The organism is Rahnella bruchi (assembly GCF_003614975.1).
Lineage (GTDB): Bacteria > Pseudomonadota > Gammaproteobacteria > Enterobacterales > Enterobacteriaceae > Rahnella > Rahnella bruchi.
Genome location: NZ_QZWI01000003.1, coordinates 403,701 through 461,371, shown reverse-complemented (window position 1 = coordinate 461,371; position 57,671 = coordinate 403,701). Strand labels below are relative to the sequence as shown.

The following is a 57,671-nucleotide window of genomic DNA, read 5'->3' as shown; positions in this document are numbered from 1 at the left end:
CCACTGGCTCGTTTCTTAAAAGATGATGGCGATATGCGCAAGCTGCATCAGTTGTCGCAACGTCTGGCAGATTTATTCGACCAGTATCAGGTTTACCGCGCTGACTGGCTGGAAGACTGGGGTAACGGGCTGGATGTTCTGCGTACCAGCCGTAAAGGCAACGAGCCGTTACCGGAAAATCTGCTGTGGCAGCCGCAGTTGTGGCGTGCGCTGCTGGCAGATGTGCCTGAAAATGAACGCGGCACCAGCCGTGCCGCGCTGCATCAGCGGTTCCTGCAACACGCGCAAACCCTTCCTGAAGACCAGCGTCCTGCCGGATTACCCGCACGGCTGGTGGTATTTGGCATCTCTTCGTTACCGCAACAATCTCTGGAACTGCTGGCAGTGCTGGGCCGCTGGACACATATCTTTATGTGTGTGCATAACCCGTGCGAGCACGACTGGAGCGATATTATCGCCGATAAAGATCTGCTGCGCGCACAACGGAAACGCCAGTTACGTAAGCCGGGAATGCCGCAAGTGATTGGCGAAGATGAACTCCATCAGCATGCTCATCCGCTACTGGCGGCGTGGGGCAAGCAAGGGCGCGATTATATCGGTCTGCTCAATGAATATGACAATCACGAATCCTATGCTGCGCAGCTTGCGCCGGTGATCCCGCGTATCGATCTCTTTACGTCGAACGGCACCGATACCCTGTTGCATCAGTTGCAGGAAGATATTTTGCAGCTGCGTCCGCTGGCCGAAACAATCGATGAATGGCCCGCTGTAGATATTCAGCACGACGATTCCCTGCGTTTCTATATTACCCACAGCGCCCAGCGCGAAGTGGAAGTGCTGCACGACCGCCTGCTGGCGGCGCTGGCGGCAGATCTGACGCTGAGAGCGCGCGATATCATCGTGATGGTGCCGGACATCAACGGCTATGCGCCGCACATTCAGGCAGTATTTGGCCTGATGGAGCGTAGTGATCCGCGTTATATCCCGTTCACCGTCGCCGATCAGGGGCCGCGCCAGAACAACTCATTACTTGGCGCGCTGGAAAGCCTGCTGGAACTGCCGCAGTCGCGTTTTGCGGTCAGCGATTTGCTGGATTTGCTTGATGTGCCCTCGGTGCGTCAGCGTTTTGCCATCGAAGAAGAACAACTGCCGCTGCTGCACCGGTGGATCCGCGCCGCTAACGTGCGCTGGGGATTGCATGCGGAACAGCGTCAGAGCCTCGAACTGCCGTTGTCGCCGGAGCAAAACAGCTGGTTCTTCGGCCTGCAACGGATGTTGCTCGGTTATGCCGTGGGCAGCGGTGAAGCATGGGAAAACATTGAGCCGCTGGATGAAATAGGCGGGCTGGATGCGGCGCTGATTGGTCCGCTGTCGCATCTGCTGAACTGCCTTGATGATACCTGGCGTCAGCTGCGCGAACCTGCGCCGCCGCAGGTGTGGGGCGAACGTCTGCGTAATATTCTTTCTCAATACTTTGCAGAAGATGACGGGGAAGACGGCTTTATTTTAGTGCGACTGCATGGCGAGCTGGAAACCTGGCTCGAAGCCTGCGAAAGCGTGGATTTACAGGCCGAACTGCCGCTGTCGGTGGTGCGTGATCACTGGCTGGCGCAGTTTGATCAGACCGGCCTGACGCAACCGTTTTTCGGCGGCGCAGTGACGTTTGCCACGCTGATGCCGATGCGCGCCATTCCGTTCCGCCACGTTTACCTGCTGGGCATGAACGACGGCGATTATCCGCGTAACCGTGTGCCGATGGATTTCGACCTGATGGGGCGTGATTACCGGCCAGGCGACCGTTCGCGCCGCGAAGATGACCGTTATCTGTTCCTCGAAGCGCTGCTTTCCGCGCGCGAACGCTTACACATTAGCTGGGTCGGCCGCAGCATTCATGACAACACCGAGCGGCCGCCGTCCGTACTGGTGGCGCAGTTGCGTGACCATCTTGCGGCTGGCTGGAAAGCGGAAGATGGCGAAGATTTACTGCATGCGCTGACCGTAGAACATCGTCTGCAACCGTTTAACCGCGACTATTTCAGTCAGGAAAGTACGCTGTTCAGCTATGCCCACGAATGGCGCGCCGGACTGGAAGCGGAGACTGTCGCAATGGTCGCGCAACCCCTGCAACCGGTGGAGCAGGAGGGCGCGCTGACGCTGCGTCAGCTGTCGGATTTTCTGTCGGATCCGGTGCGCAGTTTCTTCCGCCAGCGGCTGAATATCTATTTTGAGCTGGAAGATCCCGGCAGTGAAGATCAGGAACCGTTCGACATTAATGCGCTGGAAAACTGGCGTTTGCAGGATGAGCTGATCCGCGCACAGAAATGGGCGCTCGAAACGGGCGTTTCGCGTCAGGACGTTTTACGTCAGCAGCTCGAACGCATTGAGCGGCGCGGCGAGCTGGCACCCGGTGAATTTGCTGCGGTATTGAGTGAGGATCTGGCCGAGCCGATGGATACGCTGTTTGCCAGCTATCAGCAGGTGCTGGATAACTGGCCGCAACCGCTGGCTAATGAGGCGCTGGAGTCTGAAACCGGCGGAGTGATGTTCTCCGACTGGCTGAGCGAACTGCGGGCAAATCCGGCAGGCGACCGCGCGCGTGTTGTGCTGGAAAGTATCGGCATCATGACCAAAGAACGCAGTTATCGCTTCGACCGTCTGCTGCCTTATTGGGTCGCGCATATCGCAGGGCATCTCGACGGAAAGCCTTTACACACGGTGATTGTCAGTAAAAACGGCACCGCTGAATTGCCGTCGCTGGATATTGAACTGGCGCGTAATTTGTGGGAAACGCTGATCGAAACGTGGAAAGCGGGGCAGGTGCGCCCGCTGCCGCTGGCAGTCAAAACCGCATTTGTCTGGCTGAAAAAAGACGGCACGGAGCGCAGCGCGCCAGACAGTGATGCCTGGTTCGCCGCCCGCGACAGTTATGAAAATCATGATCCGGCGAACATGAAATTTGGTGAACGGGACAGCAACGCTTATCTGGCCCGTGCGTGGCCGGATTTCGCGGCGCTCTGGTCAGACGGCGAGTTCGCCCGGCTGGCGGATACCCTGCTGGTACCGCTGAAAAATCACCTATCCCGCAGCAAAAAAGGAGCGAAGGAATGACAGAGCAGACGGTGCCATCCACCCTGAATGTACTGGACTTCCCGCTGACCGGCAGTCGCCTGATTGAAGCCAGCGCGGGTACCGGCAAAACCTTCACCATTGCCGCGCTGTATGTGCGGCTGGTGCTCGGGCACGGAGGCGATAACGCCTTCAGCCGTCCGCTGACACCGCCGGAAATTCTGGTGGTGACCTTTACCGATGCCGCTACCAAAGAGCTGCGCGATCGTATCCGTGAACGGCTGTCCAAAGCGGCGGTGTGCTTTCTGGAAGACCCGCATGAGCCGTCATCTGGCGACGAATTTCTGCTAGACCTGCGCGCGGAATATACGCCGGAGCAATGGCCGGGCTGTGCCCGCAAGCTGCAACTGGCGGCGGAATGGATGGATGAATCCGCCGTTTCCACCATTCACGGCTGGTGTAACCGCATGCTCGGTGAGCACGCGTTTGACAGCGACAGTCTGTTTACTCAGACACTGGAAACCGATCAGACCGAACTGCTGATGAACGTGGTGCGCGATTACTGGCGCAGTTTCTATTTTCCGCTCGGCGAAGAAGAAATCCGTACCCTGCGAACCTGGTGGCGTGCGCCGGAGGATTTACACCGCAGCGTGATGCCGTTGCTGGAATATGCTGAAGAGCTGGGCTCAGAGCAGACGCCAGCGGAAGTGTGCGAAACGGTCAGTCAGCAGAAAGCGGCGGAACTGGCTGAACTTAAAAAAGGCTGGCCGGAGTGGACGCAGGAGCTGCGCACGATCCTTGAGGGAGCGGTGGCGGCGAAAGTGGTTGATGGCCGGAAAATTCAGGCGCGTTATTTCAATCCGTGGCTGGAAAAACTACAGACCTGGGCGACCAGCGATGAAGTCATGCCAGATTTGAAAACCGGCTGGGAGCGACTGACGCCGGAAGGTTTAGCAGAATGCTGGAAGCAGGGGCAACCGCCTGCGCATCCGGCGCTGACGGCGATGGAAACGTTGAAAGCGCATCTGGAAAGTTTGCCGGATGCCCGCAGCGGATTACTGCAACACGCCTGCCGCTGGATCCAGAACCGTTTTGACGCCGAGCAGCAAAAGCGCGCGCAGATGGGCTTCAACGATTTGCTGACCCGTCTGGATGTCGCCCTGCGCAGTGACAACGGTGCGCGGCTGGCGGAGATCATCCGCACGCAATTTCCGGTGGCGATGATCGACGAATTTCAGGACACCGATCCTCTGCAATACCGCATTTTCGACACCATCTACCGTGTGGCAGATAACTCGCCGGAGCAGGGACTTATCCTCATCGGCGATCCGAAACAGGCGATTTATGCGTTTCGTGGCGCCGACATTTATACCTATCTGCGTGCCCGTCGTGATACCGGCGGCCGCCACTACACGCTGGCGACTAACTTTCGTTCCACCCGCGCGATAGTGGCAGCGGTTAACGAAGTCTTTGAATTAGCGGAAAACCGCCGCTCCGGCGAGGGCGCTTTCCTGTTCCGTCACGGTGGGGAAAATCAGGTGCCGTTCGTGGCAGTGGAAGCCAAAGGACGCGCCGACACGCTGGTGATCGACGATGCCGAAGCCACCGCGCTGACGCTATGGTATCCGGAAAATCAGACGGAAACGTTGCCAAAATCGCAATACGTTCAGCTGATGGCGGAAGGTTGTGCGGCAAAAATCGTCCAGCTGTTGCGCCTCGGGCAGCAGGGTAGCGCAGGTTTTGGTCAGCCCGGTGAAATACTAAAACCGGTGATGCCGGGGCATATCGCGGTGCTGGTGAATACAGGCCGCGAAGCCTCGGCGATACGCCTGGCGCTGTCAAAAAGTGGCGTACGCAGTGTGTATCTTTCTGATAAAGAATCGATTTTTGAAAGTGCGCAGGCGGGCGAATTGCAGTACTGGCTGGCGGCCTGTGCCGCGCCCGAGAACGACCGTCTGCTGCGCGCGGCTCTCGGGACGCCTTCTCTGAATCTGAGCTGGGAAGCGCTCGACAGGCTGAATCAGGACGAGAACGAGTGGGAGCGTTACGTTCAGCAGTTTCAGGCACTGCGTACCTGCTGGCGCAAGCAGGGTATTCTGCCGATGCTGCGTCGCCTGATGTGGGAATTCGACGTGCCGCGCCGTTTGCTTGGCCGCGGTGACGAACGCGCGCTGACCGATTTGCTGCACCTTTCCGAACTGCTGCAACAGGCCAGCGTGCAGCTCGACGGCGAACATGCGCTGATCCGTTATCTGGCGGAACAGTGTCAGGATGAACATCAGGGCGGCGATGCCCGCAAACTGCGTCTGGAAAGTGATGCGGATCTGGTGAAAGTCGTCACCGTGCATAAATCCAAAGGGCTGGAATATCCGCTGGTGTTCCTGCCATTTGCCTGTGCATTCCGCGCAGTGAAAAAACAGGATTCACCGCTGAAATGGCATACGCCGGCAGGTGAGCTGGAGGTGGCGCTGAGTGCGTCCGACGAGCAGCTGGCGCTGGCTGACCGCGAGCGTCTGGGTGAAGATCTGCGTAAGTTTTACGTGGCGCTGACCCGTTCGCGCTATGCGTTGTGGCTGGGTATGGCTCCGCTGAAAGAGTTTGAAAAAGGCGCGCCCGGTTATCTGTTTAACGGCGGCGAGGCGGTCGATGCTGACGCGCTGCCCGCCAGTTTACAGGCGCTGGAAACTGAGCATATCCGCGCGTGGCCACTGCCGGTTTCTGACGGGGCGGTGTATCGCAGCGAGCAGACGTTGCCACAACTCGGGCCGCGTCCGCCGCTGCGCACGCACAAAGGGCCGCGCTGGTGGGTATCGAGTTTCTCCGGACTGCAAATCGCACCGGCTGGCACGTACATCATTCCGGAAAACCTGAGCCGCGAGCCGCTCAGAGAAATCGAAAGTGCCGCGCAGGACAGTTATCTGGAAGATCAAAAAACGCAGATCAGTGCTAAGGAGCCGGCGAAAGATCCGCTACAGGAGCTGTCGCTGCCTATGACCGGCGAGAACTTACATGCGTTTCCGCGCGGGCCTGCGCCGGGTAATTTCCTGCACGGTTTGCTCGAATGGGCCGGTGACGAAGGGTTTGCGGCGCTGGCGGCGGATCCGGAACGGATCGCTGATCAGGTCGCGCGACGCTGTAATACGCGCGGCTGGGAAAAATGGATCGTGCCGCTGACCGGCTGGCTGACGGCGTTGCTGACACAGCCTTTGCCATTGCCGGGAGGGAATACTTTTACACTGGCCGAACTGTCGCCTTATCAGGTCGAAATGGAGTTCTGGTTCTCGCTGACCCGCGTACCGACCCGACGCCTTGATAAGCTGGTTCACCAATACACACTGGAAGGCGCGGAGCGTGCGCCGTTGCTGGCGGAAGATCTCAACGGCATGCTGAAAGGTTTTATCGATCTGGTGTTTGAGCATGACGGACGTTACTACGTGCTGGATTACAAATCCAACTGGCTCGGCGAAGATGCCAGCGGCTATGGTCAGGAAAATATGACGCAATCAATGCGCGATCATCGCTACGATTTGCAGTTCTCGCTGTATCTGTTTGCACTGCATCGGCTGTTGAAATCCCGCATACCGGATTACGATTACGACCGGCATATCGGTGGCGCAGTGTATTTATTCCTGCGTGGCAGCCATGCGCCGGGTAACGGCGTCTGCGTTCAGCGACCGGATAAAGCGTTAATGGAACAGCTCGACGCTCTGTTCAGCGGCACGGAGGAACATGTATGAAAATCAACAGCCGTGAGGAGCTTGCTCAACTGCTGGCGAGCTGGGTGGAATGTGGCTGGTTACGAGAACTGGATCGCGCACTGGTGACATTTCTGGCAAAAGAAGCGCCAGACGCACATCCGTTGTTATTGCTGGCGACGGCGCTGACCAGCTATCAGCTGGGGCGCGGGCATGTGTGTCTGGATTTGCAGGCCACGCTCGACGACAGCGCGTTTTCACTCTCTCTGCCACCGGAAGGTGATCATGCTGACAATACAGTGATCCGCCCGGCAACGGTGCTGGACGATCTGAGTTTACAGGAATGGATGGCGGCGCTGGCGCACCCGACGCTGGTCGGGCACGGCGAGGGGAATTCACCTCTGGTACTGAGCGGGCAGCGCCTGTATCTGCGGCGTTACTGGCAGTACGAAAAGAATGTGCGAGCGGCGATTGAACAGCGTCTGGCACGTAGCGCACTGCACACATTACCGGCGCAAATGTTGCAGGCGCCGCTGACGGCGTTATTCCCGTCGGCGAATTCCGCCTCTGCCAACTGGCAGAAACTGGCCTGCGCGCTGGCGGCGGGCAGCGCGTTCAGCATCATTACCGGCGGGCCGGGTACCGGAAAAACGACGACAGTGGTGCGTCTGCTGGCGTTGTTGCAAACGCTGGCGCTGGAAGAAAACGGTCAGCCGCTGCGTATCCGCCTGGCTGCGCCGACCGGTAAGGCGGCGGCGCGTCTGAATGAGTCGATTGCCGGTGCGGTATCTAAACTGGATCTCAGCGGTCTCGCTAATGGCGATTCCGTGCGCGGAAGCATTAATACGGAAGTGGTGACGCTGCACCGTTTGCTGGGCAGCCGCCCGGACACGCGACATTTCCGCCATCATCAGGGCAATCCGCTGATGCTGGATGTGCTGGTGGTGGACGAAGCATCGATGGTCGATCTGGAAATGATGGCGGCGCTGCTGGCGGCGTTACCTGATCACGCACGCCTGATCCTGCTTGGTGATAAAGATCAGCTGGCATCGGTGGAAGCGGGCGCGTTGCTCAGCGAATTATGTCAACGTGCGGCGGGTGGGCATTATCTGCCGCAAACCCGAGACTGGCTGCAAAGTGCCACCGGTGAGCAGATCCCGGATGCGCTGGTGGATCCGCAAGGGTCTGCGATGGATCAGGCTGTCGTCATGCTGCGCCACAGTTACCGTTTTGACGCGCTAAGCGGTATCGGCCAGCTGGCGGAAGCGGTAAACGAAGGCGATGTGAAAACGCTGAAACAGGTCCTGAAACACGGATATGCCGACCTTGCACAGCTTTCCTTAAGCGCTGACGATGACAGCGAACTGCGCAACTGGGTGGTGGAAGGCAGCGCGGCACAGTTCCCTGCGGCGGCAAAACGCGAAGGTACCGAGCCACCGGTCGGCTATCAACATTATCTCAACGTGATGATCAAAGAGCGGCCAGCGGACGACGAACCGCCGGAAGCCTTTAACCGCTGGGCGACAAAAGTGCTGCTGGCGTACAGTCAGTTCCAGTTGTTGTGCGCCTTACGTGGCGGGCGCTGGGGCGTGGAAGGACTCAATCAGCGCATTGCTGAAATTTTATTTAAAGAAGGATTGCTCAAGGCGTCAGTTGGCTGGTATCCGGGACGTCCGGTGCTGGTGACGCGAAATGATTACAGTCAGCGTCTGATGAACGGCGACATCGGCATGACGCTGGAAATTCCCCACCGGCTGGCAGACGGTTCCATGGTGCAGGTGCTGAGGGTGGCGTTTCTGGCCGGAGACGGCACGCAGGACATCCGCTGGGTGATGCCGGGGCGTTTGCAATCGGTGGAAACGGTGTTCGCGATGACGGTGCATAAATCGCAGGGGTCAGAATTTACGCATACCGCGTTGTTACTGCCGGAAAATCTCAGCCCGATTTTAACCCGCGAGCTGATTTATACCGGCATCACGCGTGCGCGTCACTGGTTCAGTCTGGGATGTGTCGGGGGAGTGAATGCTGTTTTACCGGAGGCCGTGAAACGACGGGTATTACGTGCCAGCGGATTGATCGAAAGCGCGTAAGGCGTTGAAGAAATCAGTATTCGTACTCGTGAATTCTGACCGGTTTGCGCAGAGAGCGGGCCTTGTTGCCCGCCACTTTGGTGGCTTTATCCGGATCGCCTGCGACAAACTCCAGCGTAGGTGAGTAATAAAAAGGCAGCCAGCCACCGTAGCCATTCTCCCATTCCCAGCGAACAGGGCAGGGCCACAGAATGTCTTCGTACATGATGTAATAGGTCCATCGCCCATGTGGACGACGTGGTTTGCGGTTATTCATAAGCTGACGGGCAGACTCTTAAAAAACACTGGGGATATTCTGGCTCGCGTGGCGGAAGGTTTCAAGCCCCTGACCGGACTGATGCTTATTTAATCAGTTTTATAAGGGGGAATTTGCAAAACTTTACCCCCAGATCATCGCCGCCCAGCGTAACAGCATCAATGCGCCGCAGATGCAGAGCAGCACCACAACCATTTTCCAGTGTTTGGTCATCATCCTTTTCGTTACCATCACTCCTCCTGCCATCAGGGCATTTTAGTGCGCCATGTGTTCATCCACATAGTGAATAACTTGCTCTTTCAGTTCAGGCACCGCCTGATCAGCCAGCCATTCGAACGCCATCAGCAGCAAGGCTGCGGCGAGAATCACTGACAAAAGTATAACGGCTTTATTACGTGCTTCCATGGTTCTCATTGTTTCATTCTTGCCTGTTTTTTAGTCTGCCAGAAAAAGTGGCGACTGGCAGACTTTCAGACAACTGGTTCCGGAAAGGTTTAAGAAATTATACCTTTTCAGCCGTTTTGAAACTTTGATCCTGTGCCTGCTCTTTAGGAATTTGTGCTGTTATTGTATGGCGGGCACCGGGACGGAAACCGTGATTTTTAGCGCGCCAGGCAATAATCAGGCCTGCTGCCAGCAGAAGCAGCATCGTTTGCGGAAAGGCCTTAACACCAGCAGTTTCCAGCAAAATACCACCGGTTAAGCCTCCGCCCGCAATGGCCAGATTCCACGCCACGACCACCATCGACTGCGCCATATCGGCGTGTTCTCCGGTGGCATCTGCGATAGCCGTTTGCAACAGGGTCGCCGCGCCGCCGAAAGTCAGCCCCCACAGCGCCACACACAAAACGATCATCACGGGTGACTGACTGAAGAAAACGAGTGCCAGGGAAACCAGGGCAAACAGCAGAAGGCTGAGCAGCAGAGTCTGACGCAAGCGCCGGTCAACCCGCAGGCCGGTGATACCAATGCCTGCCAGCGCACCCATCCCAAAGAGCAGTAATATCTGATCAGCCCGTTCGCTCAGACCCGATACTTGCAGGAACGGCACAATGTAGGTGTAAAGCAGGTTATGCGTCAGCATCCACAGCAGGATGACCAGCAAAATGCTGCGTACGCCGGGCATCGTCACCACATGACGCAACGACTGACGCTGACCGGTGGCCTGTCCGGGATAGTCTGGCACTTTTCTGATAACCCAGACCACCAGAAACAGTGTGAGCGCGGACATCACCCCGAACGCCATCCGCCAGCCGAGCAGAGACCCCATCCAGGTGCCGAGCGGAACGCCCACCGACAGCGCCAGCGGCGTACCGACCATCGCCACCGACAACGCGCGTCCTTGTTGCTCAACCGGTACCATCCGCCGCGCATAGCCAGCCAGTAAGCCCCACGCCAGACCCGCCGCTGCACCCGCCATCCAGCGGGCAAACAGCGTCAGAATATAATGCGTGGAGAACGTGGTGAGGGTATTGAAAACCAGAAACCCGACGATGGCGGTCAGCAACGCAGTGCGGCGGTTCCAGCCCCGTGTCAGTGCCGCAAGGGGGATCACCGCCATCAGCGAACCGGCGGCATATAGCGTGATCAGCTGGCCGGCCAGAGCCTGCGAAATATTCAGACCTGTGGCAATTTGCGGCAGTAATCCGGCGGGCAGCGTTTCGGTCATGATGGCGATAAAACCGGTCAGCGCCATCGCCAGTAAGGCCGAAAGCGGAAGGGGCGATTTTTGTGCAGTAGAATTCATGTGTTATCTCAGTTTCAGAAAGAATTAAATCACGATAGAGAACTCCCTGTTGCGGAAAAAGTAGGGTAGATTTCCAGAGTATGCGGACGCTGATGTCCTTAATCGGAGGTGAGGGTGGAAAGTCTTAGCAGCCTGAATACGTTTGTGCATGTGGCGGAAACCCGCAGCTTTGTCGCCGCCGGGCGGATCTTAGGGATTTCCGCGTCGGCGGTGGGTAAAAGCATTTCGCGGATGGAAACCAAACTGAATGTGCGGCTGTTTCACCGCAGTACCCGCAGTGTCACGCTGACGGCGGAAGGTTCGCTGTTTCTCGAGCGTTGCCGGCGCATTGTGGCGGAACTCGAAGCGGCAGAAAGTGAGCTGTCGCAACTGGCGGAATGTCCACGCGGCAGGCTGCGGCTGAGTCTGCCGCAGGTCAGCACGCTGTTGTTGCCGGTGCTGGGCGAGTTTATGCGCCGTTATCCCGACATTGAACTGGATCTTGATTTCACCGATCGCATTGTTGACGTGGTGGAAGAAGGTTTCGATGCCGTGGTGCGAACGGGTCAGATGGCTGATTCACGGTTATCGATGCGCAAGCTCGGCACTTTCCATCATTTGCTGGTCGGCGCACCGGCTTACTTTGAGCAGTACGGCAGGCCTGCGAAACCGCATGATCTGGCCGATCACCGTTGTTTGCATTTCCGCTTTCCGAATAGCGGAAAACTCGAACCCTGGCCTTTGCCGGAATATCAGGATTTAGCGCTGCCGGTTTCGATGGTTTGCAATAATATAGAAACGCGTCATTGCTTTGCCCTGCAGGGCTTGGGCATCGCCTGTTTGCCGGATTTCAGTATCCGCAAAGAACTGGCCCGCGGGCAGCTGGTGACAGTGCTGGATGAGTACGTGAAGCGCAGTGCCGACTTTTTTATTTTGTGGCCGTCGGGCGGTTATATGACACCGAAACTTCGGGTATTGATCGACTTTTTCAGCGAGCGGGTGTTTCCCGAAAATCCGGAGCTGGCGCTGTTATGTCCAAATTAAATCTGTCTTTGGCAAAGGGAGTTTTTTTGATGAGTCATAGCGTCGTAGTTGAACTATTTTCGTCTGCTGATCAGCGGGGCGTCGTTGATGTGATTTTACCTGTGCAGAATCAGGAATTCGGGATTGCGATAACTGAAGAGGGGGCCGGCATTTCTCAGGCTTTAATACCTGAATAAACCGCCCTGACTGCGGCATATCAAAATCACTGCCCCACATACTGCTATTCTCTGTATTAATTATGGTCATCAGCTCAACGGACAGAGAATGGATCAGCAGCGGCGGTTTGCATTTAATCTTAAGAGGCTGATATTGCTTCTGGCGCTGGTGAGCACGGTTATTACCTTGCTCAGCAGCTATCTGGCAATATTTCAGGTAGAAAAAAAACTTCTCATCGAATCGTCCTTACGGGCGAGTCAGTCGTATGCGACCAGACTGTCGCTGACGGCCGATCTGTTTTTCAATGCAGCACAAAAACAGGTGGCTTACAGCGCAGACTTGTTGGGTGATGAATTTGACAATATTGATGCCCTCACCGAAGAAGCCGACCGTTTACATGTTCAGAGCAAGCGGTTCAGCTCGGTTCTGGTGGTGGATAAAACCGGTGTGGTGCGTGCCGCTTCGCGAAACTCAGCGGATATGGTTGGCATCAAACTGGTGTCCGACGCCAATACGGCGGCACTGTCCACACATAACCCGGTACTCAGCTCTCCGTTTCGTACTGAGCAAGGCAATCACATCATTGTCCTGTCAGCCCCTGTGCGCAATGCCCGTGGCGGCTATATGGGCTATCTGGCGACAGAAATCGATCTCAGTAAAAGCAGTATCGTCGATTCATTGATCAATGCGCGTAACTACCGCAAAGACGCCTATATCTATGTCATCGACCATGAAGGGGATGTGCTTTACCGCGCGGCGTCTGGCTGGATTGAAAGTGCGCCGGAAGGACGCCTGAATAAAGCCCAGCTGGGTGACAAAACTCAGGGGTTTGTGCGCATGAAAAACTTGCAGGGAGAAGAATCTCTGGTCGGTTTTTCAACGATGGACGTAGCGGGCTGGACCGTTCTGGTGCTTCATCCGGCGCAGGCCGATGTTATTTTGCTATATCACGTGATGATACAGGTTCTGCTCTATACGCTGCCGATCGTGATACTGGTCTTTATCGGCATCTGGTTACTGACACGTTATATTTCGCGGCCACTTCGACAGCTGGCATCCAGGGCGGACACTATGGACTCCAAGGACGTCTCCAAAGAAATTGAGCAGGTCAACGCCTGGTATTATGAATCGTCCAAGCTGAAAACTGTGATGTTGCAGGGGATCCGCCTTTTGCATCAGCGCATCGAAAAGCTCAGTACCGAAGCGCATACCGACCCGATGACCGGCCTGCTGAACCGGCGTGGTTTTTATGAGCTGGTGGATAAACAGCTGACAGAATCCGCGCGGATAGCGGTTATTACGCTCGATATCGATCACTTCAAAAAGATAAACGACACTTTCGGTCATGATGTTGGTGACGTGGTGATCACGCAGCTGGCGCGGCTGATTCTGGACAGCTCAAGGGAAGGGGATTTGCTGTGCCGTATGGGCGGCGAAGAATTCCTGTTATTGCTGCCCGGCGCATCAGTGACGCAGGCTATTCAGCTGGCAGAGCGTTTGCGACGACAGGTTGAGTCTCAGCATTTTGACGGTGCGGGGAACGTCACGATTTCGCTGGGTGTCACGCATTTCTATCCTGAGAGGGACAATATTGACGGCGCACTGAAAACGGCGGACAAAGCGTTATATCAGGCGAAAAATGAAGGTCGTAACCGGGTTAAAAATTTGTAATTACGAAATGTGATTGAAAAGGCTCAGGCAGATTGCCCGAGCTTTTTTTGAGTTTTAGCGGGTGCCCGGCAACAAGGATTCTGTGCACTTAAAGACATCTTCGCGGAATTTGCGGGAAGCGTCATCCAGATCTGCCTGATTCGCGACGTCAGCACGGTTGGCTTCCAGTGCCTGATTGACCGCGATGGTAAACGCGTTTTCCTGGCTGGCATTGAGCACATTGCCGACGCTGCCAAACAGCAGGCGCATGGCAGAAATCTGCACCAGAAGTTCACGGTTTACGCGCTCGAGCTGGTCCACGCGCTTATTCAGGGTATCGTCATTCATAGGTGTCTCCTTATTTAATTGCCGCACACCATAACAAAAGCATCGCCATGAAAAAACCGCCTTGCGGCGGTCTGTTTGCTGGCTGCGGGTTTAACGTACCATTTGCTGCATCTGACGACTCAGCTGCATCAGCTGTGCATTGAGCGGCACCAGCTTTTGCTGAATAGCGTTGTATTTATCCAGTTGTTTCTGATTGGCAAATTGCAGACGGTTGCCGGTGATGGTGACATTTTTACCCTGACTTTTGATGAAATCGGCTTTCTCGACAATCAGGTTCAGTACCTGCGGCAGTAAGTCGAATACCTGTTCAGTGACCACGGAAGGCTGAACGATGGTTTTATCGTAAGCCTGATCATAGATTTTTTTCAGGTCATCAGGCTGTTTCAGCGCCGCATGTTGCGTGTCGGCCTGCGTTTTCAGCATCGTGATTTTTTCTTTCCATCTTTCGCTGCTGTCCGCCATTTTCTTCAAGTCGTCACGCTGTTCAAGCAGGTTATTGACGCTGTTCACGCCGTTCATTCCTGCAAAAACCGGCACCAGCGAGGAATCCAGTTCAATGTTCATCTGATGATGAAATCCGGTAATGATGGCGTAATCTTTACTGTAATCACCAAACTCTTTTTGCTGCGCTTCACTCAGCTGCGGCACGGCCAGAACCGGTTTATCCAGAATGCGGGTCTGAAGAAAATCGATGAATGCTTTTCGCTGTGCAGGTTCTTTATCGCCACAACCGCTGATGGCAAACACCATCATTAACAGCATAAAAGGCAGCAAAAATGCGCGGTGTAAAGTTGTTGTCCGGGTCGCAGAATGCATAATTTCCTTGTTCCTTTATCTCCATCATCAGAGTTCTCACCTTACCGCATAAAGATAATTTTTTGCTAGATCAGCATGGCTATCTTCGTTAACGTCACCTTCAGGGTAATTATTTCAGGGAAAGGATGATTTTGATCCGTAAGCTATTTTCAATACGACGTTTTGCTCCGGTTCTGGCGATGGTTGTGCTCGCCGGGTGTACATCCACGAAAAAAAGTGAGGCTCCGGCGCAAAATCCGCATGATGTGAAAGCGGATATCGTCAGGTTGCTGCCTGCCACTGCGCCGGACAAAAAAGGCTGGGCGACGGACATTACTGCCGCATTAACCACGCAGAATATTCCGGCGACAACAGAGAACATCTGTTCGGTACTGGCGGTTGCACAGCAGGAATCCAATTTTAATCCGGATGCGCCTGTACCCGGCCTGGGCAAGATTGCGTGGAAAGAAATCGACCGGCGCGCCGATGCGGTTCATGTGCCGAATTTCCTGGTACACACAGCGCTGCTGTTAAAATCGCCGAACGGTAAATCTTACAGCGAGCGGCTGGATAATGTAAAAACCGAGAAACAGCTCAGCGCCATTTTCGATGACTTTATTGATATGGTGCCGATGGGGCAGAAACTGTTTGGCAACCTGAATCCGGTGCATACCGGCGGTCCGATGCAGGTCAGCATCGCCTTCGCCGAGCAGAATGCTAAGGGATACCCGTACCAAATTGACGGCTCTGTTCGTAACGAAGTCTTCAGCCGCCGCGGTGGGGTGTGGTTCGGCGTGAAACATCTGCTGGGCTATCCGACCCATTACTCGCAGTCACTCTACCGCTTTGCCGATTTCAATGCCGGCTGGTACGCCAGCCGTAACGCCGCATTCCAGAGTGCGGTCAGTAAAGTGTCGGGCATTCCGCTGGCGCTGGACGGCGATCTTATAAATTACGGCACTGAAAAACCGGGCAGCACTGAGCTTGCAGTACGCACGTTGAGCAAGCGTCTGGATGTCAGCAACAGCGCAATCCGTAAAGCCCTGGAGAAGGGCGAGCAACTGGAGTTCGAGGACACGACGCTCTATAAGCAGGTTTACGCCCTGGCGGATAAAACCACAGGTAAACGTCAGCCACGTGAAATGCTGCCGGGCATTACGCTGGAAAGTCCGAAGATTACCCGCAAGCTGACCACCGCATGGTTCGCCAAACGAGTCGACGGGCGCCGTACGGAATGTGTAAAGCGCGCTAACGCCAGCTGACGTAAAGTAAAGATTCTTAAAGCCTGCCAGATATTGGCAGGCTTAATATTTTTCTCATCAGGCTACAGCCACCGTCAGCGGCGGCTTGAGGGTTATTTTGTACAGAAATAAAAATAGTGCAGATATAATCCCGATGAAATTAACGCTTGCTTAATAAATCCTGCTGTGTGTAAATAGCGTCAACGGTTTGTGGTTAAGACCTATTTATGTAAGACATTTTAGTAAAGCAGTTCCTGGTTCAAGTGATATAGCAAATCCTTTCTCCGACGAATTTCCTTCTCTGATGCATCCATAAGTATTTCAAATAAAAACAGACCTGTCTTGCCCTATGGCATCATAAAATAAAAACGAAGAAGGTATTTCCTATGTCTAATAAAATGACTGGTTTAGTAAAATGGTTTGACGCTGGTAAAGGTTTCGGTTTCATCAGCCCTGCAGACGGCAGCAAAGACGTGTTCGTTCACTTCTCTGCAATCCAGAGCAATGATTTCAAAACCCTGGACGAAGGTCAGAACGTTGAGTTCACCATCGAACAAGGTCAGAAAGGCCCTTCAGCGGGTAACGTTGTCGTTCTGTAATGTCGCCAGATATTGAAGTTAACACTCTGCAATAGCGAAGATGGGTTAAACCCGGAGCAGACAGAATAATTATTTCAGTATCGACATTCTAAATGATAAAAATAAGCCCTGGCCAATGCCGGGGTTTATTATTTAAAAGCTTCTGAATTTATTTCCAGGAGCCACAACAGAAAAGCCGGTTGAATTATTTCGCCACCAGCCGTTTTTTCTGTTGTGAAAAGGCCGTGCTCAGGCCGTGCAATGTCGGAGTGTACGATGGACGCTTGCACCATAATATGACGGCCGGGAAAGCACCGGCACTCCTTTACTTCATCCTTTGGGCTGACTCAGCGTTGGCTTCCTTCGCTCACCCCAGTCACATCCTCATGTGTGCTCCCAGGGTCTCGCTCAGTTGCCGCCTTGATTCAACCCAAATGCTTCGTAAATAAGCAGTGTATTCAATCCCAATCCAAATGACGCCTTTGCCGGAAAACAGGCAAAAAAAAGCCCGCACGCGGCGGGCAAAATAACAGGGTTCTACAGGGGTATTACACAGGGACATCACACAACATTTGATGGATTTAAGATATCAAACCCTGTGTATGGTTTTGTCATCGCCCGGTAAGGTTAATCCAGCAGATGTAAGGCTTATTTGTCGGCGTAATGCGAGATGACTTGATCGATTTTGGCGTCCGCCAGCGCAATTCCTTTCTGAATCAAAGATTCAGAACCGATGCTTGCCAGCACGATGACGACGGCAACAATCATTAATCCTTTGTATGTCATGTTTCAATCCTTCCGCTTTGACTGCTCAGTTGCAGCATTATGCGGCGATACCGGCTGTATCGCCACGTGGCAAAACGGAAAAAGGAAGAAAAAACGTTATGCGGCCAGGTGACTGACGGAGAAATGCGTGACCAGACCGATGATGATCAGCAGAGCTATCGCCGCGGCGGTGTAGAGAATAATGCGTTTCGGGCTGTAGAATTTCATATAATATCCTTATTTTTCCATCACATACAACGTTGCCGGATTAGAGAAACTCCATCATCAATGCCATCATGTAACCGATCCCGACAGAGCCCCCGACCATAATTAACCAAAATGCAGTTGCCTTCATTTCACACTCCTTGTGCTGGGTTGATCATTCAGATAATCAATTTACCGTAGAAATTATATCAAACATAAAAATTATGGGGATAAATATCTGCTCTAAATTTGATCACTTCGTCCGAAAATTCTCATCAAGTGCGGGGCAATTCTGGATAAGGGCTGGCAGGCTGACCGCAAAATACCGGGCAAACGCAAGCTTTGCTGCGGAGGATTTATTTCAGGTAATCGCTGCTGGCGGTCAGTTTGTTGTGCGCACTGGCATCAATGGTCGTGGAAGGGCGGGTACCGCTTTCGCTGGCTTTGCGGTTCAGTTCAGAAGCCACTTCCTGCGAGCTGGAAGGATGGAGTGCGGCGAAGCTGTTAAAGGTGGTCATTGCGATCATCAGGCTGAAAAGAGCGAGGGCAGTGCGTTTCATTTTACGGGTGTCCGGTCGGTTCACATTTTGTCATAGGGATTGTGTGATTCAGCGGCCGATTTTATATGCTTTATTCATAAGAAACGGGAGCAAATTGTGCTCCCGTTCATCATTTATGATGCGCTCAGCTGCTGCTTTACACGTGCTGGAGCGTATTATGACCTGCTTCTGATTTATTCGGTAAGCGAATCGTGGCAGAAAGAACCAATGACACAATCAATAATACAGTGATGATGCTGAAGGTCACAGCGAAGCCACCGAACAGGGATGCCACCAGAGAAGCGAAGATGCTGCCGATACCGAAGCCCAGATACAGCAGGCCGTAGTTTTTGGTCATGTTGTTCAGGCCAAAGAAGTCGCTGACCAGCGACGGGTAAACGGTGATGGTACCGCCGAAGCTGAAGGCCACGCAGGCGACAGAGAGGAAGAACATCGTCTCGTTCATCTGAGTGAACAACATCAGACTCATCCCCGCCAGTGAAACAATCTGCGCGATAGAGATAACGCGGATACGCTGTATTTTGTCAGACAACACACCCAGCACCAGACGCCCGCTCAGGTTGGCAATCGCAATCACGGTGACGGCGTTGGCGGCGGTCAGTGCATCCAGTTTAACCAGGCTCTGGCCGATATCTTTGGCCACACCAATCACATACAAACCACTCATGCAGGCAGTCAGGAACATCAGCGCCAGCATCCAGTATTGTGGGGCGCGGATGGCTTCTGCCAGTGTGAAATCGCGGGTGTCATTGGCGCTGTCATTGAGACTGTTTTCTTCACGGGTGACGTTTGCGGTTTCCTGTTTCGGCGCATCTTTCATCATCATCGCGCCGGCAATAACCATCACCATCGCAATCCCCCCCCAGATCATGAAGGTATTTTGCAGACCTTCGGTGGCCAGCAGATGGCCGCAAACGAATTTAAATAACAGACTGCCCAGACCGTAAGCGCCGATAGAACAGGCTGAAATCAGGCCTTTGCGCTCAGGGAACCATTTCACGCAGTTGGTGAGGGTCAGCAGGTAACCGGCACCGTCCGCCAGACCGACCAGCACACCGGCGCTGATGTAAAGCATCAGAACGTTGTCAGAATGCGCAGTCAGTGCAAAACCGGCGGCCATCAGTAAGCCTGCGGCGATGGTCACGGTACGCACGCCAAAACGTTCCTGAAGTTTACCGGCAACGGAAGAGGCCAGTGCCAGGCACAGGCTCAGGATCCCAAAGGTCAGTGCCACGCGACTCACCGGCTCACCCAGTTTCTCAGACAGCTGACCGTTAAACAGGCTCCAGGTATAAACGGAACCCAGCGCAAGCTGAGTCATGATGGTGCCGATTAAAGTCAGCACGCGTGTGCGGTTGTAATTCTGCATGCCAGATTTGTCACTCATAGTGGGTTCTCCCGAGCGAAGTAGATTCAATTAACTGTGGCTATGATAAGTCTGGCGAAGTGGGGTGGCGCATTTGGGGAGTGAGTTGCATGAGTTGCGGAATGAAATGCATCCATGACGGTATGAGTCGCCATTTTCGGCTTAAAAACACCCCGAAATTGGACTTAAAACACCGCTGCAGCCCTTGCGGGGCGCGGGTTTTAGTTGATCTGGATCACTAAACCTTCATTTAGTTTTTTCAGACCCGGTTACAAATTTTGTTATAACCTTTCCGTTGTATCGTTGGGGGGCATAACGTTGTGCTTTCGGAGGTTTGGTCGTACCTTTCCCGCACTCTACATTTTTACTTTCAATGCTAACTAAAAGACATTTTCTTAGGGTTCCGCGTGTGTCCCTGTTACCCGACGCGTCGGTTTGCTGACGCCATGCCGGTGTTTTATTTTCAGTCTGCTGCTGCGCCCAAACAAATCCGCGAGTTTGCGCACTTACTCGGGCATCAGGCAGACATCACAAATTCATCGTTTTGATCTATAACGCTTCTGCATTCAGCGCCACATTAATTGCGGCTGCGACGCCGGTCGGGTTTTCCCACATCATTGAATGACCGGCCTGAGGTACTATGGCGGTATGAATCCCGTGTTGCGGCAGAATGGCGACATCCGGTTCCGGCAGTGAAAATTCGCCAAACAAAACGGTTGCAGGTATTTCCAGCTGATAAAGTTGTTCGCGCCATGAAACCGCTTCACCGTTCACCAGTCCGATGGCCTGGCGGTGAATAGCAAGTGGCGAAGCGATGCTCATACATCCCGCCCAGATATGATCATTCCCGCGAACCGCGACTTTAATCAGATGTGCATGGCCTTCGCGCAGATAATCTTCTTCAGAATATTGAGCGACAGCGCGGCTGAATATCCCGCCTCCTGCATCCAGATTTGGCTCAGCGACAATCAGACGCTGGATCAAATCGGGGCGTTGCGCCGCAACCATAATGGCGATACTGCCGCCCATGCTATGGCCAATCAGATTGACCTGCGGCACCCCAAGGCTTTCGAGCCACGTGATAACGCAATCAACGTGCGCCTGCAGGCTGTAGCTGAAGTCGTCGGGCTTATCGCTGTAGCCCGAACCGGCTAAATCGAGCAATAATGAGCGGCGCGGGCGCAATGAAGCATCGGTCGCCACGCGCGGAAAATCACAAGAAGACGCACATCCCAGGCCGTGGATAAAGACCAGCGGAACACCCAGCCCGGACAATTCATGGAAGCGTAAATGCATTTCCGTACCGGGTACTTTGAACGATTTCATCTCAATCCTTTACTAACGGCTTAAGTACAATCTGCGGATTATAGGCAGAATATTCCGCACCGGCAGTAGAAAAAATGAGTAAACAAACTGAGAGCATAAGCCTGTGCGAAGTTTATTCTTTTTGCCTGAATAATCGGCAGCTCAACGTGGCATATCCAATAATTTGGCTTAAAACATTTAGCCCGCGAATATTTCTTTTGCAGCCCCTTTCTATCAGCCGGACAAGTGATAGCATGAACCTCTTGCTCACTTTATGGATTTATCTGATGGTCAGGTTAGGCGGTTGTGTGGCGGTGATTTTGGCGCTGGCGTCGTTTTCAGCATCGGCTGTCACGCAGTATCAGTGCGTGTTAACTCATCATACGCAGTCTGATGACGGGAATGATGTTTCTGAAGTCGTGAACAAAAATGCGCAGGTTTATGATGCGGGGAATACTTTCAGTTTCTCACCTGATGGCAGCAAAATGGTCACCAGTCCTGAACTGACAGATATCATCGGAAAAGACAATCAGCCGATGAAAGCCGGTGCTCAAGATAACCTGATGTATATTCATACGAAGGACAGTTTTGTTGTGGCGACCCAATCAGAAGGCTATGTCTACGGCGATTGCAAAGTGAATACTGCGAAGTAAAAATCTGGTGTTCTGCATTTTCTGATTCAGGGGGCGTTGAGCCTGTGCCAGCCCCCTGTAATATCGCCCTGCAATAATTAGAAACACTCAAGCCACTTCATTAGCACACTTCTTATAGTCGTCCGTTGCATGACGGGCTATCCTTTCGCACTTTTCCAGTCCCCGTCTATTCATTTTCGCCCGCTTCAAGAAGCAGACAAAAAAGGTATTTGCCCGCTTATGGCCTTACTTAACGACGAAATTCGCGACCATACTGCCGAGTCCGTCCTTTTCGTTCGTCGTGCCGTGATTGCATTTTTAGTCGTGATCTTGCTGTCTTCTGCGCTGGTGTTCAATCTGTACCACCTTCAGGTGGGCATGCACGATTTTTACCAGACCCGTTCGAATCAGAATGACATCAAAATGCTGCCGATCGCCCCCAGCCGCGGGCTGATTATGGACAGAAACGGCGTGGTGCTGGCGCAAAATATTACCCTCTACCAGATTGAAGTGATCCCCGGCAAGGTGCCGGATCTCAAAGCTACGCTGAACGCACTGACGCCGATTGTCGATCTGACGCAAGACGATTTGGACAGTTTTCACGACTCCATGATCCACGGTCGCCGCTTTGCGCAGATCCCGTTAAAACTGGCGCTGACCGATGTGGAGGTCGCCCGTTTTTCCGTCAATCAGTTTGATTTCCCCGGCGTTTCCATCAGTACGTATCAGCAGCGCCGTTATCCGTACGGCGCAGAACTGGCGCACGTTGTCGGCTACGTTTCTAAAATTAATGATAAAGATGTCAAACGTCTGGATGCTGAAGGGATCTCGGAGAATTACGCTGCTGACCACGATATCGGCAAACAGGGCGTTGAAAAGTATTATGAAAGTATCTTGCATGGCCGCACCGGTTATCAGGAAGTAGAGGTAGATAACCACGGCCACGTGGTGCGTCTGCTTAAAGAAGTTCCGCCGCAGGCCGGGCAAAACATCTACCTGACGCTGGATCTGGATCTACAGCAGTACATCGAAAAAGTTCTGAAAGGTCAGCGTGCGGCAGTAGTGGTAATGGATCCGCGTGATGGCGGCATCAGAGCGATGGTCTCCAGCCCGAGTTATGATCCGAATCCGTTTGTGAACGGGATTTCCAGTAAGCAATACAGCGCATTATTGAAAAACCCCGACCTGCCGCTGATCAACCGTGTTACGCAAGGCCTTTATCCGCCAGCTTCCACAGTCAAACCGTTTATGGCCACTTCAGCGTTGTTTGAAGGGGTGATCACACCACAAACCACCTTCTTTGGTGCGCCGACATGGACGTTGCCCGGCACCGAACGTCATTACCGTGACTGGCTGAAAACCGGCCATGGTTTGCTGAATGTGACCAAAGCTATTGAAGAATCTGCAGATACGTTCTTCTATCAGGTGGCCTATGAAATGGGCATTGACCGCATTCATACCTGGCTGAGCAAATTTGGCTACGGGAAGCCGAGCGGGATTGATCTCGACGAGCAATACAGTGGCGTGTTGCCGAGTCGGGAATGGAAAATGAAAGTCCATAAAAAAGTTTGGTATCAGGGAGATACGGTTTCAGTCGGTATTGGTCAGGGTTATTGGGTAGCGACACCTATTCAGATGGTGCGTGCACTCGCTGCGCTGGTTAATAATGGAAAACTGGAAACACCGCATCTGCTTTATTCATCAAAAAGCGGCAAAGTTATTACCCCTTATAAAATGCCTCCGACGGAGCAAATAGCGGATCCGAAATCGCCGATCTGGGGTATCGTGAAAAACGGTATGTATGGAATGGCGAATTTCCCGAATGGTACCGGTTATAAATTATTCCACACCGCGCCTTATCAGATTGCAGCGAAATCAGGAACTTCGCAGGTATTCAGCCTGCGTGAGAATCAGGTTTATAACGCCAAAATGACCCCGGTGCGTTTGCGTGACCATATTTTCTACACGGCGTTTGCGCCTTATAAACATCCGTCTGTGGTGATGGCGCTGATATTAGAGAATGGCGGTGGTGAGGGCGTGGTAGCCGGACCGACAGCGCGTGCGATCCTCGACCATATCTTCCTGCCGCCACAGGCGACGACGTGCGACCCGGCTAAAGTCGATAATCCGGCGGATTGCGAACAACCGGTTCCGACACCCAATTCCCTGGGCTTTAGCGAACATTAATTTGGCTTAAATATGACGATTGCGACTTTACAGATTTCTCCTAGCGGGGAGGTCTGAAAAAGTCGCAGACGCTGTATTTACAGCTTCTCGCTGTCTTTGAATTAAATTAGAGACTAAGATTTCTAATGTATACCTGTACAAATCCTGTGACAGGTTTCCATCTTGTATAAGTTTTTTGCTATTGTTTTTTCTCACGAGAATATAAAGAGCCAATATCTCTAACTCTTTCTTAATTATTTCTTTGAACCGGGAAATCTGTTTCACCTGATGGCTGATTTATTGCCATCTGATCGACAGGTGAAGCATGAAATATGAGGCCTGTGAATGAAAACGCCAGAAATGCCCGCTGACGAGGCGAAGCGTCTCCATGCTTTGCGCGCCTACAACCTGCTTGATACGCCCCCTGAAGAACGCTTTGATCGCCTGACCCGCCTGGCCAGAAGACTGTTTGATGTCCCCATTGCTCTGGTATCTTTGGTGGATGTGAACCGGCAATGGTTTAAATCCTGTCAGGGACTGGCGGTCACCGAGACTTCGCGTGACGTTTCATTCTGCGCGCATGCGATTCTGGATAATGAAATCATGCTGGTGCCCAATACCCTCAGTGATGAACGTTTTTACGATAATCCGCTGGTGACCGGCGATCCGGGGATCCGTTTTTACGCGGGTTGTCCGCTGATCGTGCCCAATGGCAGTTCTCTCGGCACTCTGTGTCTTATCGACGTGAAGCCCCGTGATATGGGGGATGATGAGCGCCAGCTGCTGCGCGATCTGGCTAAAATGGCAGAACAGGAAATCGGAGCACTGCAAATGGCGACCATGGATGAGCTGACGTTGGTCGCCAACCGGCGCGGCTTTGAAGCGCAGGCCCAGCAGGCACTGACCGCGTGTCAGCGTCTGGGAATGCCGGCGACTATGTTGTTCTTCGATCTGAATGATTTTAAAGAGATCAATGACCGCTTTGGTCACGCTGAAGGGGATCGGGCACTGATCGTTTTTGCCGGGATCCTCAGCGGTTTGTTGCGTGAAACGGACGTCGTCGGGCGTCTTGGCGGTGATGAATTTGTGGCGCTGCTCACTAATGCCAGTCATCTGGAAGCTGCTGAAATTATGCAGCGTTTGTATGAGGCCGTCGTGGGGTGGAATCTTCATGAACAGCGTGGTTATGATATTAAATTCAGCGTCGGACAAATTGAGTATGCCGGTGACAGACATCCGTCGGTGCAGGCCTTACTGGCGGACTCTGACCAGGCCATGTACAGCCATAAACAGCTGAGCAAAAAGGTCGTTATTAACCACTGACCGCCGGTTGTCATAAAATGGCGACAATGCGTTATTTGTGTGTCTCTGTTTGGCGACACTTAACGTGATGATATTTAGATACTTTTTTATTATTGCAATATTATGTTGGTTTCTGGCGACACTAAGGTTGTTTATTCATCAGCTTAACTGTGCTTTTACAGAGGCCTGAAAAATAATTAATTTTAAATATCCTTTAAATACAATTGGATGAGAAATAGTTTTAGACATTGGCACGTAACGTGCTAGATTAGCGCAGTTGCTCATTCACCTGGTTATGATTGGTTCACGCGAAAGCGTTGATATACTCATAATGTCCGAATGACGCCAAAGAAACGGTGCCTATCGTTCACCCGACCGATAATCGTTGCGCAAGCACGTTATCAAGCATCGAACGACACGTTGAGTGAGGCACCACCTCTTCCGGTATGCAGAACATCCATCAGGGTGTTCTGCAATACCAACCCTTCCTGGTTTCTCTGGTTTGTCTCCAAATTTCCTGAACATCCTCTGTGACACTGGCTGTTTAAACCGTTGTCCGCTAGCATGACTTTATCTGTAATAAATGAGATAAATGCGTTGAAAAGAGGACGTTTATTCCCCGGTTCATTACGTCAGCTGGTACTGATGGCTTTCCTGCTGGTGCTGTTGCCGTTGCTGGTGCTGGCCTATCAGGCGTATGACAGTCTGGATCAGCTGAGCCGTCAGGCGGCGCGCATCAACCGCACCACACTCAGTGACGCCCGCCGTAGCGAATCGATGTCCAGCATTGCGCTGGAAATGGAGCGCAGCTACCGTCAGTATTGCGTTCTCGACGATCCGACGCTTTTCCGCCTTTATCAGAATCAGCATAAACAATACGACCAGTTGCTGGAGGCGCATGCCTCAGTGCTGCCGGATTTACGTTACTACCAGACGCTGCGTACCCTTCTGACGCAACTGACACAACCCACCTGCCAGAATAACTCCCCGGACAAAGACTCCTCAGCGCGGCTTGAGAATTTCTCGCGCACCAATGCCGAAATGGTGCAGGCAACGCGCGAAGTGGTGTTTTCCCGCGGACAACAACTTCAGCGGGCGATTGCTGAACGCGGCCAGTTCTTTGGCTGGCAGGCGCTGGTGCTTTTCCTGCTCAGTGGTGCGCTGGTGCTGCTGTTCACCCGTATGATTATCGGGCCGGTGAAAGGCGTCGAGAGGATGATTAACCGGCTGGGAGAAGGGCGCAATCTGGGGGATGTCACGCGCTTCAAAGGCCCGCGTGAAATCCGTTCTTTGGTGCAGCGTATCGTCTGGCTGAGCGAGCGTCTGGCCTGGCTGGAATCACAGCGTCACGAATTCCTGCGCCATATTTCCCATGAACTGAAAACACCGCTCGCCAGCATGCGCGAAGGGACTGAATTGCTGGCCGATGAGGTCGCCGGTCCGCTGACGTCAGATCAAAAAGAAGTGGTGGCTATTCTTAACAACAGCAGCCGCCATTTGCAGACGCTGATCGAACAACTTCTCGATTACAACCGCAAACTGGCCGATGCGCCGACGCTCAGTGTAGCGGTTGATCTTAAATCGCTGGTGAATGATGTGGTGACGGCTAACAGCCTGCCAGCGCGCGCCAAGAAGATCCGCAGTGAGGTCACGATTGATGCGCCGGCCTGTCTGGCTGAGCCAACATTATTGCGGCGGGTGGTGGATAATCTCTATTCCAATGCGGTGCACTACGGAGCTGAATCCGGTATTATTTGGGTCCGCAGCCGGGAATTACACGGACGGGTGATTATTGAGGTGGCAAACACCGGAACCCCGATCCCGCAGGCCGAGCGCGCAATGATATTTGAACCTTTTTACCAGGGTAGCCAGCAACGAAAAGGGGCTGTGAAAGGCAGCGGTCTGGGGTTAAGTATCGCCCAGGACTGTATTCGCCGCATGCATGGAGAGCTGCAACTGGTTGCCGTTGAAGATGCGGACGTTTGTTTCCGCATTGAATTACCCCTGACGGCTGAGAAGAAATAATAATGATGCTATTTGCTGGCTGGTGCGTCTGATGAGCGCATTGTCTTTTATCACCCATATCACATCTCGTCTGGTGCGCGCAGTGCTGCGCAGCCGGGCGCTTTTACTCAGTGCGCCACTGGCGCTGGCGGGCTGTGTACCGCATTCCACCGACAACCGCTATTACCAGCAGGTGTCTGATCAGGTCGTTCCTGACAGTAAGGTGATCGACTTTCGTATCGCACCCTGCGAAACCCTCTGGACGCTGGATGACAATGAAGCTGTAACCAACTCGCTGTACTGGCTGCGGGCGATGGATTGCGCCGATCGCATGAACGATGCTCAGGCGCGTTTCCAGGCGCAGCAGATACCTGCGACCACCTGGGCTCAGGTGTTTAAGCAAAGTATTTTATTGTCCGGCGCAGAGCCGGATCAGCAGCAGCGCCGTGCGTTGCTGGCGAAAGTCAGCGCGTATCGCGGTCAGATGCCGGGACAAATCCGCCCGCTGGTGCAGTTATGGCGCGAACGACAGAATTTACAGGTCGTGCTGGGCGATGAAAAAGCCCGTAACGCCCGCCAGCTGGCGGTGAGTGAAGAAAAACTTCAGGCGATGACTCAACAGCAGCAGGTTCTGGAAAGTAATCTCGCCGATACCCGCCGTAAGCTGGAGAACCTCACAGACATTGAGCGTCAGCTTTCTTCGCGTAAACAAATCCAGGGCGATTTACCGGACAATGACGCCACGGTGCCAGCCAGAGCTGTTTCCGGCAATCCGGTAAAACCGGCCGAGACTTACACGCCACCGGCTAAGGATCCTAACGCAAAATGACGTTACGTAAAGCAGCCAGTTTATTGCTGGTCGATGACGATCCGAGCTTATTGAAGTTATTAGGAATGCGTCTGACCAGCGAAGGTTTTCGTGTCACCACCGCTGAAAGCGGCGCGGAAGCGCTGCGCGTGCTGCACCGTGAACGTATCGATCTGGTGCTGAGCGACCTGCGCATGGATGAAATGGACGGCATGGCGCTGTTTGCTGAAATCCAGAAATTCCAGCCCGGGATGCCGGTGATAATCCTCACGGCACACGGCTCCATTCCCGATGCGGTGGCCGCAACCCAGCAGGGGGTGTTTGGTTTTCTCACCAAGCCGGTCGACCGCGATGCACTGTATAAAGCCATCGATGAAGCGCTGGTGCAGTCCAGCCCGTCTGCCGATGAAAGCTGGCGAGAATCGATTGTTACGCGCAGTCCGCTGATGCTGCGTTTGCTTGAGCAAGCCAATATGGTGGCGCAGTCTGACGTCAGCGTATTGATTAACGGTCAGAGCGGTACCGGTAAAGAAGTGTTGGCGCAGGCAATTCATGGTGCCAGCCCGCGCGGTAAGAAAGCGTTTATTGCCATTAACTGCGGCGCGCTGCCGGAACAGTTGCTGGAATCCGAATTATTTGGTCACGCCAAGGGCGCATTTACCGGCGCAGTGAGCAGCCGCGAAGGGCTGTTTCAGGCAGCGACCGGCGGAACATTATTTCTCGATGAAATCGGCGACATGCCGCTGTCGTTGCAGGTGAAATTGCTGCGTGTATTGCAGGAGCGCAAGGTGCGCCCGCTGGGCAGTAATCAGGATGTGGATGTCGATGTCCGCATTATCTCTGCGACGCACCGTGATTTGCCGAAAGCGATGGAAAAGGGCGAATTCCGCGAAGACCTGTTTTACCGTCTTAACGTCGTCGGGCTGAAACTGCCGACGCTGAGTGAAAGGGCGGAAGATATCCCGCTGCTGGCCAATCATCTGCTGCGCGTCGCGGCGCAGCGGCATAAACCTTTTGTGCGCAGCTTTTCGACTGATGCGCTCAAACGCCTGATGGCCGCCAGCTGGCCGGGCAATGTGCGCCAGTTAGTGAACGTGATTGAGCAATGCGTGGCGCTGACTTCTGCGCCGGTGATCAGCGAAGCACTGGTTCAGCAGGCGCTGGAAGGCGAAAACACAGCACTGCCGACCTTTGCCGATGCGCGTAATCAGTTCGAACTGAATTATCTGCGGAAATTGCTGCAAATTACTAAAGGCAACGTGACGCAGGCTGCCCGTATTGCCGGGCGTAACCGCACCGAGTTTTACAAATTACTGTCGCGTCATGAACTCGAAGCGACCGATTTTAAAGAGTAACGGGAATGACTTTCAGAGGCTTGATATACATTCCTGCCGCTGAACTATGATACCTTTAGCGCCTTCGGATACCTTTGGCATCCGAAACCAGATTGTGAACCATGCTGCCGCTCAGGAAGGCGGAGAGCAAACGAATGATTATAAGGGTCCGCCATGAAAAAGATCGATGCGATTATTAAGCCATTCAAACTCGACGACGTCCGTGAAGCACTGGCTGAAGTTGGGATTACCGGGATGACCGTGACCGAAGTAAAAGGCTTTGGCCGTCAGAAAGGTCACACTGAATTGTACCGTGGTGCGGAATACATGGTCGATTTCCTGCCAAAAGTGAAAATCGAAATCGTGGTGGCGGATGACATCGTGGACACCTGCGTGGAAACCATTATGACCACTGCGCAAACCGGTAAAATCGGCGATGGCAAAATCTTCGTGTTCGATGTGGCACGCGTAGTGCGTATCCGTACCGGCGAGCAGGACGAAGAAGCGATTTAATCTTTCATCAGGGCGGGTAGTGCAATATTACCGGCCCTGAGTTTCTCCTCCGATATCTTCGTTTTACCCCCATCTTGTTATACCAATCATTTTTTAATCAATTTTATTTCTAACCTTCTGTTTATCCGGCATAAAAATCTGCATTACGTTCCGGTTCTTCAAAAACTCCTGTCCGTAAATAACCACAAAAAATGCTATTTGTTAGTTTTATGTGAAGTTAAAGAGGTTTTTATTGTGACTTCATTGAAAAAGTGAGAGTAAAATCACAATTGTTGTTATACCAGTTCGATAAACCTGTCAGATACGTTGTAATCACCGACTAAAACAATTCAGGGTGAAAGTATCCGGCGGCAGGAACTGGTGTGGATTGATCTCCATTGATCGTGGTTTTCACACCTATTCAAAAGGCTTTGCAATGTCACAACCAGAAAAACCCATACGCATTTCCCGTCGCGTATTTTTAGGGGGCGCACTGGCGGCGCTTTCCGTTCCGTTGATGAACAAGCTTCTTCTCAACCCGGTTTACGCCGCGCCGGTTGCGGGCTTGTCTCAGGCAAAACAGGATTTCACACAACTCTCGCTGTATCTGACCGGTCATGACCAGTTGGATCCGGCCCTTTCTGAACGTTATTACCAGACGATGCTGGCGCTGTACCCGGACTTTACCTCGCAGGTTCAGGCATTACAGTCGTTTATCACGGCGAATCATATTGATGCTGCTGACCTGCAAAAAACGCTGGACGCACAGCAGCCCGCGCTGGCGAAACTGCCGCGCAGCATCCTTCAGGCGTGGTATCTCGGCGTGGTCGGTGATGGCAAACAGGCGGTTTGTCTGGCGTATGAAAATGCGCTGATGAATGTCGCGGTTCGCGATCACCTTAATCCGCCGAGCTATGCCTATGGCGCTTACGGTACGTGGGCAAAACAGCCTGTCTGAAAATAACGTTCAAAAAGGGTTAAGCAATGAGTGAACAACTTTCCGCTGACGTCGTGGTCATCGGCTCAGGGATCTGCGGCTCGCTGGTCGCACAGCGTCTGGCAAAACAGGGCATCTCGGTCATTATTCTCGAATCCGGCCCGCGCATTGATCGCGGTACGCTGACTGAAAACTTCCGCAATTCGCCGCGCAAAAAAGACTTTATGTCGCCGTATCCATACTCGGACTGGTCGCCGCATCCGGTGTATAAGCCTGAAGACAATGATTATTTGCAGCAGCAGGGACCCTATCCTTTCCCGGCGGAATATATCCGCATTATGGGCGGCACCACATGGCACTGGGCGGCGCAGGCATGGCGTGTTCTGCCCAATGACATGAAGATCAACACGCTGTACGGCGTCGGTCGCGACTGGCCTTTGTCGTATGAAGAGCTGGAACCGTTTTATTACGAAGCCGAAGTGAAAATGGGCGTTTCCGGCGCACCAAATAATGGTTCACCGCGCAACCAGCCGTTCCCGATGGAACCGGTCGCTGAATCCTGGCTGCAACAGCGTTTTCGTGAGCGTCTGGCTCCGGGCGGTTATGACGTGATCGTCAACACCACCGCGCGTAACAGCCGCAACTATGACGGACGTCCGGCCTGTTGTGGTAACAACAACTGTATGCCGATTTGCCCGATTGACGCGCAATATCACGGTGGCATTGCCGCGCAGGCGGCTGAAGCGGCGGGTGCAAAACTCATCACCAGCGCCGTCGTTTATCGTCTCGAGCATGACGAGAAAGGCCGCATTGTCGCCGCGCATTATTACGATCCGGATAAAGGTGAGCATAAAGTCACAGCGAAAAACTTTGTTCTGGCGGCCAACGGCATCGAAAGCCCGAAACTGCTGCTGATTTCCGCCAGTGATAAATATCCGGACGGACTGGCAAACAGCTCCGGCACCGTCGGGCGTCACCTGATGGATCACCCGAGTAACTCCCTGACGTTTGAAACCGAAGAACCTTTGTGGGCAGGGCGCGGGCCAATGAGTCCGGCGTCAATCAACAGCCTGCGCGACGGCGATTTCCGCAAAGATTACGCCTCGTTCCGTATCGATATCGCCAACTCCTCACAGGTGCAGTCAGTCACGCAGGATCTGCTGGCAGAAGGTGTTTACGGCATCAGCCTGGATAACGAAATCCGTCGTCGCGCGTCGCATCAGACCAGCCTGAAAAACGTGATGGAACAGCTGCCAAATTACGACAACCGCATCATTCTCAGCGACAAGAAAGACAAACTGGGCATTCCGAAACCGGCGGCGATTTATCACATGGACGATTACGTGCATCGCGGTATGGCGCGCGCAGTGAAGGAGTACACCGAGATTGCCAGACTGATGGGCGGCACCAATTTGCGTTTCAGTAAGCCAGGCGTTTACGGCAATAACCAGCACATTACCGGCACGATGAGCATGGGGCATGACCCGAAAGATTCCGTGGTAGACGCGTTCGGACGCACCCATGACCATGAAAATCTGTTCATCACCAGCACCGGCGTGATGCCGACGTCGGCGACGGTTAACTCTACGCTGACGGCGGTCGCGCTGGCGTTACGTACTGCTGACCATCTTGCCAAAACTGCACTATAGGCTGACTGAAATGACTCTGAATCGTTTATCTCAAAAACGTCTGACGGGCGCATTGCTGGCCGTTGGCCTGAGCCTGAGTGCGGGCGCCGCTGACGCCGCGTTATCGCCGGAACAGGATGCGCTGATCAAGAAAGGTGAATATGTCGCGGTGGCCGGTGACTGCGTGGCCTGCCATTCCACCGAAGGCGGCAAGCCGTTCGCCGGTGGTCTCGGACTGGCAACGCCGCTCGGCACCATTTACTCGAGTAATATCACGCCGTCGAAAAAAGACGGCATCGGTAATTACACGCTGGAGCAGTTTGAACACGCGGTACGTGACGGTGTGCGCGGCGACGGCGCTAATCTGTATCCGGCCATGCCTTATACGTCCTACGCCAAAATCAGCGATGACGACATGAAAGCGTTGTATGCCTACTTCATGCAGGGCGTGCAACCGGTCGATACGCCGTCAACGCCGACGGCGCTGCCGTTCCCATTCAACGTTCGCTTATCGATGGCGGGCTGGAATCTGCTGTTCCTCGAGAAAGGCGCGTTTAAAGCCGATCCTTCAAAAAGCGATCAGGTGAATCGCGGTGCATATCTTGGTGAGGCGCTGGCGCACTGCAGTACCTGTCATACGCCACGTAATGCGCTGATGGCTGAGCAGGGCGATAAAGCCCTGGGCGGCAGCAGTCTGGGCACCTGGTTTGCACCGAACATTACGTCGGATGCAGTCAGCGGGATTGGTAACTGGAGCACAGACGAAATCGCCGGTTATCTGAAAACCGGTCATGCGCCGGGCAAAGCACAGGCGGCGGGACCGATGGCGGAAGCGATTGATCACAGCCTCAGCCATCTGAGCGACAGTGATTTGCAGGCGATTGCCGTGTGGCTGAAGCAAACCACGCCGGTCAGTCAGGAAGGGCAGGCGAAAGCAGCCGATCAGTTCGGATCCCCGGCGAATTACGTCGATACTCTGCGCGGCGTTCCGCGTCCAGCCGATGCCGACACGATGACCGGCTGGCAGGTGTATGACGGATACTGCGCCAGCTGCCATCAGCCCGACGGGCGCGGCAGTAAAGACGGCGGCTTGCCATCGCTTATCAATAACACCGCGCTGGGGCATCTGAACAGTGACAATCTGGTGATGGCGATTTTGCATGGCGTGCAGCGCGGTGCGGAAAGCAAAGATGTAGCGATGCCGGCGTTTGACCATTTGCTGTCGGATACGCAGGTGGCCACGCTGAGTAATCAGCTGCTGAAGCAGTTCGGTAACGATCAGGCGAGTGTGACACCGCAGCGGGTGAAAGAACTGCGCGCAGGCGGTAAACCCTCGCCGTTGCTGGAGTTGGCGCACTGGGGAATGGGCATTGCAGGGTTGATTGTTATCCTGCTGTTTGCGCTGTTCTTTGTGCGTCGCCGCCGTCATTAATTCCTACTGACGCAGCAATAAACAAGGCTGACATTCTGTGTCAGCCTTTTTCTTTTCTTCTTTTCGGGCGGGGATTAAATCACTTTATGCGGGCCGAAGCATTCGTAGTGAATGTTCGCTTCGCTGACGTCCATCGCCAGCAGCTGTTTTGCGGCAAACTGCATAAAACCGACCGGGCCACACAGATAGAACTGCATTTCGGTATTGTTCAGCTGTTCGCGAACGTTGCTCAGATCCATCAGCCCCTGATACTGGAAGTCCTCTCCCGGTAAGTCATTCGCCTGTGGCTGGTTATACCAGACATGGCTTTCCAGCTGCGGCAGACGAACCTGCGCGCTTTTCACTTCACCGGCAAACGCGTGCACCGCACCGTTTTCAGCCGCGTGCAGCCATTGTACCGGCGCATGATGTCCGCGCTCTGCCAGCGTGTTGAGCATACCTAACATTGGCGTCTGACCGACACCGGCGGAGATCAGCGCCACCGGTATGGTATTGCTGATATCCATAAAGAAATCACCGTGCGGCGCTGCAAGATGAACGATGTCGCCCGGCTGGGCAAAGTTATGCAGGAAATTGGACACCGCGCCCTGGCCTTCGCGTTTTACCGCGATGCGGTAAGTTTTTCCGTTCGGCGCCTGTGTCAGGGAATACTGACGAATTTCCTGATTTTCCAGCGATGCATCGCGGATATACACCGCCAGATATTGCCCCGGCTGGAAATCTGCCACCGGCAATCCGTCCACAGGTTCCAGCAGGAAAGAAGTGATCAGCTCACTTTGCGGTTGTTTTTCGGCGATACGGAATTCACGTGTGCCGCGCCAGCCCCCGGTTTTTTCTGCGCTGTCTTGATAAATCTCGGCTTCACGGTTGATAAATACCCCCGCCAGCACGCCGTAAGCTTTGCCCCACGCATCCAGTACTTCCTGACCCGGACTGAACATTTCATCCAGCGTCGCCAGCAGATGACCGCCGACAATATCGTATTGCTCAGGTCTGATGGTAAAGCTGGTGTGCTTTTGCGCGATGCGTTCCACCGCAGGCAGCAGCGCCGCGAGATTTTCAATATTCGCCGCATAAGCGCAGATGGCATCGAACAGCGCCTGACGCTGATCGCCGTTGCGCTGGTTGCTCATATTGAAGATGTCTTTCAGCTCAGGATTGTGTTCGAACATGCGATCATAGAAGTGCGCGGTCAGTTTCGGACCGGTCGCTGCGAGCAAAGGAATGGTGGATTTAACGGTAGCGATAGTGGCTGAATCAAGCATAGTGAACTCCGTGTCTTTATAGATTTCATTAAACATGTATTTTAAATGCATCTTATATAAATCCACAATTTCTGTAAACACCCACTAAAGGGGTAAGGGCTTTTTCTGTGAGGAATGCGGGGAGCAGCAAGATGGTGGCTGGGTCACAAAGCTGAAATTTGTACAGGTTAAGTTGAATATTTATCTCTTGATTAAGGGCAGAGGTTCGCAGATCAAAGCCTTGCTGTATCTGGAGCCAATCGTTTGCCTAAAAACCTCAAACTGACCCTATCCGAAGGGCGCTTAAACATTTACACTGTTGCGCAGAACCCGTAAGGGGCGTTTATTTTTAGTTTGTTGAGTCAGGAGATGCGGATGTTAAAGCGTGAAATGAACATTGCCGATTATGATGCTGAGCTGTGGGCAGCAATGGAAAAAGAAGTTGTTCGTCAGGAAGAACATATCGAGCTGATTGCGTCAGAAAACTATACCAGCCCGCGTGTTATGCAGGCTCAGGGTTCGCAGCTGACCAACAAATATGCCGAAGGCTATCCTGGCAAACGTTATTACGGTGGTTGTGAGTACGTCGACATCGTTGAACAGCTGGCCATCGACCGTGCAAAAGAATTGTTCGGTGCAGATTTTGCTAACGTTCAGCCACACTCCGGCTCACAGGCTAACTTCGCGGTATATACCGCATTGCTGCAACCGGGCGACACCATTCTGGGGATGAACCTCGGCCATGGCGGTCACCTGACTCACGGTTCACCGGTTAACCTGTCCGGTAAGCTGTACAACGTGGTGCCTTACGGCATCAACGAAAGCGGCGACATTGATTACGAAGACGTGAAACGTCAGGCCGAAGCGCATAAACCTAAAATGATCATCGGCGGCTTCTCCGCATTCTCCGGTATCGTTGATTGGGCTAAAATGCGTGAAATCGCCGACAGCGTTGGCGCTTACTTCTTCGTCGACATGGCACACGTTGCCGGTCTGATTGCTGCCGGCGTTTATCCGAACCCGGTTCCGCACGCGCACATTGTAACCACTACCACGCACAAAACTCTGGCTGGCCCACGCGGCGGTTTGATTCTGGCGAAAGGCGGTGACGAAGAGTTCTACAAAAAACTGAACTCCGCTGTTTTCCCTGGTGGTCAGGGCGGCCCGCTGATGCACGTGATTGCCGGTAAAGCGGTAGCACTGAAAGAAGCGATGGAACCTGAGTTCAAAACCTACCAGCAGCAAGTGGCTAAAAATGCCCAGGCGATGGTGGCGGTGGTTCTGGAACGAGGCTACAAAGTGGTTTCCGGCGGCACGCACAACCACCTGTTCCTGATGGATCTGGTCGATAACAACCTGACTGGTAAAGAAGCCGATGCTGCACTGGGTCGCGCTAACATCACCGTGAACAAAAACAGCGTCCCTAACGATCCGAAGAGCCCGTTCGTCACTTCCGGCGTGCGCATCGGTACTCCGGCTATCACCCGTCGTGGCTTTAAAGAAGCTGAAGCGCGTGAACTGGCTGGCTGGATCTGCGACGTACTGGACAACGTGAACGACGAAGCCACTATCGAACGCGTTAAACAGAAAGTTCTCGACATCTGTGCACGCTTCCCGGTTTACGCGTAATATCTGCGAAGCCGTAAAGCTGCTAAAACCCGCTCCGGCGGGTTTTTTTATGGGCATGTATCAGAATTTGTGAGCTGGCAGACATTACTGGAGTATGAAAGCGTCTGCGGATTGCTAGCGATTGTGAGCTTTGTCAAAGTATTGGCCTCACACCGGAGGATTTATGGAATTGCGTTCCACGCGCTGGCTTGCACTCAGTTATTTCACTTATTTTTTCAGTTACGGTATTTTCCTTCCCTTCTGGGGCTTGTGGCTTAAAGGCGAGGGCATTTCCTCCGAAAGCATCGGCCTGTTGCTCGGCGCCGGTTTAGTCGCCCGCTTTCTCGGCACGTTAATCATTTCTCCCTCCATTAAAGACCCTTCGCATCTCATCACCGGATTGCGCATCCTCGCATTGCTCACGCTGGCGTTTGCCGTCGGATTCTGGTTCGGTAATGGCTGGGCGTGGCTGATGATCAACATTGCCGGATTCAGTTTGTTCTTTGGTCCTCTGGTGCCGCTGACCGATGCGCTGGCGGGCACGCTGCAACGCCAGATCAATATGGATTACGGCAAAGTACGCGTCTGGGGTTCGATTGCCTTTGTGATTGGCTCTGCGGTCACCGGCAAACTGGTCGAAGTTTACGGGCATAACGCGATCCTCTACTCCCTGACCGCAGGCGTGGCGGCAATGCTGCTGGGGATGTTGTTGCGTCCGAGCGTGAAACCGGCAGGAGAGCCGCGCGAAAACGGTGCACCGGGCATTTCGTGGAAAGCACTGCTCGGTGAAAAACCGGTTTGGCGTTTTCTGTTATGCGTGACGCTCCTACAGGGCGCGCATGCGGCTTACTACGGTTTCAGCGCGATTTACTGGCAAGATGTCGGGTATTCTTCGACGACTATAGGCTATTTATGGTCGCTGGGCGTGGTGGCGGAAGTGCTGGTCTTTACCTTTAGCAAACCGCTTTTCAGCCGCTGGTCGGCGCGGGATTTGCTGCTGCTTTCAGCATTCTGTGGCGTAGTGCGCTGGGGAATGATGGGGGCGTTTACCGCGCTGCCGTGGCTGATTGTGATTCAGATTCTGCACTGCGGCACGTTCACGGTTTGCCATCTGGCGGGGATGCGGTTTATCGCTGCGCGTCCGCGTGATCAGGTCATTCGTCTGCAATCGGTGTATTCCGCGCTGGCGATGGGCGGTGGCGTGGCAGTGATGACGATGGTGTCCGGCTTCCTGTTCGAACATCTGCATGCGGGATTGTTCTGGGTGATGGCGCTGCTGGCGGTACCGGCGATTTTCCTGCGTCCGCAGGTCACGCCGTCAGCGCCGGAGGTGACAGCCAGCTAGGGTGCTTCGAGCAGCGAACGGATCCGTTTGCGCTGCTCTTTCGCCAGTGGCAGTTGCGTGTGGATCACCAGCGGATCAGCATCGGTGCTACGGGTGGCGTAGGGGGTAACAATCATCGCTACGCCACTCGGCGCACCGAACTTATAAAAATCCGCCAGTGTCTGGTACTTGATGTTCAGCGGCAGCAGCGTCGCCTCGCGGATTTGCTGCTCGACCGCTTCTTCCAGCCCAGGATTGTCATGCGTCAGCAACAAAATCTGTTTTTCCTGCAAGGCATTACCCTGCATCAGCCAGGCACCGAAAGTAATCGCCACCAGCCCGATTTCATCTTCCGACAGAGTAATCAGATATTCGTGCTCAAACCCCGCTAATGCCTCGCGGGTGGTACGCACCAGCCGCGGATACATGCGGTTGACTTCTTCCTGCATCAGATTGTCGATGCCAATCCCGAAATGACAGCGTTCAATGGCCGGGCCAAGATGGGCGAAAAGCTGGCCGACCAGACCTTCGTAGCTGCTGAATTTCATCCCGGCGATGTCCTGAAAACGCGCCACCATATTTTCGATTTCTAACAACAGGCGCTGATCTTCTGTCGAGCCGGAACTCTGATAACTGTGGATTTTCAGCATCCGCAACATCAGGGTGAAAAACTCACATTCGCATTCATCCAGCAGGCCATTGCTGAGTTCCTGCAACTGCACAAACAATTCGCGGGCGGCTGAGTGTTCAGGTTTTTCGCGCAACCAGCGCCGCTGTTGTTCGGTGAAGCGCAATCCGGTCGTGCCGTTGTTTTGCCATAAGCAGTATTGCAGGCAAATCAGCATCAGCTGGCGGTCATGCCCGCTGAGCGGTTTGGGTAACAGGGTGCCGCAATCTTCCAGGATCATGCCCAGAATATCGGTGCGCAGCGCGGCTTTCGGGCAGGTCTGGCCTTCAAATGCGATGTGCAGCCACGGAATAAAATGGCGGGAAACGAAGTCCGGAGAAATACGTAATGTGCGGCGCAAACCCTGAAATAAACACAGGCGTTGGGCGAGGCTGTCGCCCTGAATGCGACACTCTTTTTCGCTGTACTGCATCACATCGAGCTGGTGGATGCGCTGAATTTCGCAGGTCACTTCCGCCAGATCTTCCCACGTCGTCGTTAATCCGACGCCGTTGATTTCACTGATGATCTCCAGCTGAACCGCCGTCAGCGGCGCGTACAGCATCAGCAACACGTGGCAGCGGCGTTGCGTAGCGGAAAGCGCAGGGGAGGGCTGTTTTTCTGGATTCATATCACCTACCGAAAAGATATCGCCTGAAATTATTAGTCAAGCATAGCAAAGCGGATGCCCGCATTAAGGCCGCGGGATTGGGTTTTACTCCGGCTTACAACTCAGATCACAGATATTTTTGACGACTGCTTAATTGCACAGCAAAATACTGTTACTAAGTAACAATATCATGGCACTTTATAGGGATGTGACTTTGAACCCGACCAGGAACCGGCCCCTTTTTCGTTATACAAATCTTCATGCCAAACGGCTGGGATTAGCGCTTTTTTGCCTGCCTGCTACGGTTTCGGCGCATCCGCACAGTTTCATCGATATGCAGACCACGCTGGTGGCGAATGAAACCTCGCTGACCGGGCTGAAAATGGTGTGGACGATGGATGAGATCACTTCCGCCGATTTGCTCTACGACGCGCAGAATGCCAAACCCGGTTCAGATATCTGGAAAAAACTGGCGGCCGAAGTGATGGCTCGGGTACTCAGCCAGCATTACTTCACTGACTTTTATCGTGAAGGAAAACCGGTGAAATACCTCGATTTACCCAGCGAATATCAGCTTTCCCGTAAAGGCGATCAGGCCGTGCTGGAATTCGTGTTGCCGCTGGCGAAGCCGCAGACGCTGACCGGCAAACCGATGGCGTTCTCCACTTTCGATCCTTCGTATTTTGTCGACATGACGTATAAGGATAAAACCGCGCTGCATCTGCCGCCGGAGCTGGAAAAACGCTGCACGCTGGCGTTGTTTACGCCGAAACCCGATGCCTCGCTGCAAAACTATGCGCTGTCTCTCGATAAGGCCGATGCCCCGCCGGAAGACATGGATCTTGGTCAGCAATTTGCACAGAAGGTCACGCTGGAATGTCATTAATCTCCACACCGTCGAAAACGCTGTCCTGGCGCGATCTCTGGCCGCTGGCGGTATTTTTGTTGCTGCTGGCGGGCGGCATTTCTCTTCTTATCCACTACTGGCCACGGATTTTGCTCAGCAGCATTATCTGGCAGCGTGAATTGCATCAGGAACTGGCCGGGCTGTTGCGTCAGGTGAAAGAAAATCCGATGCAGGCCGGGATGACGCTGGCCGGTTTCAGCCTGATATACGGCGTGATCCACGCTATCGGACCGGGGCACGGTAAAATCGTCATTACTACCTATCTGGCCACGCATCCTTCGCGACTGAAAAGCAGCCTGAAACTGACGTTTGCGTCGGCAATTGTTCAGGGGCTGGTGGCGATATTGCTGGTCAGTGTGGTGCTTGGCGTACTGCAACTCTCTTCGCGTCAGCTGCATGAGAGCAGTTTCTGGATGGAGCGCGGCAGCTTCATTCTGGTGATGTTGCTTGGGGTGCTGCTGTGCTGGCGCGCGCTAAAAAGGGTGTGGCAGACCATCAAAAGTTTGCGTCCGGTACCGGCAATGAAGATCCACAGTCTGTCGCCCCTGGGCAGTGAAGCACATGTCCACGATGAACATTGCGGTTGCGGGCATCAGCATGTGCCAAGCGATCAGCAGCTTCAGACGGGTGGGGATCTGCGCACGCAGATAGCGATAGTGCTGGCGATGGGATTGCGTCCGTGCTCCGGCGCGATCATGGTGTTGCTGTTTTCCAAAGTGATCGGCGTGTACAGCTGGGGCGTGATTTCCGCTATCACGATGGCTATCGGTACATCACTGACCGTTTCGCTAATTGGTGTGCTGGTGTTTTACAGCCGCGCGCTGGCGGTGAAGCTGAGTGCAACGCGCACCCCTGCGGCCTGGCAGCGGATCACCTGGTCATTACTGGCGCTGACCGGTGGAATTGTGCTGCTGGTGGCGGGAATATTGCTTTACAGCACCGGCGGCGGAGATGTTTCTCCAATCACCGGCGGGCCTTTCAGGGGATAACCTTAAAGAGCATAAACAGCAGGCATAAAAAACGGACGCCCGAAAGGACGTCCGTTTTTCTTTGTATCAGAAACCGGCGGAATTAACGCTTCAGCGCTTCGCTCAGTTCATCACGCATGGCCATCAGAATGCCTTTAACGACGCGTGGGTTGCCTGCAACGATGTTGCCAGACGAGAAGTGGTTGTGGCCGCCAACAAAGTCAGTCACAACGCCGCCTGATTCACGAACCAGCAGTTCGCCACCGGCGAAATCCCATGGTTTGAGGGCGATTTCGAAGAAACCGTCAACGCGGCCAGCGGCCACGTAAGCCAGATCCAGCGCAGCAGAACCGGTGCGACGGAAATCTGCACACTCGGTGAACAGTTTACCAACGACTTTCATGTAGCTGGTTGCGTGTTGTTTTGCTTTGAACGGGAAACCGGTCGCCAGAATGGTGCCGTCGAGATCTTTCGCGTTAGTACCGCGCAGACGGTAACCGTTCAGCTGTGCGCCCTGACCGCGGGTCGCTGTGAACAGTTCGTTACGCATTGGGTCATAAACTACCGCAACTTCAGTGCGGCCTTTGATGCGCACGGCGATAGAAACAGCGAAATGTGGGAAGCGTTTAACGAAGTTGGTGGTGCCATCCAGCGGGTCGATAATCCATTGTACGTCTTTGTCTTCGCCTTCCAGTTCGCCACACTCTTCACTGATGATGGTGTGTTTTGGATAGGATTTGCGAATGACATCGATAATCATGTGTTCTGCATCGCGGTCTACGTTGGTAACAAAATCGTTGGTACCTTTTTGTGTAGATTCAACAGAGTCTGGCGTTTCGTAATGTTTGGCAATCAGGTTACCGGCCTTGCGCGCAGCGCGCACGGCGATGGTGAGCATCGGATGCATGGATATCTTCCAACTAGGATGTTAAAGAACGGGAATACGGGAAACGGCGCGCAGTATAGCAGGGGTTCTGAAAATTAACTACCGTTGTGTTAGGCTGTTGTGATTTTCCGTCTGGCTAAGAGTCCCTATGCTGCCCAATATCCGCATTGTATTAGTAGAAACGTCCCACACTGGCAATATGGGCTCAACCGCCCGTGCCATGAAAACCATGGGTTTATCCAGTCTTTATCTGGTGAATCCGTTGGTAAAACCTGACTCTCAGGCTATCTCTTTGTCTGCCGGGGCCAGTGATGTCATCGGTAATGCGAAGATTGTTGATACCCTCGACGAAGCGCTGGCTGGCTGTAGTCTGGTGATCGGCACCAGTGCGCGTTCCCGCACACTGCCATGGCCGATGCTTGAACCGCGTGAATGCGGTGAGCACAGTGCGAAAGCGGCACAAACCGCGCCGGTAGCACTGGTGTTTGGTCGCGAACGTGTCGGGCTGACCAACGAAGAACTGCAAAAATGTAATTACCACGTGTGTATTCCGGCGAACCCTGAATACAGCTCGCTGAATCTGGCGATGGCCGTACAGATTATTGCCTATGAAGTGCGCGTCGCACATCTGGCATTGCTGGAAGCCGAAAAACCGCAGATTGAATACGAAGAAACGCCGTACCCGCTGGTCGACGATCTTGAGCGTTTTTACCAGCACCTGGAAAAAACCTTGCTGGAAACCGGCTTTATTCGTCAGGCACATCCGGGTCAGGTCATGAGTAAATTACGTCGTCTGTTTACCCGTGCAAGGCCTGAATCGCAGGAATTAAACATCCTGCGTGGCATCCTGACGTCGATTGAAAAGACTCATAGCAACAAAGAATAAGCGTCAGTTCTTGATTATAATGGACTTCTTTCATTCTTTTAATCAAATGGTTACGCATTTTCATTGAATGACGAAAAGAGTGCGGAATAGCCGGGTATGTAATACTTGAGTAAAACGCTAGGTTAAATAGTTGACTGTTTTACTCGGGAATGGCAGACTCGTTTGCATGTTCCGCACTATTGAATTTTTAAGTCATTTTAAACAGGTAACCATGCTATGAGACTGACATCCAAAGGCCGTTATGCCGTGACCGCTATGCTCGACGTTGCACTGCATTCCCAGGAAGGACCAGTACCACTGGCTGACATTTCTGAGCGTCAGGGTATTTCCCTTTCTTACCTGGAGCAGCTTTTCTCGCGCTTACGTAAAAATGGTCTGGTTGCCAGTGTTCGTGGTCCGGGCGGTGGTTATTTGTTAGGTAAAGATGCTGGCGATATCGCGGTAGGTGCTGTGATCACCGCTGTTGACGAATCTGTCGATGCCACCCGTTGCCAGGGTAAAGAAGGCTGCCAGAATGGCGAACGCTGCCTGACTCACACCTTATGGCGTGATCTGAGCGAGCGCATCAGCGGCTTCCTGAACAACATTACACTGGCGGAGCTGGTTAACAATCAGGAAATCCTGGAAGTAGCCGACCGTCAGAACGGTGAAGTCCGTCGTCAGCCTAACGGACGCCAGATTGAAACCATCAATGTTAATTTAAGAGCGTAATCGCTAAATCTGCATTGATAACCGATTTAAAAAGCCCGCGGAAATGCAGATTTCCGCGGGCTTTTGCTTTTCAGACGTCAATTCTTACCGATTAGTGCCCGCAAAGTGTCATTTCCCTTTTAAGAATCTGCGAACCCGTTTTAAACTGGATGTCGTTTTTTTCATTCTTTCGTTCGAAGCCGAACGCGCAGTCCGGAGCTTACCTGCCATGAAATTGCCTATTTATCTCGATTATTCTGCCACCACGCCGGTTGACCCGCGTGTGGCGAAGATGATGATGCAGTGTTTAACACTCGACGGTACTTTCGGTAACCCGGCTTCCCGCTCTCACCGCTTTGGCTGGCAGGCCGAAGAAGCGGTGGATGTCGCCCGCAACCAGATTGCTGAGCTGATTAATGCTGACCCGCGTGAAATTGTTTTCACATCGGGCGCGACAGAATCTGACAACCTGGCGATTAAGGGCGCGGCCCACGCCCAGCGTGATAAAGGCAACCATCTCATCACCAGTCAGACCGAACACAAAGCGGTGTTAGACACCTGTGCTCAGCTGGAATCCGAAGGCTTCGACGTCACTTATTTAGCTCCGCAGGCTGACGGTATTATTCCTCCTGCTATGATTGAAGCGGCGCTGCGCCCGGACACCATTCTGGTGTCGATCATGCAGGTGAATAATGAAACCGGCGTGGTGCAGGATATTGCGACAATCGGCGAACTGTGCCGCCGTCGCGGTATTTTGTTCCATGTGGATGCGACACAAAGTGTGGGCAAAATTGCGATTGATGTCAGTGAACTGAAAGTGGATCTGATGTCATTTTCTGCGCATAAGATTTATGGGCCGAAAGGCATTGGCGCGCTGTATGTCAGCCGCAAACCGAAAGTGCGGATTGACGCGCAAATTCACGGCGGTGGCCATGAGCGCGGTATGCGTTCCGGAACGCTGCCGGTGCATCAGATTGTCGGAATGGGCGAAGCCTACCGCATTGCCAATGAAGAAATGACGGCCGAAGTGGCGCGTCTGACCGTACTGCGCGATCGTTTGTGGAAAGGTATTCAGCAGCTTGATCAGGTGTTTCTCAACGGTACGGCGAAACATGCCGCGCCAAATATTCTTAACGTCAGTTTTGCCGATGTTGAAGGGGAATCCCTGATTATGGCGCTCAAGGATCTGGCTGTATCGTCCGGTTCAGCCTGTACTTCTGCCAGTCTTGAACCCTCTTACGTGCTGCGCGCGCTGGGATTAAGCGAGGAGCTGGCACACGGCTCAATCCGTTTTTCTCTCGGACGCTGGACCACGGAAGAAGAAATTGATTACGCGATTGCGCTGGTGGTGAAATCAGTCCGACGCTTGCGTGAATTGCCGCCTGTTTATACGAAATGAAGTGCCACCCGCTGACCGGGTGATTTGCCTGTCATTGATAATAAATATTCATTGAAGATAAAAACAATCAGGAGTCCTGTTATGAGTTCCGAAGTAACAACCAATGAAGCGATGTCCGTTTTCCTTTCGTCTGAGCCAGCTGATGCACGCTGGGGCGAAAAGGCAACACTGAGCACGGATGCCGCCGGTATGACCATTCATCTGAAAGACGGCGATGCGCTGACGGCTATTTCTCGCGCGGCACGCCGCATCGACGGTCAGGGCGTTAAAAACGTCAAACTGGCGGGTGAAGGCTGGGATCTCGAAAACAGCTGGGCATTCTGGCAGGGCTTCCGTGGTCCGAAAGGCACGCGCAATGTTGAATGGGCTGAACTGTCTGAAGATGACGCGAACACGCTGAAACAACGCCTGAAAATTATCGACTGGGTGCGTAACACCATCAATACCCCGGCGGAAGATTTGTCCCCGGAGCAGCTGGCCACACGCGCTGTTGATCTGATGTGCGAATTTGGTAACGAAAAAGTCAGCTACCGCATCACCAAAGGCGACGACCTGCGTCAGCAAAGTTACATGGGGATCCACACCGTAGGCCGTGGTTCTGACCGTCCGCCGGTATTACTGGCACTGGATTACAACCCGAGCGGCGACGCGGATGCACCGGTTTACGCCTGCCTGGTCGGCAAAGGTATTACCTTCGATACCGGCGGCTACAGCCTCAAACCCAGCGCTTCTATGGATTCCATGAAAGCCGATATGGGTGGCGCCGCGACGCTGACCGGCGCACTGGCGCTGGCGGCGGCTAACGGCCTGAACAAACGCGTGAAGCTTTATCTGTGCTGTGCGGATAATATGGTCAGCGGCAACGCACTGAAACTCGGCGACATCATCCGCTACCGCAATGGCAAAACCGTCGAAGTGATGAACACCGACGCCGAAGGCCGTCTGGTGCTGGCTGATGGCCTGATCGATGCTTCTGCGCAAAACCCGGAACTTATCATCGATGCGGCAACGCTGACCGGTGCGGCAAAAACTGCCCTGGGCAACGATTACCACGCGTTGTTCAGCTTTGATGATGCACTGGCCGGCGAACTGCTGGAAAGCGCGAAGGCTGAAAATGAACCTTTCTGGCGCCTGCCGCTGGAAGAGTTCCACCGTTCGCATCTGCCTTCTAACTTCGCTGAACTGAACAACATTGCAGGTCCTGCGCATACTGCGGGCGCGAGCACGGCAGCGGCGTTCCTGTCTCATTTCGTGACGGAATATAAGAAAGGCTGGCTGCACATCGACTGTTCCGCCACTTACCGTAAAAGCGCAGCGGATCAGTGGTCTGCCGGTGCGACCGGTTTAGGTGTGCGTACCGTCGCCAACTTATTGTTAGCTAAAGCGAAGTAAGTTTCAGAAAGCAATGCATGAAACACAACGGGGCGCTTAACAGCGCCCCGTTTTATACCATTACCGGAGTCAAGAATCATGAGTGTCCCACACGATCATCTTCCTGCTGGCGCGGCGGCGACCGACGGTGAAAACGAGCTGGAGCGCCTGCTTCGCCTGTCTGTCACCGCGCCTGCGTGGCGTCCTGCGTTTTATCAAACCTTGCTGGAATCCACCGTTTTTGTGCTGGGTGATGCGGGGCAGGATGACGCTGAAAAGCAGGGCAGTGTGGCGATCACCGCAGGCAGTGAACTGAATATTTTGCACTGGGAAAAGCAGGATGGCAGTTCAATCATTCCCTTCTTTTCTTCGGTAGATGTCCTGGAAAAAGCCAGTGCCGGTGAAAGTCCGGATGAGCAGGCGTTTGTCGCGCTGCCCGCCCGCGTGTTGTTTGAAATGACACAAGGGGAAGAATTGTTTCTGAATCCAAAGTCGGAATACGGCAAGGAATTCACCCCGAACGAAGTCACGTTGTTACTGAGTAATGGCGGGCTGCATGCGCCGTCGGAGCTGGTGCTGGATAAAGAAAGCCAGCTGCTGATCGGCCAGCCGGAGGAATATCCGTCTGCGATGATCGACGCACTGACCACGCTGTTCACGCAGAAGAAGCCGGTGCGCCGTGCCTTTATGGCGCTGATCCACGATAAAGCCGTAGACGACCAGCCGAACCTGCTGATTGGTGTGGAAGCGGATGGTGATGATCAGGAAATCGACGCGCTGATCCGCGAGGCGGGTAATGTGGCGAGCGAAACGTCACCTGATAACCGCCCGGTGGATTTCTGTATCGTTTCTGAAAAGGAACGCGGTATCAGCCATTATCTGATAAGCCATACGCAGCCTTTCTATCAGCGCAAGTGGGGAAGCTGGCTGCGGAATATTATCCCGTCTTCAGGTCAGGCATAAAATCAGGGCAGAACGCCGTTTTGCCCCTGTTTTGTTTAAGGAAAATGTGCGGTTTAGGTTCGAGAGTGAATCAATCACACATTTTTTTAATTAAATGTTGTGATTCGGGTAGGCAATCTTAACTTCGCTCCCTATAATCACCGCCATTTTACGGCAGGTATAACATTAAATTAACCGGCCCTACCTATAAAAGTCAGACAGAGGTTTTTTCATGACTATCGAACGCACTTTCTCCATCATCAAGCCAAACTCCGTAGCTAACAACGACATCGGTGCTATCTACGCACGTTTCGAACGCGCTGGTTTCACCATCATCGCGTCTAAAATGTTGAAACTGACTAAAGAACAAGCTGAAGGCTTCTACGCAGAACACAAAGGCCGTCCTTTCTTCGACGGTCTGGTTGAGTTCATGACCTCTGGCCCAATCATGGTTCAGGTTCTGGAAGGCGAAAACGCTGTTCAGCGTAACCGTGACATCATGGGCGCAACTAACCCGGACAACGCTCTGGCAGGTACCCTGCGTGCAGACTTCGCTGACAGCTTCACTGCTAACGCGGTTCACGGTTCTGACGCTGTAGAATCTGCACAACGCGAAATCGCTTACTTCTTCACCGAAAGCGAAATCTGCCCGCGTTAAGATTTTTGGGTAAGCTTTGCTGGAAGATGTGCCGCAAATTTGCAAGAATTTTGTAACAGTCACTTTCCAAACATGGCAACCGTGCCCTAAAATTTGTACAATGTTGCGCCCCGAATGAGCCAGCCTCTTCGGGGCGCAATTTATTTGCAGGCTATCTGTTTGTCGTGTTTATAAAAAAACAGCCAGCTCTGCACTTCCAATACGCCATAACGTGTAACAACGAGGCCATTTTTTCATGTCAGAATTCAACACGCCCGAGCAAACCTTGTCTGAGACTACCCAAACTTCCGCAGAAGCCATCGCTGTTGTTGCGCCTGCTGCCGCAAAAATTAACCTTCTTGACCTTAACCGCAAACAAATGCGTGAGTTCTTTATCAACATGGGCGAAAAACCGTTCCGTGCTGATCAGGTCATGAAGTGGATGTATCACTACTGCAGCGATGATTTCGAGCAAATGACCGATATCAACAAAGTGCTGCGTGAAAAGCTGGCCCGCGTTGCCGAAATTCGTGCACCGGAAGTCGCTTCTGAACAACGTTCCACTGACGGCACCATTAAATGGGCTATTCAGGTAGGCGGACAGCTGGTCGAAACCGTGTATATCCCGGACGGCGACCGTGCGACGCTTTGCGTTTCTTCTCAGGTAGGCTGTGCGCTGGAATGTACTTTCTGCTCCACGGCGCAACAGGGCTTTAATCGTAACCTGCGCGTGTCCGAAATTATTGGTCAGGTATGGCGTGCGGCAAAAATCATCGGCGCCGCGAAAGTGGCGGGTACGCGTCCTATCACCAACGTGGTGATGATGGGCATGGGCGAGCCGTTGCTGAACCTTAATAACGTGGTTCCGGCGATGGAAATCATGCTCGACGATTTCGGTTTTGGTCTGTCAAAACGTCGCGTGACGCTTTCCACATCAGGCGTTGTGCCTGCGCTGGATAAACTGGGCGATATGATTGACGTTGCTCTGGCGATTTCCCTGCACGCACCTAACGACGCTATTCGTGACGAAATCGTGCCGATTAACCGCAAATACAATATCGATACCTTCCTGGCTGCGGTTGAACGCTACATTGGCAAATCCAATGCCAATCAGGGGCGCGTCACCATCGAGTACGTTATGCTGGATCACATCAATGATGGCACCGAGCATGCGCACGAACTGGCCGAGCGTCTGAAAAACACGCCATGCAAGATTAACCTGATCCCATGGAACCCGTTCCCTGGCGCGCCGTATGGCCGCAGCTCGAACAGCCGTATCGATCGGTTCTCTAAAGTTCTGATGGATTATGGCTTTACGGTTATCGTGCGCAAAACCCGTGGCGATGACATCGATGCCGCGTGTGGTCAGCTGGCCGGTGATGTTATCGACCGTACCAAACGTACGTTGAAGAAAAAAATGGCAGGCGAGCAACAGATTTCCGTTAAAGCCGTCTGATACCAGATGTGTGCTGGGCTTCACCACAGCTTTCCGGTGAAGCCCGCTGTTTTATTGTCGCTGGCAGGGTAAAGGGAATTAAGCATGACAATGAAGGGCAGTGTAAAAATGTTGATAGTGACAGGTATGTCTGTGGCTTTGCTGGCGGGTTGTTCCAGCTCACCCCAAGAGTCGCAACCGGCCAGTGGCGCAGCACAAACGCGCCTTGAGTTGGGTATGGCATACCTGAATCAGGGGAACATGGACGCGGCAAAACAGAATTTGCAGAAAGCCGTTGACGGTGCGCCGCAGGATTACCGGACGCAGCTGGGCATGGCACTTTACGAGCAAAAAAACGGCAATCAGAAAGCCGCAGAAAGCCGCTACCAGCAAGCGCTGCAGCTGGCGCCGCAAAATGGGACTGTCTTAAATAATTACGGTGCGTTTTTGTGTAGTTTAGGGCAGTATGTACCCGCACAACAGCAGTTTAGCGCAGCAGCTAATGCGCCTGATTACGGTCAGGTTGCTGACAGTCTGGAAAATGCAGGCTACTGTTTTCTGAAGGCCAATCAGAATGAGGAAGCGCGAGTGTTACTAAGCCGGGCATTAAAAGTTGATCCCGATAAAGGCGCACCCTTGCTGACTGAGGCAACCAAAGAATTTGGGAAAGGGAACCGCGCTCAGGCGAAACTATTACTGGATGTATATCAACATGTTCTGCCAGCCACTGCTGACAGCATCATGTTGCAAATTCGATTCGCTGCGTTAGCGGGCAACCCGGATAGCGTTCAACGCTACGGTAAGCAACTTGCGCGTAGTTACCCACAATCTAAACAGTACCAGCAGTTCTTAGCCAATGAATACTGAAGCCCCTCAAGAAAATAATGCAAAACTGACCACAGGCGAACGTCTGCGTCAGGCTCGTGAACAGTTAGGTCTTAGCCATCAGGCCGTTGCAGAACGCCTGTGTCTGAAAGTCTCAACTATTCGCCAAATCGAAGAAGAAACGACGCCGGCCGATCTTGCGCCGACTTTCCTGCGTGGTTATCTCCGTTCCTATGCCAAGCTGGTTCATGTACCGGAAGAAGAATTATTAGGTCTGATCGGTAAGCAAGCGCCAATCAAAGTGCCTAAAGTGGCATCAATGCAAGGGTTCTCTCTCGGTAAGTCTCGCAAAAAACGCGATGGCTGGCTGATGGGCTTTACCTGGCTGGTGGTGTTTGTCGTGATTGGTCTGACGGGTGCATGGTGGTGGCAAAATCATCAGGCGCAACAGCAGGAAATCGCCACCATGGCCGATCAGTCATCGGCACAGCTGAATCAGGATAACGGCCAGGGGCAGACTATTCCTCTGGGCGATAATGCGAATTCTGCACCGACCACTGACGATACTTCTTCTGCGCCAGCGACTGCTGCAAACGCACCGCTTGCTCAGAATAGCATTCCGTTGAACACAGCACCGGCGGCGACAGCCAACAGTGCGCCAGCGACGACGACTGCGCCGACAGAACAGGCACCTGCTGCCGTTTCTACCAGCCAGCCAGCCACCGCTGAAAACGGTCTGCCAACCGGTGATGCACAAACTGCTGCGGCAGCGGGTGCGGATCCACAAGCGGTCACTTTTACTTTTAAAGCTGATTGCTGGTTCCAGATTGATGACGCGTCAGGTAAAACCCTGTTCAGCGGCATGAAGAAAGGCGGTGAAACCTTCAGCGTGAAGGGCACTGCGCCGTATAAACTGAAAATCGGTGCGCCGGGTGCGGTAGATATCCAGTTCCAGGGCAAGCCGGTTGATTTAAGTCGTTTTGTAAAATCAAGCCGTGTTGCGCGCCTGACCTTAGCTGCCGAGTAATCGGCAGTTTGTCAGACGATTGCAACGATGGAGAGTGAAGTAATGCATAACCAAGCACCCATTACCCGTCGCAAATCAACCCGGATTTATGTCGGCAAGGTGCCTGTAGGTGACGGAGCACCGATTGCAGTGCAATCGATGACCAACACCCGCACCACAGATGTCGCGGCAACAGTCGCACAGATCAAATCACTGGAACGCGTCGGTGTCGATATTGTTCGCGTTTCTGTGCCCACGATGGATGCTGCTGAAGCATTCAAACTTATCAAACAGCAGGTTAACGTCCCGCTGGTCGCTGATATTCATTTCGATTACCGCATCGCCCTGCAGGTTGCAGAATACGGCGTAGATTGCCTGCGTATTAACCCGGGTAACATCGGTAACGAATCCCGCATCCGCTCTGTGGTGGATTGCGCACGCGACAAAAATATTCCTATCCGTATCGGTGTGAACGGCGGTTCTCTGGAGAAAGATATCCAGGAAAAGTACGGCGAACCTACGCCGCAGGCGTTGCTGGAATCAGCGATGCGCCATGTCGATATTCTTGACCGTCTCAACTTTGACCAGTTTAAAGTCAGCGTAAAAGCGTCTGACGTGTTCCTGGCCGTTGAGTCGTACCGTTTGCTGGCCAAACAGATTGTTCAGCCGTTGCATCTGGGGATCACCGAAGCGGGTGGCCTGCGTGCAGGTTCCGTTAAATCGGCCATCGGGTTAGGGCTGCTACTTTCAGAAGGCATCGGCGACACACTGCGCATTTCACTGGCGGCTGATCCGATTGAAGAAGTCAAAGTCGGTTTCGATATCCTCAAATCATTGCGTATCCGTTCCCGTGGTATCAACTTTATCGCCTGTCCGACTTGTTCGCGTCAGGAGTTTGATGTCATCGGCACCGTGAATGCGTTAGAACAACGTCTGGAAGATATCATCACGCCGATGGACGTTTCGATCATCGGCTGTGTGGTTAACGGTCCGGGCGAAGCACTGGTTTCCACCTTGGGCGTGACCGGCGGTCATAATAAAAGCGGTTTCTATGAAGACGGTGTTCGTCAGAGAGAACGCTTTGACAACAACGACATGATCGACCAGTTAGAAGCCAAAATTCGCGCCAAAGCGGCGCTGATGGATGAGAGTAAACGTATCGTTATCAATCATCTTGAAAAGTAACATCGGTTGCGGGTGTCAGCGTACACCTGCATTATATTGAACCCGACTGGGGTGACTGAGACTGTGCGTTGAACCACAGCCCACAAAGCCCCTATAATCGGGTTCATTTTTTATAAAACGATAGAGAACTGACGTGGCAAAGAATATCCAGGCCATTCGCGGCATGAACGACTACCTGCCAGAAGACACTGCACTGTGGCAACGCATTGAAGGATCGTTGAAACAGGTGCTCGGCAGCTACGGCTACAGTGAAATCCGTATGCCGATTGTAGAGCAGACCCCCTTGTTTAAACGCGCTATCGGCGAAGTGACCGATGTCGTGGAAAAAGAAATGTATACCTTTGAAGACCGCAACGGCGAAAGCCTGACGCTGCGTCCTGAAGGTACGGCGGGCTGCGTGCGCGCCGGTATTGAACATGGTCTGCTGTACAATCAGGAACAGCGTCTGTGGTACATCGGTCCGATGTTCCGCTACGAGCGCCCGCAAAAAGGCCGCTATCGTCAGTTTAATCAGCTGGGTGTGGAAGTCTTTGGCCTGCAAGGCCCGGACGTTGATGCAGAATTAATTCTGCTGACTGCCCGCTGGTGGCGTGCGCTGGGGATTTCTGAGCACGTTGCACTGGAACTGAACTCTATCGGTTCACTGGAAGCCCGCGCCAACTATCGTGATGCGCTGGTGGCTTTCCTTGAGCAGCACAAAGACAGGCTGGATGAAGACTGCAAACGTCGCATGTACAGCAATCCGCTGCGCGTTCTGGATTCTAAAAATCCGGATATTCAGGCGTTATTAAATGATGCGCCGGAGCTGGGTGATTATCTTGATGAAGAATCAAGAGAACACTTTGCAGGTCTGTGTGAACTTTTAGACCAGTCTGGCATCCCATATACGGTTAATCAGCGACTTGTGCGCGGTTTGGATTATTACAACCGCACCGTGTTCGAATGGGTAACTCACAGTTTAGGCTCACAAGGTACCGTGTGTGCCGGTGGCCGTTACGACGGTCTGGTCGAGCAACTGGGTGGCCGTGCAACGCCTGCAGTCGGTTTTGCGATGGGCCTTGAGCGTCTGGTGTTACTGGTTCAGGCCGTAAACCCGGAATTCAAAGCGCCGTCCACTGTCGATGCCTACGTGATTTCTTCCGGTGCCGGTACGCAAAGCGCGGCCATGCAACTGGCTGAAAAATTGCGTGATGCATTGCCTGAGCTGAAAGTCATGACTAACTACGGTGGTGGTAACTTCAAAAAGCAATTCGCCCGTGCTGATAAATGGGGTGCACGCATTGCCCTGGTATTAGGCGAAGATGAAGTTGCTAATCAGCAGGTTGTGGTAAAAGACCTGCAGAGTGGAACGCAAGAAACGCTGGCGCAGAGCGAAATCGCCGCGCGTCTGGCTTCGATGTTGGGTTAAGGAGAAGGACACTGTGGAAGTCTATACCACTGAGAATGAACAGGTTGATGCTGTACGTCGCTTCTTTGCCGAAAATGGTAAAGCGCTGGCCATCGGCGTTGTTCTGGGTATTGCAGCCCTGGGCGGCTGGCGTTTCTGGCAGAGTCACCAGGACACTGCCCTGACAGAAGCTTCTGCGTCTTTCCAGAAAGCTAATCAGTCGATGACTGGCGATAATGCGCAAGGCGTGGCCAGTCTCGAGAAGTTTGCTCAGAGCAATGACAATAATTACGGGGTGTTTGCTGCCCTGCAACTGGCTGATCATTTCGTTGAGACCAAAGATTTCGCGAATGCTCAAAAGCAGTTAGTTCAGGCACAAGGTCAGGCTAAAGAAGATAATTTACGCTCGCTGGTGAATTTACGTTTGGCTCGTATCCAGATGCAGCAAGGCAAATTTGATGATGCACTCAAAACGTTAGATGGCGTGAAGGGTGAAGGCTGGGCGGCTATGCAGCAAGGCATCCGTGGTGATGTTCTGCTTGCGAAAGGCGATGCAAAAGGCGCACGTGAAGCCTACAGCAAAGGACTCGATTCTAAACCCTCTCAAACGCTGCAAACTGTGCTGCGTATGAAATTGAACAACTTAGCCAGCTAAGGGGAACCCCGATGCAATTGCGTAAAACACTCTTGGTAGGATGGGTTTCAGTTGCCCTGCTGAGTGGCTGTTCATTGTTTAACAGCGAAGAAGACGTGGTAAAAATGTCTCCGCTGCCAAAAGTTGAGAATCAATTTACTCCGACTAAAGTCTGGAGCAAATCCGTAGGCGACGGTGTAGGCGACTTCTATTCCAACCTGCGTCCGGCCTGGCAGGACAGCACTATCTATGCTGCTGATCGTTTTGGTGTGGTTAAAGCACTCGACGCCGACAGCGGTAAAGAAAAATGGAGCGTTAACCTGTCTGAAAAGACCGGCTTCCTCTCCCGGAACATTTCCGCACAGCTTTCCGGCGGCCTGACGGTATCGGGTAGTCATGTGTATGTCGGCAGCGAAAAAGCTGTGGTGTATGCATTGAACACTTCTGATGGCACCGTGGCCTGGCAGACCAAAGTCGCGGGTGAAGCCCTTTCCCGTCCTGTGGTCAGCGATGGTTTGATTCTGGTACACACCGGCAACGGTATGTTGCAGGGGCTGAGCGAGTCCGATGGTACAATCCAATGGACAGCTAACCTCGATATGCCAACGCTTTCCCTGCGTGGCGAATCGGCTCCGGCCGTGGCCTTTGGTGCAGCTATCGTCGGTGGTGACAACGGTCGCGTCAGCGCAGTACTGATGAAAGAAGGTCAGCTGATCTGGCAACAACGTATCTCCCAGACTACCGGCACCACTGAAATTGACCGTCTGAGCGATGTAGATACCACGCCGGTTATCGTTGATGGTGTTGTGTATGCACTGGCTTATAACGGCAGTCTGGTGGCGATGGATCTTCGTTCTGGTCAGATCATGTGGAAACGTGATGTAGGCTCAGTCAACGACATCATCGTCGATGGCGGCCGCATCTACATGGTTGACCAGGATGACCGCGTAATGGCGCTTGATACCCAGGGTGGTGTCAGCGTGTGGCGTCAGAGTGAATTATTGCACCGTAACCTGACAGCCCCCGTGTTGTATAATGGTTACATCGTGGTCGGTGATTCCGAAGGTTATCTGCACTGGATCAACACCACAGATGGTCGTTTTGTGGCTCAGCAGAAAGTCGACAGTGACGGCTTCCTGAGCGGACCGATTGTGGCCAGTGACAAGCTGGTCGTGCAGGCGAAAGGTGGCGAAGTTTACTCCTTCACCCGCTAATATCGCGACCTGCGTCAGGCTCTGAGATCGGTTGATCCCAGGCTTTAAAACGGCTCCTGAATTGCTCAGGGGCCGTTTCGTATTCTGAAATCTGCGCAATGGGTTTTGATGAATTGCGCTGTAACAATTTGAATTTTAGTGGTTTGTATTGAAATTCTGCAGGCCAGCTATTTGCGTTTTGCACCATATTAAAAAAACTGAGGCTTCAAAATGATACCTGTCGTTGCGCTTGTAGGGCGCCCGAATGTGGGTAAATCCACTTTATTTAACCGTTTAACCAAAACGCGTGACGCGCTGGTTGCGGATTTCCCGGGTCTTACGCGTGACCGCAAGTATGGTCGTGCCGAAATTGAGGGTAATGAATTCATCATCGTGGATACCGGTGGTATTGACGGTACCGAAGACGGCGTAGAGACCCGCATGGCGGGGCAGTCTCTGCTCGCTATCGAAGAAGCGGATATCGTCCTGTTCATGGTCGATGCACGTGCGGGCCTGATGCCTGCCGATCAGGGCATTGCCCAGCATCTGCGCAGCCGTGAAAAAGCCACTTTCCTGGTCGCGAATAAGACTGACGGTCTGGATCCGGACAGCGCTGCCGGCGATTTCTACTCGCTCGGTTTAGGCGAAGTTTATGCTATCGCCGCTTCACACGGTCGTGGCGTCACGCAGCTTATCGAACACGTTCTGATCCCGTTCGTGGGTGAAAAACCGGTAGAAGTCGAACTCACCGAAGAAGAGGCTAACGCCGCTTACTGGGCTGAGCAGGAAGGCACCGGTGATGAAATCCCTGAAGACGTGGAAGACGATTTCGACCCGCAATCTCTGCCAATCAAACTGGCTATCGTAGGACGCCCGAACGTAGGTAAGTCCACACTGACTAACCGTATTCTGGGCGAAGAGCGCGTCGTGGTATACGACATGCCGGGCACCACGCGTGACAGTATTTATATCCCGATGGTGCGTGACGAACGTGAATACGTTCTGATTGACACCGCCGGTGTGCGTAAGCGCGGAAAAGTGACTGAAACCGTGGAGAAATTCTCGGTAATCAAAACCCTGCAGGCGATTGAAGATGCCAACGTGGTCATGTTGGTCATCGATGCCCGTGAAGGCATTTCAGATCAGGATCTCTCACTGTTAGGTTTCATCCTCAACAGCGGACGCTCACTGGTGATTGTTGTCAACAAGTGGGACGGCATGAACGAAGAAGCGCGTGCGCAGGTGAAAGATCAGCTGGAACTGCGCCTCGGTTTCGTCGATTTCGCGCGTATTCACTTCATCTCTGCCCTGCACGGCAGCGGCGTCGGCAATCTGTTTGAGTCAGTCAACGAAGCTTATACCTGCGCGACTACGCGTGTAAGCACTTCCTTACTGACCCGTATCATGCAGATGGCCGCTGACGATCACCAGCCACCGTTGGTTAACGGTCGTCGCGTTAAGCTGAAATATGCTCACGCCGGTGGTTATAACCCGCCAATCGTGGTTATCCACGGTAACCAGGTGAAAGACCTGGCGGATTCCTATAAACGCTATCTGATGAACTATTTCCGTCGTTCACTGAAAGTGATGGGTACGCCAATCCGCATTCAGTTCAAAGAGGGTGAGAACCCGTATGAAGGCAAGAAGAACTCGCTTTCCCCGCACCAGCAGCGTAAGCGCCGACGTCTGATGCAGCACCTGAAAAACAAATCCTAAACGAATGGGGTGCATGAGAATGTACCCCATTTTTTTGTCTTCATTTCCCCGCAAGGAGCTGGCTGGATGTTCTGGCAGACCTGGAGTTTTGCGTTTGGCGTTACGGTTCCCAATTTATTGATCCTGCTGCTGGGCATGTTTTTACGCCGCACCGGCCTGATGGACGACAGTTTTAACGAAAAAGCCAGCCGTCTGGTTTTCAATATCGCGCTTCCTTGCCTGCTGTTTTTCAGTGTGGCGCAAGGACACGACTCTTCCGGTTCTAATCTTCCACTCGCCATTTATGGTGGCCTGGCCACCGTCGTGACCTTTCTGCTGCTGGAACTGGTGGCAATTAAGCTGGTGAAAGATCCCCGTGAGCGCGGCATTTTCGTGCAGGGGGGATTTCGTGCGAATACCGGTATCGCCGGGCTGGCCTATGCGTCACTGGCATTTGGTAGTGAAGGCATTGCGCTGGGGTCGATGTATCTGGCGGTGACGGTGATCCTCTTCAACGTGCTGTCCGTGATTACCCTGACCCGCAGCCTGAAAGGCGGGCAGGGGAAACGTATCGGGTTTAAGCCGATTCTGC

50 protein-coding genes (2 of these 50 cut by a window edge) are annotated in these 57,671 nt (G+C 53.3%); 37 read left to right on the top strand and 13 right to left on the bottom strand.

The annotated features are described in order from the left end of the window. The 3 genes in view from recC to recD are tightly spaced (each overlapping or abutting the next) and all read left to right on the top strand, a layout consistent with a single transcriptional unit that may run on beyond the window. Nucleotides 1-3,108, top strand: partial view of an exodeoxyribonuclease V subunit gamma gene (gene recC, locus D5398_RS09325; protein ID WP_120507342.1) — the 3' portion only. It extends 354 nt beyond the left edge of the window; only the last 3,108 of its 3,462 coding nucleotides appear in the window; the start codon falls outside the window, past its left edge; the stop codon is at nucleotides 3,106-3,108. Further along, nucleotides 3,105-6,803, top strand: coding sequence for an exodeoxyribonuclease V subunit beta (recB, locus tag D5398_RS09320; protein WP_120507341.1), 3,699 nt, complete (start codon nucleotides 3,105-3,107; stop codon nucleotides 6,801-6,803). Before recC ends, recB begins: the two co-directional genes overlap by 4 nt. Continuing rightward, a complete protein-coding gene (gene recD, locus D5398_RS09315) occupies nucleotides 6,800-8,851 on the top strand; it encodes an exodeoxyribonuclease V subunit alpha (protein ID WP_120507340.1) in 2,052 nt (683 codons plus the stop codon). Before recB ends, recD begins: the two co-directional genes overlap by 4 nt. Before the next feature lie 13 nt (nucleotides 8,852-8,864). Here the strand turns inward: recD and D5398_RS09310 are convergent, their stop codons facing one another. The 4 genes from D5398_RS09310 to D5398_RS09300 form a co-directional block, all read right to left on the bottom strand. Then, on the bottom strand, nucleotides 8,865-9,107 hold the full coding sequence (locus D5398_RS09310; protein ID WP_208645923.1) for a hypothetical protein: 243 nt from the start codon (nucleotides 9,105-9,107) through the stop codon (nucleotides 8,865-8,867). Between the two features lie 123 nt (nucleotides 9,108-9,230). Continuing rightward, nucleotides 9,231-9,338 carry a small membrane protein YniD gene (yniD, locus tag D5398_RS09305; protein WP_013574326.1) on the bottom strand — a complete coding sequence of 36 codons (108 nt, stop codon included), beginning with the start codon at nucleotides 9,336-9,338 and terminating at the stop codon, nucleotides 9,231-9,233. A gap of 24 nt (nucleotides 9,339-9,362) precedes the next feature. Beyond that, on the bottom strand, nucleotides 9,363-9,512 hold the full coding sequence (locus D5398_RS25435; RefSeq protein ID WP_162940735.1) for a hypothetical protein: 150 nt from the start codon (nucleotides 9,510-9,512) through the stop codon (nucleotides 9,363-9,365). 97 nt (nucleotides 9,513-9,609) lie between these two features. Then, nucleotides 9,610-10,854, bottom strand: a complete 1,245-nt coding sequence (locus tag D5398_RS09300) for an MFS transporter (RefSeq protein WP_120507338.1) — start codon at nucleotides 10,852-10,854, stop codon at nucleotides 9,610-9,612. Between the two features lie 114 nt (nucleotides 10,855-10,968). Here D5398_RS09300 and D5398_RS09295 point away from each other — a divergent pair, with 114 nt between their 5' ends. The 3 genes from D5398_RS09295 (at nucleotide 10,969) to D5398_RS09285 (ending at nucleotide 13,704) form a co-directional block, all read left to right on the top strand. After that, nucleotides 10,969-11,877, top strand: a complete 909-nt coding sequence (locus tag D5398_RS09295) for a LysR family transcriptional regulator (protein ID WP_120507337.1) — start codon at nucleotides 10,969-10,971, stop codon at nucleotides 11,875-11,877. After that, complete coding sequence (locus D5398_RS25615) at nucleotides 11,865-12,053, top strand: hypothetical protein (protein ID WP_244216733.1); 189 nt, start codon at nucleotides 11,865-11,867, stop codon at nucleotides 12,051-12,053. Before D5398_RS09295 ends, D5398_RS25615 begins: the two co-directional genes overlap by 13 nt. Nucleotides 12,054-12,141: 88 nt before the next feature. Beyond that, entirely contained in the window at nucleotides 12,142-13,704 is a 1,563-nt protein-coding gene (locus D5398_RS09285; protein WP_120507336.1) for a diguanylate cyclase, read from the top strand. A 54-nt stretch (nucleotides 13,705-13,758) separates the two neighbouring features. On the opposite strand, the gene D5398_RS09280 is transcribed toward D5398_RS09285, so the two are convergent. Together D5398_RS09280 and D5398_RS09275 are read right to left on the bottom strand one after the other, a co-directional pair. Then, nucleotides 13,759-14,031 (bottom strand): hypothetical protein, encoded by a 273-nt coding sequence (locus D5398_RS09280; RefSeq protein WP_120507335.1) that lies wholly within the window; start codon nucleotides 14,029-14,031, stop codon nucleotides 13,759-13,761. A 90-nt stretch (nucleotides 14,032-14,121) separates the two neighbouring features. Beyond that, nucleotides 14,122-14,847 (bottom strand): DUF3053 domain-containing protein, encoded by a 726-nt coding sequence (locus tag D5398_RS09275; protein WP_244216732.1) that lies wholly within the window; start codon nucleotides 14,845-14,847, stop codon nucleotides 14,122-14,124. A gap of 125 nt (nucleotides 14,848-14,972) precedes the next feature. Here D5398_RS09275 and D5398_RS09270 point away from each other — a divergent pair, with 125 nt between their 5' ends. After that, nucleotides 14,973-16,088 (top strand): DUF1615 domain-containing protein, encoded by a 1,116-nt coding sequence (locus D5398_RS09270; protein WP_162940741.1) that lies wholly within the window; start codon nucleotides 14,973-14,975, stop codon nucleotides 16,086-16,088. A 365-nt stretch (nucleotides 16,089-16,453) separates the two neighbouring features. After that, nucleotides 16,454-16,666, top strand: a complete 213-nt coding sequence (cspE, locus tag D5398_RS09265; RefSeq protein ID WP_056781364.1) for a transcription antiterminator/RNA stability regulator CspE — start codon at nucleotides 16,454-16,456, stop codon at nucleotides 16,664-16,666. Nucleotides 16,667-17,293: 627 nt separating this feature from the next. Here the strand turns inward: cspE and D5398_RS25430 are convergent. From D5398_RS25430 to D5398_RS09250, 4 genes are all read right to left on the bottom strand, one after another. Beyond that, entirely contained in the window at nucleotides 17,294-17,431 is a 138-nt protein-coding gene (locus D5398_RS25430; RefSeq protein ID WP_162940740.1) for a hypothetical protein, read from the bottom strand. A gap of 539 nt (nucleotides 17,432-17,970) precedes the next feature. Then, nucleotides 17,971-18,174, bottom strand: coding sequence for a hypothetical protein (locus tag D5398_RS09260; RefSeq protein ID WP_120507333.1), 204 nt, complete (start codon nucleotides 18,172-18,174; stop codon nucleotides 17,971-17,973). A gap of 136 nt (nucleotides 18,175-18,310) precedes the next feature. Further along, nucleotides 18,311-19,561 carry an L-lactate MFS transporter gene (locus D5398_RS09255; protein WP_120507332.1) on the bottom strand — a complete coding sequence of 417 codons (1,251 nt, stop codon included), beginning with the start codon at nucleotides 19,559-19,561 and terminating at the stop codon, nucleotides 18,311-18,313. A 528-nt stretch (nucleotides 19,562-20,089) separates the two neighbouring features. Next, nucleotides 20,090-20,866: an alpha/beta fold hydrolase gene (locus D5398_RS09250; RefSeq protein WP_120507331.1), complete on the bottom strand. Its 777-nt coding sequence runs from the start codon at nucleotides 20,864-20,866 to the stop codon at nucleotides 20,090-20,092. A 74-nt stretch (nucleotides 20,867-20,940) separates the two neighbouring features. Here D5398_RS09250 and D5398_RS09245 point away from each other — a divergent pair, with 74 nt between their 5' ends. The 10 genes from D5398_RS09245 to D5398_RS09200 all read left to right on the top strand — a co-directional run bounded on the left by D5398_RS09245 (nucleotide 20,941) and on the right by D5398_RS09200 (nucleotide 33,580). After that, complete coding sequence (locus tag D5398_RS09245; RefSeq protein ID WP_244216731.1) at nucleotides 20,941-21,498, top strand: hypothetical protein; 558 nt, start codon at nucleotides 20,941-20,943, stop codon at nucleotides 21,496-21,498. A 219-nt stretch (nucleotides 21,499-21,717) separates the two neighbouring features. Continuing rightward, a complete protein-coding gene (gene mrdA, locus D5398_RS09240; protein WP_120507456.1) occupies nucleotides 21,718-23,664 on the top strand; it encodes a penicillin-binding protein 2 in 1,947 nt (648 codons plus the stop codon). Between the two features lie 324 nt (nucleotides 23,665-23,988). Next, the gene (locus D5398_RS09235; RefSeq protein WP_120507330.1) at nucleotides 23,989-24,966 is read left to right on the top strand and encodes a sensor domain-containing diguanylate cyclase; all 978 of its coding nucleotides are present in this window, start codon (nucleotides 23,989-23,991) and stop codon (nucleotides 24,964-24,966) included. Between the two features lie 567 nt (nucleotides 24,967-25,533). Continuing rightward, complete coding sequence (locus D5398_RS09230; protein WP_162940748.1) at nucleotides 25,534-26,970, top strand: sensor histidine kinase; 1,437 nt, start codon at nucleotides 25,534-25,536, stop codon at nucleotides 26,968-26,970. A gap of 31 nt (nucleotides 26,971-27,001) precedes the next feature. Next, nucleotides 27,002-27,778 (top strand): two-component system QseEF-associated lipoprotein QseG, encoded by a 777-nt coding sequence (gene qseG, locus D5398_RS09225; RefSeq protein WP_120507328.1) that lies wholly within the window; start codon nucleotides 27,002-27,004, stop codon nucleotides 27,776-27,778. Then, nucleotides 27,775-29,112: a two-component system response regulator GlrR gene (glrR, locus tag D5398_RS09220; RefSeq protein WP_120507327.1), complete on the top strand. Its 1,338-nt coding sequence runs from the start codon at nucleotides 27,775-27,777 to the stop codon at nucleotides 29,110-29,112. The genes qseG and glrR overlap by 4 nt, the downstream gene beginning before the upstream one ends. A 153-nt stretch (nucleotides 29,113-29,265) precedes the next feature. Further along, nucleotides 29,266-29,604: a nitrogen regulatory protein P-II gene (gene glnB / locus D5398_RS09215; protein WP_013574351.1), complete on the top strand. Its 339-nt coding sequence runs from the start codon at nucleotides 29,266-29,268 to the stop codon at nucleotides 29,602-29,604. Nucleotides 29,605-30,019: 415 nt separating this feature from the next. Then, complete coding sequence (locus D5398_RS09210) at nucleotides 30,020-30,541, top strand: sorbitol dehydrogenase family protein (protein ID WP_120507455.1); 522 nt, start codon at nucleotides 30,020-30,022, stop codon at nucleotides 30,539-30,541. A 26-nt stretch (nucleotides 30,542-30,567) separates the two neighbouring features. Beyond that, nucleotides 30,568-32,169, top strand: a complete 1,602-nt coding sequence (locus D5398_RS09205) for a GMC family oxidoreductase (RefSeq protein ID WP_120507326.1) — start codon at nucleotides 30,568-30,570, stop codon at nucleotides 32,167-32,169. Nucleotides 32,170-32,179: 10 nt separating this feature from the next. Further along, nucleotides 32,180-33,580 carry a c-type cytochrome gene (locus D5398_RS09200; RefSeq protein ID WP_120507325.1) on the top strand — a complete coding sequence of 467 codons (1,401 nt, stop codon included), beginning with the start codon at nucleotides 32,180-32,182 and terminating at the stop codon, nucleotides 33,578-33,580. Between the two features lie 74 nt (nucleotides 33,581-33,654). Here D5398_RS09200 and hmpA read toward each other — a convergent pair whose 3' ends face one another. Further along, complete coding sequence (gene hmpA, locus D5398_RS09195) at nucleotides 33,655-34,845, bottom strand: NO-inducible flavohemoprotein (RefSeq protein ID WP_120507454.1); 1,191 nt, start codon at nucleotides 34,843-34,845, stop codon at nucleotides 33,655-33,657. A 354-nt stretch (nucleotides 34,846-35,199) separates the two neighbouring features. Between hmpA and glyA the strand changes: the two genes are divergently transcribed. After that, the gene (gene glyA, locus D5398_RS09190) at nucleotides 35,200-36,453 is read left to right on the top strand and encodes a serine hydroxymethyltransferase (RefSeq protein WP_120507324.1); all 1,254 of its coding nucleotides are present in this window, start codon (nucleotides 35,200-35,202) and stop codon (nucleotides 36,451-36,453) included. 163 nt (nucleotides 36,454-36,616) lie between these two features. Continuing rightward, a complete protein-coding gene (locus D5398_RS09185) occupies nucleotides 36,617-37,777 on the top strand; it encodes a 3-phenylpropionate MFS transporter (protein ID WP_120507323.1) in 1,161 nt (386 codons plus the stop codon). On the opposite strand, the gene csiE is transcribed toward D5398_RS09185, so the two are convergent. Continuing rightward, nucleotides 37,774-39,054: a stationary phase inducible protein CsiE gene (csiE, locus tag D5398_RS09180; RefSeq protein ID WP_120507322.1), complete on the bottom strand. Its 1,281-nt coding sequence runs from the start codon at nucleotides 39,052-39,054 to the stop codon at nucleotides 37,774-37,776. The genes D5398_RS09185 and csiE overlap by 4 nt on opposite strands. 169 nt (nucleotides 39,055-39,223) lie before the next feature. On the opposite strand from csiE, the gene D5398_RS09175 reads away from it, so the two are divergent. Together D5398_RS09175 and D5398_RS09170 are read left to right on the top strand one after the other, a co-directional pair. Then, entirely contained in the window at nucleotides 39,224-39,919 is a 696-nt protein-coding gene (locus tag D5398_RS09175) for a DUF1007 family protein (protein ID WP_120507321.1), read from the top strand. Beyond that, nucleotides 39,910-40,929, top strand: a complete 1,020-nt coding sequence (locus D5398_RS09170) for a nickel/cobalt transporter (protein ID WP_120507320.1) — start codon at nucleotides 39,910-39,912, stop codon at nucleotides 40,927-40,929. The genes D5398_RS09175 and D5398_RS09170 overlap by 10 nt, the downstream gene beginning before the upstream one ends. A gap of 82 nt (nucleotides 40,930-41,011) precedes the next feature. On the opposite strand, the gene suhB is transcribed toward D5398_RS09170, so the two are convergent. Continuing rightward, entirely contained in the window at nucleotides 41,012-41,815 is an 804-nt protein-coding gene (gene suhB, locus D5398_RS09165) for an inositol-1-monophosphatase (RefSeq protein WP_120507319.1), read from the bottom strand. 127 nt (nucleotides 41,816-41,942) lie between these two features. Between suhB and trmJ the strand changes: the two genes are divergently transcribed. The 15 genes from trmJ to D5398_RS09085 all read left to right on the top strand — a co-directional run. Then, complete coding sequence (trmJ, locus tag D5398_RS09160; RefSeq protein WP_120507318.1) at nucleotides 41,943-42,680, top strand: tRNA (cytosine(32)/uridine(32)-2'-O)-methyltransferase TrmJ; 738 nt, start codon at nucleotides 41,943-41,945, stop codon at nucleotides 42,678-42,680. Nucleotides 42,681-42,896: 216 nt separating this feature from the next. Further along, entirely contained in the window at nucleotides 42,897-43,391 is a 495-nt protein-coding gene (gene iscR / locus D5398_RS09155; RefSeq protein ID WP_120507317.1) for a Fe-S cluster assembly transcriptional regulator IscR, read from the top strand. Between the two features lie 208 nt (nucleotides 43,392-43,599). After that, complete coding sequence (locus D5398_RS09150; RefSeq protein WP_120507453.1) at nucleotides 43,600-44,769, top strand: IscS subfamily cysteine desulfurase; 1,170 nt, start codon at nucleotides 43,600-43,602, stop codon at nucleotides 44,767-44,769. Between the two features lie 81 nt (nucleotides 44,770-44,850). Beyond that, nucleotides 44,851-46,161, top strand: coding sequence for an aminopeptidase PepB (gene pepB, locus D5398_RS09145; RefSeq protein ID WP_120507316.1), 1,311 nt, complete (start codon nucleotides 44,851-44,853; stop codon nucleotides 46,159-46,161). 78 nt (nucleotides 46,162-46,239) lie between these two features. Beyond that, complete coding sequence (gene sseB, locus D5398_RS09140) at nucleotides 46,240-47,103, top strand: enhanced serine sensitivity protein SseB (protein ID WP_120507315.1); 864 nt, start codon at nucleotides 46,240-46,242, stop codon at nucleotides 47,101-47,103. 211 nt (nucleotides 47,104-47,314) lie between these two features. Next, the gene (ndk, locus tag D5398_RS09135; RefSeq protein ID WP_013574367.1) at nucleotides 47,315-47,740 is read left to right on the top strand and encodes a nucleoside-diphosphate kinase; all 426 of its coding nucleotides are present in this window, start codon (nucleotides 47,315-47,317) and stop codon (nucleotides 47,738-47,740) included. A 235-nt stretch (nucleotides 47,741-47,975) separates the two neighbouring features. Beyond that, entirely contained in the window at nucleotides 47,976-49,175 is a 1,200-nt protein-coding gene (rlmN, locus tag D5398_RS09130; protein ID WP_279635003.1) for a dual-specificity RNA methyltransferase RlmN, read from the top strand. Between the two features lie 108 nt (nucleotides 49,176-49,283). Next, nucleotides 49,284-50,021: a type IV pilus biogenesis/stability protein PilW gene (gene pilW / locus D5398_RS09125; protein WP_208645921.1), complete on the top strand. Its 738-nt coding sequence runs from the start codon at nucleotides 49,284-49,286 to the stop codon at nucleotides 50,019-50,021. Then, nucleotides 50,011-51,006 carry a cytoskeleton protein RodZ gene (rodZ, locus tag D5398_RS09120; protein ID WP_120507313.1) on the top strand — a complete coding sequence of 332 codons (996 nt, stop codon included), beginning with the start codon at nucleotides 50,011-50,013 and terminating at the stop codon, nucleotides 51,004-51,006. Before pilW ends, rodZ begins: the two co-directional genes overlap by 11 nt. 42 nt (nucleotides 51,007-51,048) lie before the next feature. Next, nucleotides 51,049-52,170 carry a flavodoxin-dependent (E)-4-hydroxy-3-methylbut-2-enyl-diphosphate synthase gene (gene ispG / locus D5398_RS09115; protein ID WP_120507312.1) on the top strand — a complete coding sequence of 374 codons (1,122 nt, stop codon included), beginning with the start codon at nucleotides 51,049-51,051 and terminating at the stop codon, nucleotides 52,168-52,170. A 133-nt stretch (nucleotides 52,171-52,303) separates the two neighbouring features. Beyond that, entirely contained in the window at nucleotides 52,304-53,578 is a 1,275-nt protein-coding gene (hisS, locus tag D5398_RS09110) for a histidine--tRNA ligase (protein ID WP_120507311.1), read from the top strand. A gap of 13 nt (nucleotides 53,579-53,591) precedes the next feature. Further along, nucleotides 53,592-54,212 carry a YfgM family protein gene (locus tag D5398_RS09105; RefSeq protein ID WP_120507310.1) on the top strand — a complete coding sequence of 207 codons (621 nt, stop codon included), beginning with the start codon at nucleotides 53,592-53,594 and terminating at the stop codon, nucleotides 54,210-54,212. 11 nt (nucleotides 54,213-54,223) lie between these two features. Next, nucleotides 54,224-55,405, top strand: a complete 1,182-nt coding sequence (gene bamB / locus D5398_RS09100; protein ID WP_120507309.1) for an outer membrane protein assembly factor BamB — start codon at nucleotides 54,224-54,226, stop codon at nucleotides 55,403-55,405. Between the two features lie 210 nt (nucleotides 55,406-55,615). Further along, a complete protein-coding gene (gene der / locus D5398_RS09090) occupies nucleotides 55,616-57,100 on the top strand; it encodes a ribosome biogenesis GTPase Der (RefSeq protein ID WP_120131739.1) in 1,485 nt (494 codons plus the stop codon). Nucleotides 57,101-57,166: 66 nt separating this feature from the next. Continuing rightward, nucleotides 57,167-57,671, top strand: the 5' portion of a protein-coding gene (locus tag D5398_RS09085) for an AEC family transporter (RefSeq protein ID WP_120507307.1). It continues 452 nt past the right edge of the window; 505 of the gene's 957 nt are visible here — the first part of the coding sequence; the start codon lies at nucleotides 57,167-57,169; its stop codon lies off the right edge, out of view.

Coding starts and splice junctions, on each gene's coding strand:
- recB (WP_120507341.1), top strand. CDS start 3,105: ATGACAGAGCAGACGGTGCCATCCACCCTGAATGTACTGGACTTCCCG.
- recD (WP_120507340.1), top strand. CDS start 6,800: ATGAAAATCAACAGCCGTGAGGAGCTTGCTCAACTGCTGGCGAGCTGG.
- D5398_RS09310 (WP_208645923.1), bottom strand. CDS start 9,107: ATGAATAACCGCAAACCACGTCGTCCACATGGGCGATGGACCTATTAC.
- yniD (WP_013574326.1), bottom strand. CDS start 9,338: ATGGTAACGAAAAGGATGATGACCAAACACTGGAAAATGGTTGTGGTG.
- D5398_RS25435 (WP_162940735.1), bottom strand. CDS start 9,512: ATGGAAGCACGTAATAAAGCCGTTATACTTTTGTCAGTGATTCTCGCC.
- D5398_RS09300 (WP_120507338.1), bottom strand. CDS start 10,854: ATGAATTCTACTGCACAAAAATCGCCCCTTCCGCTTTCGGCCTTACTG.
- D5398_RS25615 (WP_244216733.1), top strand. CDS start 11,865: ATGTCCAAATTAAATCTGTCTTTGGCAAAGGGAGTTTTTTTGATGAGT.
- D5398_RS09285 (WP_120507336.1), top strand. CDS start 12,142: ATGGATCAGCAGCGGCGGTTTGCATTTAATCTTAAGAGGCTGATATTG.
- D5398_RS09280 (WP_120507335.1), bottom strand. CDS start 14,031: ATGAATGACGATACCCTGAATAAGCGCGTGGACCAGCTCGAGCGCGTA.
- D5398_RS09275 (WP_244216732.1), bottom strand. CDS start 14,847: ATGCATTCTGCGACCCGGACAACAACTTTACACCGCGCATTTTTGCTG.
- D5398_RS09270 (WP_162940741.1), top strand. CDS start 14,973: ATGATTTTGATCCGTAAGCTATTTTCAATACGACGTTTTGCTCCGGTT.
- cspE (WP_056781364.1), top strand. CDS start 16,454: ATGTCTAATAAAATGACTGGTTTAGTAAAATGGTTTGACGCTGGTAAA.
- D5398_RS25430 (WP_162940740.1), bottom strand. CDS start 17,431: ATGACATACAAAGGATTAATGATTGTTGCCGTCGTCATCGTGCTGGCA.
- D5398_RS09260 (WP_120507333.1), bottom strand. CDS start 18,174: ATGAAACGCACTGCCCTCGCTCTTTTCAGCCTGATGATCGCAATGACC.
- D5398_RS09255 (WP_120507332.1), bottom strand. CDS start 19,561: ATGAGTGACAAATCTGGCATGCAGAATTACAACCGCACACGCGTGCTG.
- D5398_RS09250 (WP_120507331.1), bottom strand. CDS start 20,866: ATGAAATCGTTCAAAGTACCCGGTACGGAAATGCATTTACGCTTCCAT.
- D5398_RS09245 (WP_244216731.1), top strand. CDS start 20,941: ATGAGTAAACAAACTGAGAGCATAAGCCTGTGCGAAGTTTATTCTTTT.
- mrdA (WP_120507456.1), top strand. CDS start 21,718: ATGGCCTTACTTAACGACGAAATTCGCGACCATACTGCCGAGTCCGTC.
- D5398_RS09235 (WP_120507330.1), top strand. CDS start 23,989: ATGAAAACGCCAGAAATGCCCGCTGACGAGGCGAAGCGTCTCCATGCT.
- qseG (WP_120507328.1), top strand. CDS start 27,002: ATGAGCGCATTGTCTTTTATCACCCATATCACATCTCGTCTGGTGCGC.
- glrR (WP_120507327.1), top strand. CDS start 27,775: ATGACGTTACGTAAAGCAGCCAGTTTATTGCTGGTCGATGACGATCCG.
- glnB (WP_013574351.1), top strand. CDS start 29,266: ATGAAAAAGATCGATGCGATTATTAAGCCATTCAAACTCGACGACGTC.
- D5398_RS09210 (WP_120507455.1), top strand. CDS start 30,020: ATGTCACAACCAGAAAAACCCATACGCATTTCCCGTCGCGTATTTTTA.
- D5398_RS09205 (WP_120507326.1), top strand. CDS start 30,568: ATGAGTGAACAACTTTCCGCTGACGTCGTGGTCATCGGCTCAGGGATC.
- D5398_RS09200 (WP_120507325.1), top strand. CDS start 32,180: ATGACTCTGAATCGTTTATCTCAAAAACGTCTGACGGGCGCATTGCTG.
- hmpA (WP_120507454.1), bottom strand. CDS start 34,845: ATGCTTGATTCAGCCACTATCGCTACCGTTAAATCCACCATTCCTTTG.
- glyA (WP_120507324.1), top strand. CDS start 35,200: ATGTTAAAGCGTGAAATGAACATTGCCGATTATGATGCTGAGCTGTGG.
- D5398_RS09185 (WP_120507323.1), top strand. CDS start 36,617: ATGGAATTGCGTTCCACGCGCTGGCTTGCACTCAGTTATTTCACTTAT.
- csiE (WP_120507322.1), bottom strand. CDS start 39,054: ATGAATCCAGAAAAACAGCCCTCCCCTGCGCTTTCCGCTACGCAACGC.
- D5398_RS09175 (WP_120507321.1), top strand. CDS start 39,224: ATGGCACTTTATAGGGATGTGACTTTGAACCCGACCAGGAACCGGCCC.
- D5398_RS09170 (WP_120507320.1), top strand. CDS start 39,910: ATGTCATTAATCTCCACACCGTCGAAAACGCTGTCCTGGCGCGATCTC.
- suhB (WP_120507319.1), bottom strand. CDS start 41,815: ATGCATCCGATGCTCACCATCGCCGTGCGCGCTGCGCGCAAGGCCGGT.
- trmJ (WP_120507318.1), top strand. CDS start 41,943: ATGCTGCCCAATATCCGCATTGTATTAGTAGAAACGTCCCACACTGGC.
- iscR (WP_120507317.1), top strand. CDS start 42,897: ATGAGACTGACATCCAAAGGCCGTTATGCCGTGACCGCTATGCTCGAC.
- D5398_RS09150 (WP_120507453.1), top strand. CDS start 43,600: ATGAAATTGCCTATTTATCTCGATTATTCTGCCACCACGCCGGTTGAC.
- pepB (WP_120507316.1), top strand. CDS start 44,851: ATGAGTTCCGAAGTAACAACCAATGAAGCGATGTCCGTTTTCCTTTCG.
- sseB (WP_120507315.1), top strand. CDS start 46,240: ATGAGTGTCCCACACGATCATCTTCCTGCTGGCGCGGCGGCGACCGAC.
- ndk (WP_013574367.1), top strand. CDS start 47,315: ATGACTATCGAACGCACTTTCTCCATCATCAAGCCAAACTCCGTAGCT.
- rlmN (WP_279635003.1), top strand. CDS start 47,976: ATGTCAGAATTCAACACGCCCGAGCAAACCTTGTCTGAGACTACCCAA.
- pilW (WP_208645921.1), top strand. CDS start 49,284: ATGTTGATAGTGACAGGTATGTCTGTGGCTTTGCTGGCGGGTTGTTCC.
- rodZ (WP_120507313.1), top strand. CDS start 50,011: ATGAATACTGAAGCCCCTCAAGAAAATAATGCAAAACTGACCACAGGC.
- ispG (WP_120507312.1), top strand. CDS start 51,049: ATGCATAACCAAGCACCCATTACCCGTCGCAAATCAACCCGGATTTAT.
- bamB (WP_120507309.1), top strand. CDS start 54,224: ATGCAATTGCGTAAAACACTCTTGGTAGGATGGGTTTCAGTTGCCCTG.
- der (WP_120131739.1), top strand. CDS start 55,616: ATGATACCTGTCGTTGCGCTTGTAGGGCGCCCGAATGTGGGTAAATCC.